Raw genomic sequence first — 55,995 nt, 5'->3', positions numbered from 1 at the left:
GAAATCGCCGCCGATGTGCTGAAATTCGCGAAAAAACGCGGCGCGACGGCATGCGAAACCGATGTTTCCGAAGGCTTCGGCCAGTCGGCGACGGTGCGCAAAGGCGAAGTCGACACGATCGAATACAACCGCGACAAGGGCATCGGCGTCACGATCTATGTCGGCCAGCAGCGTGGCCATGCGAGCACTTCGGATTTCTCGAAGGCGGCGCTGAAGGCGACGGTCGAAGCGGCCGTCTCGATCGCCCGCTTCACCGCGCCCGATCCGTGCGCCGGCCTCGCCGACCCGGAGCTGATGGCAAAGGACTGCCCGGACCTCGACCTCCACCACCCTTGGCAGCTCAGCGTCGAGGACGCGATCGCCGCGGCGCGCGAGTGCGAGGAGGCGGCGTTCGCCGTGAGCCCGACGATCACGAATTCCGAAGGGGCGAGCGTCTCGACGCAGCAATCGCACTTCGTCTCGGCGAACAGCGCCGGCTTCATCGGCGGCTACGCCAGCTCGCGCCACAGCATCTCGTGCTCGGTCATCGCCGGCGAAGGCGACGGCATGCAGCGCGAATACTGGTACGACTCGCGCCGCGACGCGGCCGACCTGATGGCGAGCGATCTGGTCGGACGGCGTGCAGCCGAACGGGCCCTCGCCCGCCTCGGTGCGCGCAAAATCAAGACCTGCGAGGCGCCGGTGCTGTTCGAAGCGCCGCTGGCGGTCGCGCTGATCGGGAACTTCGTCCACGCGGTCAGCGGCGGCTCGCTGTACCGCAAGTCGTCGTTCCTGCTCGACAGCCTCGGCCAGCCGGTGTTCGCGCCGATCGTGAACATCTCCGAGCGCCCCCATGTTTCGAAAGGCTTCGGCTCGAGCCCGTTCGACAGCGACGGCGTCGCGACGCGCGACCGCGAAGTCGTCAGCGACGGCGTGCTGCAAGGCTATTTCCTGTCGACCTATTCGGCACGCAAGCTCGGGCTTCAGACGACTGGCAACGCCGGCGGCTCGCACAACCTCATCGTCGGCGCCGGCGACATGGACTTCCCGGCACTCGTCAAGCACATGGACCGCGGCCTCGTCGTCACCGAACTCCTCGGCCACGGCGTCAATTACGTCACCGGCGACTACTCGCGCGGCGCCGCCGGCTACTGGGTCGAAAAAGGCAAGATCAAGCACGCGGTCGAGGAAATCACGATCGCCGGCAACCTGCGCGACATGTTCCGCAGCATCGTCGCGATCGGCAATGACGCGCTGCCGCGCGGTTCGAAGCATTGCGGCTCGGTGCTTATCGAGCGCATGAAGATCGCCGGCCGCTGAAGGCGCGCCGCACGCCTATCGCCGTGGCGTAGTGCCACGGATGGCCGTGTGGCCTATGAAGCGGCGCAGGGTTCCTCTGCGACGCCGCGCCCGCACCACCCCTCGGGGAATCTCGCCGGCATTGCCGGAAATTCATAAAGCACAACAAGGAGAGATCGTGGAACGTCGAAAATTTCTCAGAAGCGCGGGCCTCGCCGGCGTGCTCGCCGGCGCCAGCGCACCGGCGATCGTCCATGCGCAGGAAAACATCCGCTGGCGTCTCGCGTCGAGCTTCCCGAAATCGCTGGACACGCTGATCGGCGCCGCCGAGACTTTCGCGAAGAACGTCGCCGAATCGACCGGCGGCAAATTCACCGTCACCGTGCATGCCGCCGGCGAACTCGTGCCGGCCTTCGGCGTCGTCGACGCGATCCAGCAGGGCACCATCGAGTGCGCGAACACTGCGCCGTACTACTTCTTCGGCAAGGACGAAACCTTCGCGTTCGACTGCGCGATTCCGTTCGGCATGAACGCCCGCCAGCTCACCGCGTGGATGTACGAAGGCAACGGCCAGAAACTGCTGCGCGAGTTCTACGCCCCGTACAACATCATCAGCCTGCCGATGGGCAACACCGGCGCGCAGATGGGCGGCTGGTACCGCAAGGAAATCAAGTCCGTCGCCGATTTCAATGGCATGAAGATCCGCATCGGCGGCTTTGGCGGCCGCGTGCTCGCCAAGCTTGGCGTCGTGTCGCAGAACATCCCCGCGGGAGAGATCTATTCGGCGCTGGAAAAGGGCACGATCGACGCGACCGAGTTCGTCGGCCCGTACGACGACCTCAAGCTCGGCCTGCATCGCGTCGCCCCCAACTACTACTATCCGGCATGGTGGGAAGGCAGCGCGCAGACGACCCTCTACGTCAGCGCCAAGGCCTTCAATGCGCTGTCGAACGAGTACAAGTCCATCGTGCGCCAGGCGGCTTCGGATTCACACGTCGTCACCCAGGCCCGCTACGACGCCCGCAACCCGGCCGCATTGAAGCAGCTGATTTCCGAAGGCGCCAAGCTGAGGCGGCTGCCCAAGGAGGTCATGGATGCGGCCTTCAAGGCATCACGCGAAGTCTATGCCGAGCTGAACGACAAGAACCCGGCCTGGAAGAAGATTTACGCCGACTACTCACGCTTCATGCAGGCGCAGTACCAATGGACGCCGCTCGCCGAAGGCAGCTACGACCAGTACATGGCGGGGCAGAAACTGTAAGCCACGGCCCGGCCCCCCCGCGGCCGTCGCGCGTTGCGTTGCGCGCGACGGCCGCCGATCTTCCCTGAGCATCGGAATATTAGGGTTTCCCGCGAATTTCGCCGCCGTGCAAACCCTTGTACTCTCGGTGCCATTCCAACAGCGGAAGGTCAAGGGAGACATCGTGGAACGTCGTTCATTTCTGAAAAATGCAGGTATCGCGGGAGTTCTTGCTGCCGGAGCCGCTCCGGCCATCGTCAACGCCCAGCAGAACCTCCGCTGGCGCCTGGCATCGAGCTTCCCGAAGTCGCTGGAAACCCTCTTCGGCGGCGCCGAAGGTTTTGCCAAGAACGTCACCGAGGCGACCGGCGGCAAGTTCACCGTCAGCGTGCATGCCGCCGGCGAGCTCGTTCCGGCTTTCGGCGTCGTCGATGCCCTGCAGCAGGACACCATCGAGTGCGCCCACACCGCGCCCTACTATTTCTTCGGCAAGGACGAAACTTTCGCACTCGACTGCGCGATTCCCTTCGGCATGAACGCGCGCCAGATGAGCGCCTGGATGTACGAGGGCAACGGTCTCAAGCTGCTGCGCGAATTCTACGCCCAGTTCAATATCGTCAACTTCGTAATGGGCAATTCCGGCGCCCAGATGGGCGGCTGGTACCGCAAGGAAATCAAGTCGGTCGCCGACATCAACGGGCTGAAGATCCGCATCGGGGGCTTTGCCGGGCGCGTGATCTCCAAGCTTGGCGCCGTGCCGCAGAACATCCCGGCCGGCGAGATCTACCAGGCGCTCGAAAAAGGCACCGTCGACGCCGCCGAATGGATCGGCCCCTATGACGATCTGCGGCTCGGGCTGCACAAGGTCGCCAAGAACTACTACTACCCGGCGTGGTGGGAAGGCAGCACCCAGTTCTCGCTGCTGGTCAATAACAAGGCCTACAATGCGCTGTCGAACGAGTACAAAGCCATCGTTCGGCAAGCAGCATCCGACGCCCACGTCGAAGTCCTGGCGCGCTACGACGCCCGCAACCCGACCGCGCTCAAGCAACTCATCGCCGAAGGCGCCAAGCTCCAGCGTCTGCCGAAGGACGTCATGGACGCCGCGTTCAAGGCCTCGCGCGAAGTCTACGCCGAGCTGAACGGCAAGAACCCGAACTGGAAGAAGATCTACGCCGACTACTCGCGCTTCCAGGCCGACGCGTATCAGTGGGAAGGAATCGCCGAAGGCAGCTACGACCAGTACATGTCGGCACAGAAACTCTGATGTGTGTAGAAACGGTCCGCCCCGGCGGGCCGTTCCCGCTTCCGCCGTCCGGAATACGGCTGCAGCCTCCATTCGCCGGCCGACGCTTGTGAATCCTCCTCCCCACGTTTCAGGCAAACACCCGATGGGAATTCTGCTCAAACTGTCAAAAGGGATCGATGCGATCGGCCGACTGATCGGCAAGATCATCATCTGGTTCATCCTCGCGACCACGCTGATCAGCGCCGGCAACGCCGTCGCACGCAAGGCGTTCAGCATCGGCTCGAACGCGTTTCTCGAAATCCAGTGGTACCTGTTCGCTGCCGTGTTCATGCTCGGCGCCGGTTACGCCTTCCTGCAGAACGCCCACGTGCGCATCGACGTCGTGGCCGGCAAGCTCAGCAACCGCACGCGCAACTATGTCGACATCATCGGCATCATCGTCTTCCTGCTGCCGCTGTGCTACTTCATGATCAGCTTCTCGTGGCCGGTGGTGCACGGCGCCTACGTGTCCGGCGAAATGTCGTCCAACGCCGGCGGCCTGATCCGCTGGCCCGTCTACGCGCTGGTTCCCGTCGGCTTCGCGCTGCTCGGGCTGCAGGCCATCTCCGAGCTGATCAAGCGCATCGCCTTTCTGACGGGTCGCGGCCCGGATGCCTTGGCGACCGCCGGGCATGACGAAACCCAGGACCACGTACACGCCGCCGTCGGCGATACCTCCGAGTCCAACACTGCCGGCGAGCCCCAGAAATGATCGAATTCGTCTCCGCCAACATCGCCCCGATCATGTTCGGGGTCATCATCTTCTTCCTGCTGTCAGGCTTTCCCGTCGCCTTTTCGCTGTCGGCCTGCGGGCTGTTCTTCGGCTTCATCGGCCTCGAACTGGGCCTGATCCCCGCGGCCCTGTTCCAGGCGCTGCCGCTGCGGGTGTTCGGCATCATGCAGAACGATACGCTGCTGGCGATCCCGTTCTTCACACTGATGGGGCTGATCCTCGAACGCAGCGGCATGGCCGAGGACCTGCTCGAGACGGTCGGCCAAGTGTTCGGCCCGATCCGCGGCGGCCTCGCGCTGGCGGTGATCTTCGTCGGTGCGCTGCTCGCGGCGACGACGGGAGTCGTCGCCGCCTCGGTGATCTCGATGGGCCTGATCTCGCTGCCGATCATGCTGCGCTACGGCTACAGCCGGCCGATCGCCGCGGGCGTCATCACCGCGTCGGGCACGCTCGCGCAGGCGATCCCGCCGTCGCTGGTGCTGATCGTCATGGCCGACCAGCTCGGCCGCAGCGTCGGCGACATGTACAAGGGCGCGATGATCCCGGCGCTCGCGCTGGTCGGGTTGTATGCGCTGTTCATTATCGGCCTGGCGATCTTCCGGCCGAAGATGGTGCCTGCGCTGCCGCCCGAGGCGCTCGCCTATCGCGAACCCGACGGCAGCTCGGGGCTGCGCTCGCTTGGCGTGCTGGCGCTGCTCGTGACCGTCGTCTCGGTCGCGCTCGGCCAGAACTACGGCGCGCTCCTCGCCTGGCTCGAAGGCCAGGAAGTGCCAACGCCGGCGCTCGACGAGACCATCGTCGTGGCGCTGACCTTCGGCACGATGCTGGCCCTCGTGCTCGCGCTCCTCAACCGCGCGCTCAGGCTCGGGCTGCTGTCGCGCATCGCCGAACGCGTCACCTTCGTGCTGATCCCGCCGCTGATCCTGATCTTCCTCGTGCTCGGCACAATCTTCCTCGGCGTCGCGACGCCCACCGAAGGCGGCGCGCTGGGCGCGGTCGGCGCGCTGGTAATGGCGCTGTCGCGCCGCCGCCTGGATATGAAGACGCTGATCCAGGCGCTCGAATCGACGACGCGGCTGTCGATCTTCGTGCTCTTCATCCTCGTCGGCTCGACGATCTTCAGCTTTGTGTTCACCGCGGTGGACGGCCAGATCTGGGTGGAGCACCTGTTCGACCGGCTGCCCGGTGGCCAACTCGGCTTCCTGCTGTTCGTCAACACGGTGATCTTCTTCCTCGGCTGCTTCATCGACTTTTTCGAGATCGCGTTCATCCTGATGCCGCTGCTCGGCCCGGTCGCGGACAAGATGGGAATCGATCTGATCTGGTTCGGCGTGATCATCGCGCTGAACCTGCAGACCTCGTTCCTGACGCCGCCGTTCGGTTTCGCGCTGTTCTACCTGCGCAGCGTCGCACCGGCTTCCTCGTACCTCGACCGCATCACGAACAAGCGCATCGAGGGCATGAAGACCGGCGACATCTATCGCGGCTCGGTCGCGTTCGTGATCATCCAGCTCGTCATGGTCGCCCTCGTCATCGCCTTCCCCGAGCTCGTCACGGGCGGGCTGGGCGAGAAGACCAAGGTCGATCTCGACACCATCCAGATCCAGCAACCGCCGGGCGATGCCGGCAGCTGGGGCGACAACGGGGGCGGCGACGCATGGAAATGATGCGCGCGACGCGGCTGTGCCTGATTCGACATGGCGAAACCGCATGGAATGCGGAAAAGCGCCTGCAGGGACACCTGGACGTGCCGCTCAACGAAATCGGCCACGTCCAGGCCGAAGCGACCGCCGCGAGCCTCGCCGGACATCGCTTCGCCGCGTTCTACTGCAGCGACCTGCGCCGCGCGCAGCAGACCGCGGCGGCGGCGGGCCGCACGCTCGGGTTCGAAGCGACTCTCGAACCCGAACTGCGCGAACGGCACTACGGGGTATTCCAGGGCCTCACCTACGACGAAGCCCGCGAGCGATTCCCGCAGGACTTCGCCCGCTTCCACGCCCGCGACCCCGACTTCGCCTTTTGCGGCGAAGGTGAGAGCCTCGGCGCCTTTGCGGCGCGCATCCACCGCGCCCTTGAACGTATCGCCACCCGGCATGCAGGCCGGCAGGCGCTGGTCGTCACGCACGGCGGCGTGCTCGACATTGCCCATCGCCTCGCGACCGGCAAGGCACTGGATACGCCGCGCGACTTCACGATTCCCAACGCCGCGCTCAACTGGATCGAGTTCGACGGCCGCCGCTGGCACCTCCTGGCGTGGGCCGAGCAGGCTCACCTTGCTGCCGCCCGCGACGAACTGCCGAACACCTGACGGTCCGGCGCAGCCGCCTGCGATCGGCAGGACGGCTGTACCGGGCCACGCGTGCGCCACAGGGATCTCCGCGCGGCTGCGGGCGAATGCTTGCCCCACCCATGACCGCTTGCGGTGCGTGCTAATATCCGCTTTTAAAACCAATCGCTTCGAGTCCGTCTCATGTTCTCTGCGCAAGACACCCTCGCCAAGGTCGACCCCGAGCTGTGGGCAGCCATCCAAGCCGAAAACCGCCGCCAGGAAGACCACATCGAACTCATCGCTTCGGAAAACTACGTTTCCCACGCCGTGATGGAGGCGCAGGGTTCCCAGCTGACGAACAAGTACGCCGAAGGCTACCCGGGCAAGCGCTACTACGGCGGTTGCGAGCACGTCGATGTCGCCGAGCAGATCGCGATCGACCGCATCAAGAAGCTGTTCGGCGCGCAGGCCGCCAACGTCCAGCCGAACTCCGGCTCGCAGGCGAACCAGGCGGTGCTGATGGCCTTCGCCAAACCCGGCGACACGATCATGGGCATGAGCCTCGCCGAAGGCGGCCACCTCACGCACGGCATGCCGCTGAACATGTCGGGCAAGTGGTTCAACGTCGTCGCCTATGGCCTCGATGAAAAGGAAGAGATCGACTACGACGCGATGGAACGGCTCGCGCGTGAGCACAAGCCGCGCATCATCATCGCCGGCGCCTCCGCCTATTCGCTGCGCATCGACTTCGAGCGCTTCGCGAAGATCGCGAAGGAAATCGGTGCGATCTTCTGGGTCGACATGGCGCACTACGCCGGCCTGATCGCCGCCGGTTACTATCCGAACCCGGTGCCGCACGCCGACGTCGTGACCTCGACGACGCACAAGACGCTGCGCGGCCCGCGCGGCGGCATCATCCTGATGAAAGCCGAACACGAGAAAGCCATCAACTCGGCGATCTTCCCGGGGTTGCAGGGCGGCCCGCTGATGCATGTCATCGCCGCCAAGGCGGTCGCCTTCAAGGAAGCGCTGACCCCGCAGTTCCGCGACTACCAGGAACAGGTCATCGCCAATGCGCGCGTGATGGCACGCGTGCTCGGCGAGGAGCGCGGCCTGCGCATCATCTCGGGCCGCACCGAAAGCCACGTCTTCCTCGTCGACCTGCGCTCGAAAAACATCACCGGCAAGGCCGCCGAAGCGGTGCTCGGCTCGGCGCACATCACGGTGAACAAGAACTCGATCCCGAAGGATCCCGAAAAGCCTTTCGTCACTTCCGGCATTCGCATCGGCTCGCCGGCAATGACGACGCGCGGCTTCACCGAGATCGAAGCCGAGCAGGTCGCGCACCTGATCGCCGACGTTCTCGATGCGCCGCAGGACGAGGCAGTCCTCGCGGATGTCCGGGCCAAGGTCGCCGAACTGTGCGCCCGTCACCCGGTGTATGGAAAGTAGGCGACTGCGCCTGAGCCGCGAGCACGCGCCGGCGCGCGGCAGCGGTTTTTCGCCAACCGCTCGGGCCGGCGCCGCAGCGTCCCGGCGCCGCTCATGAAATGCCCTTTCTGCGGCGACCCGAACACCCAAGTCGCCGACACGCGTGAGAACGAAGGCGGCGAAGTGGTTCGCCGCCGGCGGCGGTGCCCGAAGTGCGACAAACGCTTCACGACATATGAGCGCATCGACCTGAAGATGCCGCACATCGTCAAGCGCAATGGCAACCGCAGCGAGTTCGAGCACGACAAGCTTGCCGGCAGCATGAAACTCGCGTTGCGCAAGCGCCCGGTCACGCTCGAAGCGCTCGACGCGGCGGTCGACCGCATCGAGGCGAAGCTGCTGGCTCTGGGCGAACAGGAAGTGCCGAGCGAGAAAGTCGGCGAACTCGTGATGCGCGAACTGAAGAAGCTCGACAAGGTCGCCTACATCCGTTTTGCCTCGGTTTATCGCAACTTCGCCGACGTCGACGAATTCGCCGAGGTGATCCGCGAAGTCAAGGCGCGCCCCAAGCGCAATCGTCCCGCAGACCCCCCGGAACCGACCTCCGAGAATGACCTATTCCGAAGCTGACCATGTCGCGATGGCCCGCGCGCTGCAACTGGCCGGGCGCGGGCTGGAGACGACGACGCCGAACCCGCGGGTCGGCTGCGTCCTGATGAAGGAAGGCCGCATTGTCGGCGAAGGCTGGCACCGGCGCGCCGGCGAGCCGCACGCCGAAGTCCTCGCGCTGCGCGCTGCCGGCGACGCGGCGCGCGGCGCGACCGCCTATGTGACGCTCGAACCCTGCACCCATCACGGACGCACACCCCCGTGCGCCGACGCGCTGATCGCCGCCGGCGTCATGCGCGTCGTCGCGGCGATGGAAGATCCGAATCCGCTCGTCGCCGGCACCGGGGTCGCCCGCCTGCGCGCCGCGGGCATTGCCGTCACGACGGGCCTGCTCGCGGCCGACGCGCACGAACTCAACATCGGCTTCGTGTCGCGCATGACGCGCGGGCGCCCGTGGGTGCGGCTGAAGACCGCGGGCACGCTCGACGGCAAGACCGCGCTGAACAATGGCGTCAGCCAGTGGATCACCGCAGACGCAGCGCGGCGCGACGGACACCGCTGGCGCGCCCGCGCGTGCGCGGTGCTCACCGGCATCGGCACCGTGCGGGAGGACGATCCGCAGCTCACGGTGCGGGCCGTGCCGTGCGAGCGCCAGCCGCTGCGGGTGCTCGTCGACGCGCGGCTCGACGTGGCCCTGTCGGCGAAACTGCTGCAGGGAGGCGGCTGCCTGATCGCCACCGCCATCGAGGATCGCGAAAAGAGCGCGGCGCTGAAGGCACTCGGCGCCGACGTCGTCGTGCTGCCGAACGGCCAGGGGAAAGTCGATCTGCCGAGCCTGATGCGCGAACTCGGCGACCGCGGCATCAACGAAGTCCATGTCGAAGCGGGGCTCAAGCTCAACGGTTCGTTGCTGCGCGAGAACTGCGTCGACGAACTGCTGTTCTACGTCGCGCCAATGCTGGTCGGCGACGCCGCCCAAGGGTTGTTCAACCTGCCGGAACTCGCGCAACTCGACCGCGCGATACGGCTGCAATGGCGCGATGTCCGCTTCATCGGCGACGATCTTCGCCTGCTCGCCCGTCCGCTGAAAGCCTGAATCTGAAGGGGGTCGCCCGGAAATTCAGTCGTCCCGCCCGGCGCACACTTCGCAGGCCGGATCGCGACCGAGCAGGACGCTGCGCCATTCCATTGCGAGACCGTCAAGCAGCAGCAGGCGGCCGTCGAGCGACGTACCGCAGCCGATCAGGAGTTTCAGCGCCTCGGCCGCTTGCGTCGCACCGATGATGCCGGTGAGCGGCGCGAACACACCCATCACGGCACAACGCACTTCGTCGACATCCTGCCCTTCCGGGAACAGGCAGTGGTAGCAGGGGCTGTCGGATCGGCGCAGGTCGAAGACCGAAACCTGCCCGTCGAAGCGGATCGCCGCGCCGGAGACGAGCGGCTTGCGAAAGCGGACGCAGGCACGATTGATCGCGTGACGCGTGGCGAAATTGTCGGAACAGTCGAGTACCAGGTCCGCCGCAGCGACCTGCTCGTCGAGCTCAGCTCCCTCGAGGCGCATCGCGAGCGGCTCGATCCGCGCCTGCGGGTTGAGCCGGAGCAGCGTGTCGCGCCCCGACTCGACTTTCAGGCGCCCGACCCCTTCGGCGCTGTGCAGGATCTGGCGCTGCAGGTTCGTCAGATCGACGGTGTCCCCGTCGCACAGCACGACTGTCCCGACGCCGGCCGCGGCGAGATACATTGCCGCCGGCGACCCGAGCCCTCCGGCTCCGATCACCAGCACTCGCGACGCGAGAATCGCCTCCTGCCCCTCGACGCCGATTTCGGGCAGCAGGATATGCCGGCTGTAGCGCAAAAGCTGGTCGTCATTCATCGGGGAAAAATCCGGGTGAGGGGGAAGCGCCGGCATGGAAAAGAAAGGGCCCGGGGAAAGGAACCCGGGGAACCTCCGGCCTACTTGTATTCGCGGAATTCGACCGGCGTATCGTCGTGATCGCCGTGGAGGTGATGGTCATACGCCGTCACATAGACTTCGTTCGATTTCTTGATCAGCCGCTCGGGCGACCCGAGATTGTGCCGCTGCGTTTCCTCGCAAAAATAAACGAAAGTCCGCACCAGCCGCCAGTAAAGCGCGTTGTCGAGGTGGAAACCCGCCTCGGACAACGCGCTCTCGACCATTTCGAGCGAAAATTCGAGCACCGAATAGGAGACGATCAGCGATAGCGGATGTTCCCCCGTCGCAACACGCAATCCCCTGAACATCTGCAGCGAGCGCATCGCCTGCCCGACCTGGCCGGGCGGCAGGGATGCAAAACGGATTTCCCGCTGCTTCTCGAGCCCGGCTCCAGCAACCGGGTGGTCATGATGCCTGCCGGCCAGCTTGTAGGCAGTCTCCCGACGCATCACGTCTCCTTATCGCGTTTTTATTCTTTCTTATTCTGGACGATCTGCAGGCCCTTGAGAAGGTTCAGCGCCTGGTTCAGCTGGTAGTCGTCCTTGCTCGCGAGTTCCGGACGGGGCAGCGCATCGGCTTCGTCGTCGGCAGGCGACTTGTCGCCCGCCTTCGGCTCGTCGGCCTTCTTCGGCTCCGCCTCGGGGTCGCGATCATTGCCGAGGTGGCGGTCCAGGTCGGCCTCGCGCAGGCGCCGCGACGAACCGTTTGCCGTTTCCTCGACGATGATGTCGGGCTCGATGCCCTTCGCCTGGATCGAGCGGCCGCTCGGCGTGTAGTAACGGGCCGTCGTCAGCTTGATCGCGGTGTTGCTGTTGAGCGGCAGGATCGTCTGGACCGAGCCTTTGCCGAACGTCTGCGTCCCCATCACGACCGCGCGGCGGTGGTCCTGCAAGGCGCCGGCGACGATTTCGGAAGCCGAGGCCGAACCGGCATTGACGAGCACGACCATCGGGAGCGTGCGCGCGGCCGCCGGCAACTCCTTGAGGAAATCCTCACGGCTGCCGCGCAGGTAGTCGTCTGCCCGCGCGCGATATTCACGCTTGGCGTCGTCGGTCCGCCCGTCGGTCGACACCACCAGCGCATTCGCCGGCAGGAACGCCGAAGCGACGCCGACAGCGCCGTGCAGCAAGCCGCCCGGATCGTTGCGCAGGTCGAGCACCAGGCCTTTCATGGTGCCTTCCTTGGCGAGCTTGGCAAGGTGCTCGGCGACGGCTTGCGAGGTGTTTTCCTGGAACTGCGCGACGCGCAGGTAACCATAACCGGGTTCGACCATCTTCGACTTGACGCTCTGCACCTTGATCACTTCGCGCGTCAGCGTCAGCACCACCGGGCGATCCTCGCCCTTGCGCACGATGGTCAGCGTGATGTCGGTCTTCGGCTTGCCGCGCATGCGCTTGACTGCGTCGCTGAGCGTCATGCCCTTCACCGGCGTTTCGTCGAGCTTGACGATCAGGTCGCCGGCCTTGACGCCCGAGCGGAACGCGGGAGTATCCTCGATCGGCGAAATGACCTTGACGAACCCGTCTTCCATGCCCACTTCGATGCCGAGCCCGCCGAACTCGCCGTGCGTGCCGACCTGCAGTTCCTTGTACGCTTCCACATCGAGGTAGGCAGAGTGGGGATCGAGCCCGCTCAGCATGCCGCTGATCGCGTGGTTGATGAGTTTCTTGTCCTCGACGGGTTCGACGTAGCCCTGCTTGATCGCGTTGAACACGTCGGCAAATGCGCGCAGCTCCTCGACCGGCAGCGGGGCAGGTGAAACTTTGTCGGCACTGGCGGGGAAATTGAGACTGATCAGCACCCCGGCGAACACGCCGGTCATGATCAAACCCGCTTTCTGAAGCTTGTTACGCATGACTACTCCATCGAGGAAAAAACACCGGGAACCCCGGAAAAGCTAATTGAGCCGCACCCACTGCAGGGGATCGACCGGCTGCCCGCGGTAACGGATCTCAAAGTATAAACCCGATTCGGAGGCGCCTCCGCTCGCTCCAACGCTGGCAATCGGGTCCCCCCCGGCAATCACGTCGCCGAGCTCCTTCAGCAAGGCGTCGTTGTTACCGTATATCGACAGGTAGTCACTGCCGTGGTCGACAATGATGAGGTTGCCGTAGCCGCGCAGCCAGTCCGAGAACACGATCTCGCCCGCCGCCACTGCCCGCACCTCCGCACCGCCGGAGGCGCGTATGAAAACGCCCCGCCACGTCGTGCCACCTTCCGCCCTTGGAGCACCGAAACGTCCAACCAGTTCGCCGCGGACCGGAAATCGCATCTTGCCGCGCAACTGCGCAAAGCTCACGCCCGTCGGAGTCGCTTCCGCGGCCTGCCGGACCTCGCCGACGACCGCTTCCGAACGGGAGCGCGGCGTCGACGGCGCGCCTCCCACCGCGTCCGCCCGCTTCTCCGCCGCCGCCCTTGCCGCCGCGCGGGCGGCAGCTTCGCGCGCGGCGGCAAGGGCCGCGACACGCGCGGCTTCGCGTTCGGCCGCCCGCCTGGCGAGGACTTCCACCAGGCGACCGAGCCGCTGCTGATCCTGGCGCAGCGTCTCCTCTTCCTTGCGCTGGCTGAGCAGTTGCCGGGATATCCCTTCGAGGGCCTGCTTGCGCCTGGCCTGCATCGATTCGAGCGTGGCATGCTGGGCGCGCTGTTGCGCCTCGAGCGCCACCAGGCGGTCGCGCCGGCCGGCAATCGACTCGCCGAGCTCGGCTTTCTGCCGCAGATCCCCGCGCAGCGACTCGATCAGCGCCAGGCGGGCCCTGCCGAGGTGTTCCAGATAGTGAGCGTCGCGGGCGAATTGATTCGCGTCGCGGCTCGACAGGAACGGCGCGACCCCGCCGCCCGCGCCATGGACATAGTGCCGGCGCAGCCACTCGCCCAGTTCGGTCTGCCGCGCCGCGATCCGGGCCTCCACCGCCTCCTGCTCGGCCTCGAGGATCGCCAGCGACTTTTCGGTCGTCGCCCGCTCCGCGGCCAGGGCGTGCAGCTGGCGCTGCGCCTGCGAAACCGCCCGTTCCGCGGCGGCGAGTTCGGCGGCAGCGCCCGAACGGGTTTCCTCGGTATCGGCAATCTCCTTGCGCAGATCCGCGATGCGGCGTTTCACCTCTTCGAGGTCGGAACGCTTCTGCGCGACCTCGGCCGGCTCGCTTGCCTGCGCCGCGGGGGGAGCGAGCAGCAACGCCAGCGCCAGCGCAGGGATAAGAAACTGCAGTCCGAACCGGACGATCATTCTCGGGAGGGCTTTCAGCCCTTGGCCCTGCCCTGCCCGGCCACCGCGGCCTCGGCCGCCCGAATGGTGTCGGCATCGGCGAGGTAGTAGTTCCTGATCGGGCGCAGGTTCGCGTCCAGTTCGTAGACGAGCGGCTGCGCGGTCGGGATGTTGAGGCTGACGATCTCGCTGTCCGAGATGTTGTCGAGATACTTGATCAGCGCGCGCAGGCTGTTGCCGTGGGCCGCGATCAGGATGCGGCGGCCGGCCAGGATGTTCGGCACGATCATCGTCTCCCAGTACGGCACGAAGCGCGCAACCGTGTCCTTGAGGCATTCGGTGCGCGGGAATTGGGCGCGCGGCAGCGATGCATAGCGCGGGTCGCCGCTGGTGAGCCGTTCATCGCCCTCCGGCAGCGGCGGCGGCGGGATGTCATATGAACGGCGCCAGATGAGCACCTGGTCGTCGCCGAATTTCGCCGCCGTCTCGGCCTTGTTGAGCCCCTGCAGATCGCCGTAATGCCGTTCGTTCAGGCGCCACGAATGTTCCACCGGCAGCCACAGCGAGTCGAGTTCCTCGAGGACGATGTTCAGCGTCTTGTTGGCACGCTTGAGCACCGACGTGTAGGCCAGGTCGAAGGTGTAACCCTCGCGTTTCAGCAAGCGACCGGCAACCCGGGCCTCCTCGACCCCCTTCTCGGTGAGATCGACGTCGGTCCAGCCGGTAAAGCGGTTGTCCTTGTTCCAGGTAGACTCGCCATGGCGAAGCAGAACGATTTTGTACATGAACGCTCGGGAAAAAGTGGTTGAAATTGTGAAGCTGACATCAAACGACAGGACGAGGCCGGGACCGGAGCGCCCGGCAAAACACAAAGACACCGGACTCGCCCTTAATCGGGCCGCGATATTTTATACTAGTCGCCTGATCTGCACTTCACGCCCACAGTGGACAACAACGCCATCATCGACCTGATCGACAAGCACGAGCACATCGAGACCGCCGCTCGCGCCCTCAAGGCGATTGCACACCCCCTGCGGCTCAAGATCCTGTGCGTGCTCGGCGAGAGCGAGATCTGCGTCCAGGAAATCGTGGAGGCGGTCGGCACCTCGCAGAGCAACATCTCCCAGCATCTCGCGATCCTTCGGGACAAGGGGGTGCTGCAAACCCGCAAGGATGCCAACCGCGTCTATTACCGCGTCTGCGACCAGCGGACGCTGCAGCTGATCGTGCTGATGCGCGAAGTGTTCTGCGGCGTCGCCCGCGACAGGATGTGAGCCGGCGCTGCCGGCTGCAATCCCGGTTGCCATCTGAATTGTCACCTCAGTTGTCACCTCAGTTGTCACCATTCGCATCGAACCCATAGAACGGAGCAAGATTTCGTGGAATTCCTCCAGCAAAACTGGTACTGGGCTGCGCTCGCTGTAGCGAGCGGCAGCTGGCTGCTGTTCGACTTCGCGCGCGCGCAAGGCGATAAAAGCCAGGTATCCCCGATCGAGGCGACGCTGCTGATCAACCGCGAAGAGGCGATCGTCATCGACATTCGCGACCAGGCCGAATACGCGCGCGGCCATATCCCGAACGCACGCCATATTCCGCAGGGCGATCTCGAACGGCGCAGCGCGGAACTCGCGAAGTTCAAGGACCGTCCGCTGATCGTTTATTGTTTCACCGGTGCTCGCTCGTCTGCGGCGATTGCAACGCTGAGGAAAGCGGGATTCGAGAAACTCTTCAACCTGCGGGGCGGTCTCGTCGAATGGGAAAAAGCCGGGCAGCCGGTCAGCCGCAAGAGGAAATGAACATGGCAAAAATCAGAATGTATGCCACGAACGTGTGCCCCTACTGCGTGCGTGCCGAACAACTCCTCAAGCGCAAGGGCGTGACCGACATCGAGAAGATCCGCGTCGATCAGGATCCGTCGCTGCGCGACGAGATGATCAGGCTCACCGGGCGCCGGACGGTACCGCAGATCTTCATCGGCGACCAGCACGTCGGCGGTTGCGACGACCTGTTCGAACTCGACCACGCCGGCAAGCTCGACTCCTTGCTGGCCGTGCCCTGAGCGTCCCGGCCCCGGCCCGGCGCCATTTACACCCGCGCCGCCGCCAGCCGTGTCAGCTTCGCATCATCCGCACCAACCCGATCCACTTCCCGATCCACTTCCCGATTCACTTTCTTTTCCAGGCCTTTCCATGACCGAAAACGCACAAGCCGCGCAACCCGTCTTCTCGATCGAAAAACTCTACGTCAAGGATCTCTCGCTCGAAGTGCCGAACGCGCCGAAGATTTTTCTCGACCGCGAGAACCCGCAGATCAACGTGCAACTGCGCACCGAGGCCAGCAACGTCGACGAAGGCATTTTCGAAGTCACGCTGACGGTGACCGTATCGTCGAAACTGGCGGAAGACCGGACGGTGTTTCTCGTCGAGGTTGCGCAGGCGGGTATTTTCCAGATCCGCAACATTCCGGAAGGCGATCTCGAGGCGGTGATGATGATCGGCTGCCCGAACATCCTTTTCCCGTATGCGCGCGAATCGGTGTCGGACGCGATCACCCGCGCCGGCTTCCAGCCGGTGGTGCTTGCCCCGGTGAACTTCGAATCGCTGTACCAGGCCCAGCAGCAACAGCAGGCCGCGGCGGCCGCGCAGGCCGGCGAACTCCCGATCCAGTAAGACGAATGCGCGCGAACATCCGCTTCTCGCTGTCCCTTGCCGCCGCGCTGGCCCTGTCGGCCGGCGCTGTCGAGGCGATCGAATTCCGTTCGGTCGGCGAACCCGCCGTGCTGTTCGACGCACCTTCCGAGAAGGGCAAGCGCCTGTACATCGTCGCTCCGGGCACCCCCGTCGAAGTCGTCGTGACGCTCGACAAGTGGGTCAAGGTGCGCGATGCGGGCGGCGCGCTGACCTGGATCGAACGGCGCGCGCTGTCCGAAAAACGCACGGTGATGGTTGCCGTGCCGCGTGCCGTGGTGCGCCAGCGCCCCGCGGACGATGCGCCGGCGGCATTCGAGACCGTCAAGGATGCGGTCCTCGAATTCGTCGCGCAACCGGGCGACGGCTGGATCCAGGTCCGCCACAAGGACGGCACGCAGGGCTATGTGAAGATCAGCGAGGTGTGGGGGCTTTGACGCGAATGCGCATCGCGGTGTTCGGCGCCGGTGCCTGGGGCACCGCGCTGGCGCTCGCATTCAGCCCGCGCCACGACGTCGTGCTGTGGGGCCGCGACGCAATCCATATCGATACCCTGGCCACGACGCGACACAACGAGCGTTACCTGCCCGGCGTGCCCCTTCCGGAAGAACTGGCCCTGACGGCCGACTTCGCCGCTGCTGCCCGCACTGCCGACCTGCACCTCGTCGTCACGCCGCTCGCCGGCCTTCGCGCCGCGGTCGGCGAACTGAGCAGGCTGCAACCCGGCACGCCGTTGATCTGGGCATGCAAAGGTCTCGAAGCGGGGACCGGCAAGTTGCCGCATGAAATCGTCGCCGAAGAGCTCGGGCCCGCAGCCCTGTGCGGCGTATTGACCGGCCCCAGCTTCGCTGCCGAAGTCGCCCGCGGAATGCCGACCGCGGTGACGCTGGCGGCGGTCGACCCGGCTTTCGCCAATCGCTGGGTTCCTGCGCTCCACCAGCCGCGGTTGCGCATTTACGCGAACTCCGACCTCGTCGGCGCCGAAATCGGCGGCGCGGTCAAGAACGTGCTCGCGATCGCCGCGGGCGTGTCCGACGGCATGGGGTTCGGCCTCAATGCGCGCGCGGCACTGATCACCCGCGGGCTCGCCGAAATCGCGCGGCTCGCCGAAGCCCTCGGCGGACGCCCCGAAACCCTGATGGGCCTGGCCGGCATGGGGGACCTGATCCTGACCTGCACCGGCGACCTGTCGCGCAACCGGCGCGTCGGGCTCGCACTCGCGCAGGGCAAGACCCTCGCCGAGATTCTCGGCGAACTCGGCCACGTCGCCGAAGGCGTGTCGACCGCCCGCGAGGTCGTCAAGCTCGCCACCCGCCACGGCGTCCAGATGCCGCTGTGCGAAGCCGTCGACACCCTGCTCCACGACGTCCGCCTCGGCCCGCGCGAAGTCGTCGAGCAACTGCTGTCGCGCGAGCCACGGCACGAGTGAGCCGGGCCGGGGCGTTCGCGCCTATTGCGGCGCACCGACAGCCCGCCTCCGGTCCGCCCCCGCCGCTTCCCGCCGGGCGGATGCACCGGAGCGCTCAAGTCGCGCCGGCAAATCCCAGTTGGCGCCACGCTTCGAAAACGACGACCGCCACGGCGTTCGACAGGTTCACGCTGCGGTTGGCCGGGCACATCGGGATGCGCAACGTCTGCATGTCCGGCACCGAATCGAGAACCTCGGCCGGCAGCCCGCTGGTTTCGCGGCCGAACAACAGCACGTCGTCCGCACGGTAGTCGACGAGATCGTAGCGCGTCCGGCCTTTGGTGCTCAGCGCCAGCAAGCGCCGGCCGGCCAGCGCCGACCGGCACGCGTTCCAGTCCTCATGAATGGTGACCGTCGTCAGATCGTGGTAATCGAGGCCGGCGCGCGCGAGTTGCCGGTCGGAGAGGTCGAAGCCGAGCGGACGCACGAGATGCAGGCGCGCGCCGGTGTTGGCCGCGAGCCGGATCGTGTTGCCGGTGTTCGGCGGGATTTCGGGCTGGAAGAGAACGATATCGAGCATGTCAGTGGGGGGAAGGGGTGCGTGCGACGACGAGGTTTTCGACGCGCGCGGCGCCGTGCGTCTTGAGCGTGCGGGCGAGCTCATCGAGCGTCGCGCCGGTCGTCATGACGTCATCGACGACGATCACCGTGCGGCCGGCAAACGAGGCCTCGCAACGGAAGGCGCCCCGCATATTGACGCTTCGCTCCTTCCACGGCAAGGACACTTGCGGCGCGGTGTTCAGCGTGCGCCCGACAGCCGCGAGTTCGAGCGGCAAGCCCCACGCGCGTCCGAGCGGGCGGGCGATCTCGACGGCCTGGTTGAAGCCGCGCTCGCGCAGCCGGCGGACATGCAGCGGCATCGGCAGCAGGAGCGAAGCCGGCCGGGGCGGGCCGAGCGGCAACAGCGCCTCGGCGAAGAAATTCGCCAACGCCAGCCGGTGCCGATACTTGAGCCCCTGGACGATCCGGTCCACGGGAAAAGTGTACGCAAACGCGGCGCGGCTCGCATCGAACGCCGGCGGATTGCGCAGGCAGCGCCCGCAAGTAGCGCCATCGGCAGTCGGGACGGCACATACCGGGCACGACACCGGCTGGCGCGGCAGATCGTTCCGGCAGGCGCTGCACAGCGCAGCCGCGCCCGACATCGACCCGCACACGAAGCAGTCCTGCGGCATCAGCAGGTCTGCGATCCGGCGCGCGCGATGGCGCAACGCATCGAGCACGTTTGACAAGATTTCCGCCAATGAAGGAACATGCGAAGCTTCGCATTACATCCCGGAACCGCTTTCATGACAATGACTTCAGCGCCCGCTGCCGAACGCCAAGCCGACACGGCCGTACCCCGCACCCAGTGGACCGTGGCCGAAGCCGTCGAGCTGTTCGAACAGCCTTTCATGGACCTGCTCTTCCGCGCGCAGCAGGTGCACCGCGCACATTTCGACGCGAACGCGGTGCAGCGCTCGACGCTGCTGTCGATCAAGACCGGCGGCTGCTCGGAAGACTGCGGCTACTGCTCGCAATCGACGCGCCACAACACCGGCCTGGACCGTGAGCAGCTGCTGAAAGTGGCCGAAGTCGTCGAGCACGCGAAAGCGGCGAAAGCGAAGGGAGCGTCGCGCTTCTGCATGGGCGCGGCGTGGCGCGGGCCCAAGGACAAGGACATGGAGACGGTGCTGGCGATGGTGCGCGAGGTGAAGGCGCTCGGCCTCGAGACCTGCGTGACCCTCGGCATGCTCAAAGGCGACCAGGCGCTGCAGCTCAAGGAAGCCGGCCTCGACTACTACAACCACAACCTCGACACCGCGCCGGAGTTCTACGGCCAGATCATCACGACGCACACCCTGGCCGACCGCCTCGACACGCTCGAACAGGTGCGCGGCGCGGGCATCAACGTCTGTTCCGGCGGCATCGTCGGCATGGGTGAAGGACGACGCAGCCGCGCCGGCCTGCTGGTGCAGCTCGCGAACATGGCGTCGCCGCCGGAATCAGTGCCGATCAACAACCTCGTGCCGGTGCCCGGCACGCCGCTCGAAAACGTCGACAAGATCGACCCGTTCGAATTCGTCCGCACCATCGCCGCGGCGCGCATCATGATGCCGACGAGTTTCGTCCGCCTGTCCGCCGGACGCCAGCAGATGAGTGACGAGCTGCAGGCGCTGTGCTTCATGGCCGGCGCGAACTCGATCTTCTACGGCGACCGCCTGCTGACGACCGACAATCCCGACACCGACCGCGACGAGACGCTGTTCGCGCGCCTCGGCCTGCGTCCCGTCTGAGCCGAATGAGCGTCCCCGCTCGGCCGCCCGAAGGGGGCGCTCGTCCTCCCGTGGGGAGGATGTCGCGCAGCGACAGGAGGGTAGTCCAGTGAGCGCTCCGGCCGACTTCACCCTCGCCCACGAACTCCTCGTCCGGCGCTTCGGCCGTGCCGCGGCGACCTACGACGAGGTCGCGGTGCTCGCGCGCGAAGTCGCACGCCGGATGGACGAGCGGCTCGACTACATCCGCATCGAACCGAAGCGCATCCTCGATCTGGGCTGCGGCACCGGGGCGGACTTCGAGGCGCTCGGCAAGCGGTACCCGAAAGCGACGCGAATCGGCGCCGATTTCGCGCTGCCGATGCTGGACCGCGCGCGCGGCGAGCGCAGCCTCTTCGGGCGGCTGCGCTCGCTCGGCCGCAACGCGCCGCCGTCGCTCGTCTGCGCCGATGCGTCCGCCCTCCCGTTCGCCCGTGCCAGCCTGTCGCTGGTGTGGTCGAACCTGCTGCTCAACTGGCTCGCCGATCCGCTGCCTGCGTTGCGCGAAATGCACCGCGTGCTCGAGACGGACGGCCTGCTGATGTTCTCGTCACTGGGGCCTGACACGCTGAAAGAGCTGCGCGCGGCCTTGCCCAGCACGCACGGCGAGCGGGTGCACCGCTTCATTGACATGCACGACCTGGGCGATGCGCTGGTGCAGGCCGGCTTCTCCGATCCGGTCATGGACATGGAGGTCCTGACGCTGACCTACACCGACCTGGACGAACTGCTGCGCGACCTGCAGCTTTCCGGCAGCGCGAATGCGAGTCTCGCGCGACCGCGCGGACTCGCCGGCAAGTCGGGCTGGGCCGCGGCGCGCAACGCGCTCGAAGCGTTGCGCCGCGACGGGCGCCTGCCGGCGACTTTCGAGGTCGTCCAGGGCCACGCATGGAAAGCGCAGCCGAAAACGACCGACGACGGCCGCGCGGTCATGCAGTTCCAGCCGCGCAAGCTGCGCGGATGAACGCTCCGCTCCCGCCCCGACTGGTGTGGCTGTTCGACCTCGACAACACGTTGCACAACGCCAGCGCCCACATCTTCCCGCACATCAACCGCAGCATGACGGCGTACCTCGAGCAGCACCTGTCGCTGAGCCGGGAGGAAGCGAACGCGCTGCGGGTCCACTACTGGCATCGCTACGGAGCGACGCTGCTCGGCCTCGTGCGCCACCACGGCACCAACCCGCACCACTTTCTCGAGGCGACGCATCGCTTCGAGAAACTGCACAAGCTGATGGTGTTCGACCGCGCGCTGCGCTCGATGCTGCGCCGCCTGCCGGGGCGCAAGATCGTGTTCTCGAACGGCCCGCAGCGCTACGCCGAAGCGGTCGTCGAGGCGATGGGCATCCGCCGGCATTTCCATGACGTGTTCGGCATCGAGCAGATGCGCTTCCATCCGAAGCCCGGCGTGCAGGCGTTCCGTCACCTGCTCCACGATCACCGCCTGGACCCGCGGCACTGCGTGCTGGTCGAGGATTCGGCCGAGAACCTGCGCACCGCGAAGCGGCTCGGCATGAAGACGGTGCTCGTCGGGCGCGGCCTGAAGCAGCCGGCCTACATCGACATGAAGATCAGCTCGATCCTGCGCCTGCGCCGCGCCGCCCGGCCTTGGCTGGCGTGACGTCGGACGGAAGGGTCAGGCGGCCTTCAGCCAGCGCGCCGCGTCGAGCGCGAAGTACGTCAGGATGCCGTCGGCGCCGGCGCGCTTGAACGACAGCAGCGCCTCCATCACGCACGCCTCCTCCGCCAGCCAGCCGTTGGCGATCGCCGCCTTCAGCATCGCGTACTCGCCGCTGACCTGATACACGTAGGTCGGCACCTGCAGTTCGGTCTTCACGCGCCGGACGATGTCGAGGTACGGCATGCCGGGCTTGACCATGAACATGTCGGCCCCTTCGGCGAGGTCGAGCGCGACTTCGCGGATCGCTTCGTCGGAATTCGCCGGGTCCATCTGGTAGGTGTATTTGTTGCCTTTGCCGAGGTTGCCGGCCGAGCCGACCGCATCGCGGAACGGGCCGTAGAAGCTCGACGCGTACTTTGCAGCGTACGCGAGGATGCGGGTGTGGATGCGACCGTCGCCATCGAGCTCGGCGCGGATGCGCGCGACCCGCCCGTCCATCATGTCGGACGGCGCGACGACGTCGGCGCCGGCCTGCGCATGGCACAGCGCCTGTTTCGCCAGCGCTTCGAGCGTCTCGTCGTTGAGCACATAGCCGCGCGAATCGTCGGGATCGATCAGCCCGTCCTGGCCATGGCTGGTGTAGGGATCGAGCGCGACGTCGGTGATCACGCCGAGTTCCGGGAAGCGCGTCTTCAGCGCCTGCACGACCCGCGGCACGAGTCCATCAGGATTCCACGCCTCTTCGGCGCCGGGCGTCTTGCCCCCGGCCTCGATGACCGGGAACAGCGCCAGCGCCGGCACGCCGAGCGAAACCGCCTCTTCGGCGACGCGCAGCAGATTGTCGAGCGACACGCGGTTCACCCCCGGCATCGACGGCACCGCTTCGGTGAGGCCCGTCCCTTCGAGCACGAACACCGGATAGATCAGGTCATCGGTGGAAAGCCGGGACTCGCGCATCAGGCGGCGGGAAAAGTCGTCGCGGCGCATCCGCCGCATGCGGGTCGCGGGAAAGATTCCGGTAGGGCGCATGGTCAGTCCAGTCAGGTGGGAGCGAAACACCCGGTAACGAAACCGCGGGGGAACTTCGCCGAAAGAGGCTTATCTTATCGTACAGATGGTGACGAGCCATCTCCCGCTTCACCTCCCTGAGCGGGTGCCTTAATCCAGTTAAGGCGTTTGACCCCGGGCTTTATCCCCTTTAGCCCGGGGTTTTTTATTGCCCCGGTCGTTTATTCGCCGACTGCAGACCGGTTACTTCCCTGCCGCGCGCAGCTGGGCCGGGGTCGGAATTGCCGGCAAATCCTCGCTCGGCAGACCGAGCCAGCCAGCCACCTTGTGCTCGACCTCTTCCATGCCGATTTTCTTCAGGCTGGAGAACAGTTGCACGCTGATCTGCGGCCCGATTGTCGCGACTTCGCGCCGAACGCTGGCGAGCGTGGCCGCAGCCTCGTTGCGCGACAGCTTGTCGCATTTCGTCAGCAGCGCATGAATCGGTCGCCCGCCGGGCACGAACCAGTCGATCATCTGCCGATCGAGCGGGGTCAGCGGATGACGCGAATCCATGATCAGCACCAGTCCGATCAGGTTTTCACGCTTGCGCAGGTAGTGCTCGAGCAGCCCCTGCCATTGGCGGCGGATGTTTTCCGGCACTTTCGCGTAGCCATAGCCCGGCAGGTCGACGAGCACCGCCCCGCAATCGAGGCGAAAGAAATTGATCAGCTGGGTGCGTCCGGGCGTCTTCGACACGAATGCCAGACGGGTATGATCGGCAAGCGTATTGATGGCGCTCGACTTCCCGGCGTTGGAGCGTCCGGCGAACGCGATTTCCGCGCCCTCCGGAGGGGGTAAATCTCCTGATTTTGCAATGGAAATTTCGAATCGTGCGTTACGGAAGATCGGCATCTGGGAATCGGCAAGAACAAGGACGGGGTGGGAGCGCGCCCACCTTGCATCGCGCAAAACGGGGTACTTGATATAGAATAACGCGTTTGTGACGACCGCTCACGGCTTTCTGAGGACACCATGATCAAGCGTTCCCTGCTGCTCCCGCTGCTGCTGGTTGCCGGCGGCCTTCAGGCCCAAGACCAGGCTCCCGATCTTGCAAAGGCGAAAATGACGGCCGAAACCGTCTGCGCCGGTTGTCACGGAGCGGACGGCAACAGCCCGATTTCGGCCAATCCGAAGATCGCGGGGCAGCACGAGGAATATCTCTACAAGCAGCTGAGGGCGTTCAAGTCGTGGGACGGCAAGACGCCAGAGCGCGAAAACCCCATCATGGGCGCCATGGTGGCCGGGCTCGAAGACGCGGACATGAAGGCGCTTGCGACCTATTTCGCGTCGCAGAAACTGCAGCCCGAGAGCGCGAAGAATGCGGCGACGGCACAACAGGGCCAGGACATCTGGCGTGCCGGCATCGCGGCGAAAGGCCTGCCGGCCTGCGCCGGGTGTCACGGCCCGACGGGTGCCGGCATGCCGGTCCAGTACCCGCGCGTTGCAGGCCAGTTCGTCGAGTACACCGAAGCGCAACTGAAGGCCTTTCGCGACGGCGTACGCAAGAACGATCCGAACCAGATGATGCAGACGATCGCACTGAAGATGACGGACGCGGAAATCAGGGCCGTCTCGGATTACGCGGCGGGACTGCGTTAAGAACCTGCTGGCGGAATCGCGGTTCGTGAATGGGGTGGCTCGACCACCCTTTTTTCTTGCCGGACAGGCGCCGGCCAGGTGATGGCAGGGCGCCAGCGGCGGCATCAGCGATGCGACGAATCGCCTCACGACCAGACGACCGTGCGATGATAATGAACAGTCTGGCGCTACGCCGCCGCGTCAAGGGATGAGAGTCATGAAACAGAACTCCGCCGGGAAATCCGCGCCGCGGTCCCCGCATCTGACCACTGCTGAAGCGCGACGAACGATCCTCGAACGCCTGTCGCCGATCGGCGGGTGGGAACGCGTCGCGGTCCGCAACGCGCTCGGACGGGTTTTGCTCGAGGACGTGATGGCGCCGTGCAACGTGCCGGCACACGACAACTCCGCGATGGACGGCTATGCCGTGCGGTTCCGCGATCTCGATCTCCGGCACGATACCGCGCTTGCGGTGGTAGGCACCGCGTTCGCCGGCAAGCCGTTTTCGGGCATCGTCGGTGCGGGACAGGCGGTACGGATCATGACCGGTGCGCCGATTCCGCAAGGCGCCGACACCATCGTCGTACAGGAAATGGCCCGCGCCGGCGACGGCCAGGTGTTCATCCCGCCGGGACAGCAGGCAGGGCAAAACCTGCGCCGGGCGGGCGAGGATCTCGCCCTCGGCAGCGTCGCACTGCCGGCTGGCAAACGCTGCGGCCCGGCCGAACTCGGCCTGATCGCTTCGCTCGGCATCGCCGAAGTCACGGTGCGCCGACGCCTGCGCGTTGCGTTCTTCTCGACCGGCGACGAACTCGCGTCGATCGGCAAGCCGCTCGCACCCGGCGAAGTCTACGACAGCAACCGCTACACGCTTTTCGGCGCGCTTTCCCGTCTGGGCTGCGACATGCTCGACATGGGCGTCGTGCCCGACAACCCGGCGGCCCTCGAAGCCGCTTTTCGCGGTGCCTCGGCCGATGCGGACGTGATCCTCACCAGCGGCGGCGTTTCCGTCGGCGAGGCCGACTTCATCCGCGAGCTGGTGAATCGCCTCGGCGAAGTCGCGTTCTGGAAGATCGACATCAAGCCGGGCCGGCCGATGGCTTTCGGCCGCGTCGGCGATGCCTGGCTGTTCGGCCTGCCGGGCAATCCGGTCGCGGTGCTGGTCACTTTTTACCAGTTCGTGCAGGATGCCCTGCTCGTCCTCTCCGGCGTCTCGCCGCTGCCGGAACCCGCGCTGTTCGAAGTCCCGTGCGGCGAAGCGATCCGCAAGCAGGCCGGCCGCCGGGAGTTCCTGCGCGGCCAGCTGGGAACGGTCGACGGCCGGCAGACGGTGCGCCTCGCCGGAGCGCAGGGCTCGGGGGTGCTGCGGTCGATGTCCGAGGCGAACTGTTTCATCGTCCTGCCCGAGGAGCGCGGCGACGTGGCGGCCGGAGAACCGGTGATGGTGCAGGTTTTCGACGGACTGATCTGAAGCGGCGTTTCACCGGATGGACATTTCACCATGACCCAGGACGAACTCAAGAAGGCGGCCGCGATCGCGGCACTCGACTACGTCGAAGACGGCATGATCGTCGGCGTCGGCACGGGCTCGACCGTCAATCATTTCATCGACGGTCTCGCCAACATCAAGGACCGCATCGTCGGAGCGGTGTCCAGTTCGGAAGCCAGTTCGCGCCGCCTGCAGGGCCACGGCATCCCGGTTCTGGATCTGAACGACATCACCGACCTGCCGGTGTACGTGGATGGGGCCGACGAGATCGATGCCGGATTTTGCATGATCAAGGGCGGAGGCGGCGCGCTGACCCGCGAAAAGATCGTCGCGGCGGTTGCGCGCCGGTTCATCTGCATCTGCGACGCGAGCAAGAAGGTCACCTGTCTCGGCCGCTTTCCGCTGCCAGTCGAGATCATTCCGATGGCGCGCGCCTACGTCGAGCGCGAACTCGCGCGGATCGGCGGCCGGCCCGAACTGCGCGAGGGGTTCGTCACCGACAACGGCAACCTGATCGTCGACGTGCACGGCTTGATGATCACCTCACCGCGCGCGCTCGAAACCGAGCTGAACCAGATTGTCGGGGTGGTCACTAACGGCCTGTTCGCGCGCCGCGGAGCGGATGTGCTGCTGCTGGCAACGCCCGCCGGGGTCGAACGACAGGTTGCAGACTGAGCAGCGCACGCTCCCGACGCTCACCTGAAACATTCCGGTCACTTTTTACTGCTAGCCTCCTCGCACACAGAGGATTCCGACATGCCGAGCAAACACACTCTTACTCATTTCGACACCGAACTGGAAGCCATCCGCAAGCGTCTGCTGGAAATGGGCGGTCTCGTCGCGCAGCAGCTGAGCCGCGCGATCGACGCGCTGGGCAGCGGGGACATGGCAACGATCGAAGCGGTCATCGAAGACGACCGCCGCGTCAATGAAGAGGAAGTCGCACTCGACGACGCCTGCATCCAGCTCATTGCACGACACGGGCCCACAGCGGGCGACCTGCGCATGGTCATGACGATGATCCAGATGATCACCGATCTCGAACGGGTCGGCGACGAAGCCAAGAAGATCGCGAAGGCGGGCAAGCAGATCATCGGCTCCGAGGTGATCTTCGTGCCGAAAGTCGAACTGCGGCACGTCGCGGCGATGGTCGTCGACATGCTGCAGCGCGCGCTCGACGCCTTCGCCCGCATGGATCCCTCCTCGTCGGCCGACATCGCCCGCCAGGACAAGGAAGTCGACGCGATCTTCAAAGGCATCATGCGCCAGCTGATCACCTACATGATGGAAGATCCGCGGCTCATCACGCGCGCGCTCGACGTGCTGTTCATTGCCAAGTCGATCGAGCGAGTCGGGGACCACGCCAAGAACGTGTCGGAATACGTGGTGTATATGGTCAGGGGCCGCGACGTGCGCCACGAAGGGATCGAAGCGCTGGAGCGCGAGTCGGGCAGGCGCTGAGAGGGCTGCTGCGGCCGGAAAAACGAAGGGATGACCCGCAGGTCATCCCTTCTTCGTTTGCAGCCGCGGCATGCGCCGGGATTTACTGTGCGGGCGGAACGTAGCCGCCAACCTGGTCCGCGCCACCGCCGAAGAAATGCTTTTCCATCTGTTCGGCGAGGTACTTCCGCGCCCGCGCGTCCATCAGGTTGAGGCGATTTTCATTGATCAGCATGGTCTGGTACTTCACCCACTGCTGCCAGGCTTCCTTGGACACATTGTCGAAAATGCGCTTGCCCAGCGCGCCTGGCACTGGCGGCAGGTCCAGCCCTTCCGCTTCGCGCCCCAGCTTGATGCAATTGACCATACGGGCCATCGTTCAATCCCCTCTGCAAATGGGTTCATCGGATTCTGAAGGCGCCATTCTATCGGATTCGTGCGCCTCGCTCCCGGCCAGCGTCCATCTGTCGCGTCCCCGATTCTTCGAGCAGTACATCGCCTGATCGGCAACCGCGATGAGCTGCTCCGGGGTGTCCGCGTGCTGCGGGAACAACGCGATCCCGAGGCTCGCGGTGAGGCCGGTGGAGCGGCCCTCGAATTCGAAGCGCTGCGTCCTGATGACTTCGAGGATGCGGCGCGCCAGTTCGCATAGATCCCCCTCTTCGGCATCCGGCACCAGCACGCCGAATTCGTCGCCGCCGAGGCGGAAGAACATCTCGTTGCGCCGGATCACGCCGCCGACGGCCTGGGCGAGGCCGACGAGCACTGTATCGCCCGCCTGGTGACCGAACTCGTCGTTGATCGGCTTGAAGCCGTCGAGGTCGATCGCGATCAGTCCGACGCGGACTTCGTGGCGGGTCGCTTCGGCCAGCAGGCGATTCAGCTCCTCGTGGAAACGCCGCCGGTTGAAAAGGTTCGTCAGCGGATCGCGCTCGGCCAGTTCCACCATCTTCCGGGCGATCTTTCGCTCTTCGGTGACATCCTCGTAGATCCACACCCGCCCGATCCAGCGCCGGCCCTGGGCCGACTCCACGACCGTGGACACGTCGGTGACGATGCGTCCGTCGCGCAGGCTGATCTCGTGCGCTTCGCTGACACCATGCATCTGCAGCACGCCCGCGATGTGCTCGAAATACGCTTCGGGTTGCTCGAGCAAGGGAGCCACGCGGCTTTGCAGCACCACGTCGCGCATCCCGATCAGGTTCTCGTCGGGCGCGAACCCCCAGATGCTGAGCATCGCGCGATTGTAGTAGAGGACCCGGTGATCACGGTCCATGAACAGGATGCCGAGGCGGATCACGTTGAGCAGCGCCGAAAGGCGTTGGCGCTCATCGTTGCTGCGGGCCAGATAGCGTTCGCGAAGCGCCTGTGCGCGACGCAGCTCGGTCACGGTCTCGAGCAGCTTGTACTCGGTTTCCTTGCGCGCCTGGATGTCCTCCGCGGACATGCGCAAACCTGCCGGATGAGTCGAATCGTCGCCGAGCCGCCGCCAGTGGCATGCGACCCAGCAGATGCGCCCGTCGGCACGCATCAGGCGCATCTCGAAATTCGCCGGCGGGCCACCCTCGGCGACTTTCCGCGCCATGCGCAAACAATAATTGCGGTCCGACTCATGCACGAGGAAGACGATCGCGTCCGGCGCTCCGAGGCATTCCTCAGGCGTGCGGCCGGTGATGCGGTGGATCGACGGGCTGATCCAGACGAGGCGCCCGGCAACATCGAAAAGCGCCTCGAGGCCATACACCCCTTCGGCTATCTCCCGCAGCCGCCGTACCTCATCCGACGCCGCGTCGAGACGCGCGAGGGCGTCCTGCGGCCGAACCTCCCGTGACGGCGCGAGCGGAATTGCCGCGTCGGCGTCGAGCCGGTCGAGCCGCGCCGCAATCTCGAGATTGCCCTGCTCCCTTTCGCGCGCCCGGCGCAGCCTGTCGCAGCGCACGGCCGCCCCGGCCAGCAGACCGATCGCGGCGATCGTGATCACCGCCGCCAGACGCGCGCCATCGTCACCGATATACTTTCCGATTCCGACGGCGAACGCCGCAAGCATCGCGGCGACCACGCCGGCGAGCACCGGAAGCAGCTTCGCGTCGCTCCCTTCGCCGCTCAAGTCGTCGCCTCCTCGCACAGTGCGAGGGACCTCTGTGCGGCAGGCAATGCATCGCGAATGCTCATAACGGCTTCGTGAACACCTTGGAGCGGCGCTGGTAGTTGTAGAGTTCGCGCTTCTGCCGCGGCAGGGCGTCCGGCCCGATCTCGCTGAAGCCGCGCTCGCGGAACCAGTGGGCGGTGCGCGTCGTCAGCACGAACAGCCGCTCGAGGCGCTGCGCCCGCGCGCGCTGTTCGATCCTTCGCAGCAGTTGGTCGCCCAGTCCCGCCCGCCGGTACTCGGGAGTCACTGCAAGGCAGGCGAGTTCGGCGGCGCGTTCGTCGCTGAACGGGTACAGTGCAGCGCACCCAACCAGCACTCCGTCGTGTTCGACGACAGTGAAGCGGTCGACTTCCTGTTCGAGCAGCTCGCGGCCCCGCCGCACCAGCGTGCCGTCCGCTTCCATCGGCGAGATCAGCGCGACCAGCGCGGCGACGTCCTCGACCGTGGCTTCGCGCAAGCCGAATAGCGGATCGCGCGACACGACGGTGCCGACTCCGGCGTGCGTGAAAAACTCCAGCAGCAGGCCGCCGTCCTTGTCGTGGTCGATCAGATGCACGCGTGCGACGCCACGGCGCACGGCGCGGATCGCACAGGGCAGGTAAAGATCGAGATCCTCGGTCAGCCCTTCGCCGGCGTTGAACATGCGCTCGGCCTCGTCGGCGGTGACGGAATCGATCAGATGCTGGTCGGCATCCAGCAGCCCCGGCGCGTCGCACAGGTAGATGAGCTTTTCGGCGTGGACCGCTATCGCGACCGCTTCCGCGACCTCTTCCATCGACAGATTGAAAATCTCTCCGGCCGGCGACACCCCCAGCGGAGTGATCAGCACGACGTTCTGCTGATCGAGATCGGCGTTGATTTCCTCGGCGATGATCTTGCGCACCGCTCCCGTGTACAGGTAGTCAACGCCCTCGACGACGCCGACCGGGCGCGCGGTGATGAAGTTGCCGCCGGTGATCCGCATGTAGCTGCCCGCCATCGGCGTATTCGGCAGCCCTTGGGACAGCAGCGCTTCGACCTCGATGCGCGTCACCGCCATCGCCGCCTTGACGCATTCGAGCGCGTCGGCGTCGGTCACGCGCAGGCCGTTGTGGTAGCGCGGCTCGAGACCGCGCCTTGCCAGTTCGGCATCGATCTGGGGACGCGCGCCATGCACAAGAACGAGCCGGATTCCCAGCGCCGCCAGCAGGTTGCAGTCGTACGCGAGGCTTTGCGCGCGGGCGCCGGCCGCGACTTCGCCGCCGAAGCCGATCACGAACGTCCGGCCGCGAAACGCGTGGATGTAGGGCGCCGCCCCGCGCACCCAGGCGACGAACTGGTCGGTGCTCGCAGTAACTTCGGTTGCGGCACGGGAGGGAGTGGTTTGCCCGTTCAAGCGATCACCGTCAGGAGTTTTTGAGCTGTGCGCGCGGTCGAAGCGACTGCGCGGAGCCCGCAAGGTCTCCATTCTAACGAAACAGGGGCGCTGCGCATGCGCTTACCGCCTCCCGGAACGCGAAACGTCGTTTTTCAGCTCGTTTTCAAGTCGTGCGCAGAGGGTTTGCAACACTTTGATACGTGCAAACAACTTGTTTTCCGCTTCGACCAGCGTCCAGTGCGACGTTTCGGTGCTGGTTCGGTCGACCATGTCGCACACCGCCCGGACGTAATCGTCCCAGCGCTCGCGGTTGCGCCAGTCGTCGTCGGTGATCTTGAAGCGCTTGTGCGCTTCGGCCTCGCGCGCCCTGAACCGCAGCAGCTGCTCGTCCTTGCCGATTTGCAGCCAGAACTTGACGACGATCCCGCCGGCGGCGGCGAGCTGATCCTCGAAATCGTTGATTTCCGAGTATGCGCGCATCCAGTCCGCCTCGGAACACAAGCCTTCGACCCGCTCGACGAGCACACGTCCGTACCACGAGCGGTCGAAGATCGCGACCTTCCCCTGGCGCGGCAGATGGCGCCAGAAACGCCACAGGTAAGGCTGCGCGCGCTCTTCTTCAGTCGGCGCGGCGACCGGAATGACGTGATAGAGGCGCGCGTCGAGCGCGGCCGTCACACGACGGATCGCGCCGCCTTTTCCCGCCGCATCGACGCCCTCGAACACCAGCACCAGTGACCGTTCGCGAAAAGCTGCATGGCGCGTGAGCAGCGCGAGCCGGCCCTGGTAGCGCTCGAGGAGCTCATCGTAGGTGTCCCGCTCGAGCGGCTGGTCGAGAGTCAGGCTGTTGAGGATGTTGCGCTCGTCGAGCACCGGCGGCAGCGGCGCCTGGGTCTGTCGCGGCGTCCAGCCCTTGGCGGCGACGTCGAGGCGTTTGCGCATCGCGTCGAGCAAGGTGCGCCCGACAAGCAGCGCCCGGAAGCGCGGGTCGGAACCGTCGACGATCAGCCACGGCGCCTCGCCGCTGCTCGAATGGCGCAGCACATGCTCGGCGACCCTGCGGTAGCGAGCGTATTGCGCGTAGTACCTCCAATCCTGCCGGGTGACGCGCCAGCGCGTGCGCGGATCCTTTTCCAGCGCCTTCAGCCGCTTCCTCTGCCCGTCCTTCGACAGGTGGAACCACAGCTTGACCAGCAGCACCCCTTCGCGCACCAGCATCGTCTCGAAGCGCTTGATTTCGTCGAGATGCTGGTCGAGCTCGGGCTTCTTGCTGAGCCGCTCGACCCGTTCCCGGATCGGATCGGTGTACCAGTTGCCGAACAGCACGCCGATCTTGCCGCGTGGCGGCAGCGCGCGCCAGAACCGCCACATGAACGGGCGTTCCGCTTCGTCAGTGGTCGGCGAATCGAACGCCCAGCTCTGGATGTGGCGCGGGTCCATCCACTCGTTGAGCAGGTTGACCGTTTCCCCCTTGCCCGCGCCATCGATACCGTTGATCAGCACGACGACGGCGAAAGCCTTCTGCTCGAGCAGGTCGAACTGCGCGTCGAGCAGCTGCGCGCGCAACTGCGGCTCCACCGCGTCGTATTCGGCCTTGTCGATCTTGTGGCCGAGCTCAGCCGACTCGAACACGTCGCCTCCCGTCCGGCTTCAGAAATCGCCCCACAGCGCCTGCAGCGCGGCAATCGCAGCGAGCCCGGCGGTCTCGGTGCGCAGCACCCGTGGCCCGACCCCGACGGGAACACACCCCGCGGCCCGGCACATCGCGAGCTCCTCGTCCGACCAGCCGCCTTCGGGGCCGACGAGCAGGTGCAGCGCGGCATCGGGGCGGGCGAGCGACGCCAGCCGCCGGCCATCGACGGGCGTCAATACGAGCCTCGACGCCGCTGCGGCGCTGGCAAGATACTCGCGCAGCCCGCTGATCGGCTCGATCTCCGGCACGCGATTGCGCCCGCTCTGTTCGCACGCGGAGATCGCCACCTGGCGCCAGTGCGCGACACGCTTGTGCGCACGCTCGCCCGACAGCTTCAGCACGGAACGCTCGGCCTGCAGCGGGACGAGCGCCGACACGCCGAGCTCGACGGCCTTCTGCACGATCCAGTCCATCTTCTCGCCGCTCGCGAGCGCCTGCACCAGCACCAGGGACAGCGGCGACTCGCGTTCCAGCGCGTGGTGTTCGCCGCGTACCGCGAACGCGTCCCGGCCGCGCACTTGCAGCCGTGCGGCCAGCTCTCCACCGCGTCCGTCGAACAGCACCAGCGGGTCGCCGTCGCGCAGGCGCAACACGCGCAAGGCGTGGTGCGCGAGCGCATCCGGCAGTTCGATGTCGCCCGAACCGGGCAAGGGGCAAGGAAAAAAGAAGCGAGAAATCATCATGCTATTATAAGGAAACCCTTGTCTTCCGGAGCTTCTCGATGGTCGCCACGACAACTCCGCTGTGCAATTTCGGCTGGCCGGCGCCGGACTTCGACCTGTCGGGCGTCGACGGCAAGCGTCATACGCCTGCCTCGGCACGCGGGCCCAACGGCCTGCTGGTGATGTTCATCTGCAATCATTGCCCGTACGTGAAGGCCGTCACCGACAAGCTCATCCGCGACACGCGCGAGCTGGCGGAGCACGGCATCGGCAGCATCGCGATCATGGCGAACGACCCGGCCGACTATCCCGAAGACTCGTGGGACAACATGGTGCGCATCGCCCGCGACCTCGACTTTCCGTTTCCGTACGTGCTCGACGCAACGCAGGTGGTCGCGAAAGCGTACGGCGCGGTGTGCACGCCGGATTTCTTCGGCTTCAACAGCCGGCTCGAGCTGCAGTACCGCGGCCGCCTCGACGCATCGGGGCGCGGCCCGACCCCTGCCGGGGCGCGCCGCGAGCTCTTCGACGCGATGCTGCAGGTCGCGCGCACCGGCGAAGGGCCACGCGAACAGACCCCGAGCATCGGCTGCTCGATCAAATGGCGGGATGCGTGACATGCCGACTGTCGGGCAACGACTCGCCTGTGCCCGTGCGCTCGAATCGGTCGTGCGCGACATCGCCCGCGAAGTGATCCTGCCGCGCTATCTGAAGACCGCGCGCAATCGCAAGCCGGACGGGTCGCTGTTCACCGAGGCCGATCTCGAATCGCAGGACCGCTTCATCGAAGCCCTGCCCCGCCTGTTGCCCGGCCCCGTGCTCGGCGAAGAAATGAGCGGCGAAGAGCAGGCGCACCTGTGGAGCAGCGGGCGGTCCGGCATGTGGTGCATCGATCCGATCGACGGCACCACCAACTTCGCCAACGGCATTCCGTTCTTCGCCGTGTCGATCGCGTATCTGGTCGAACAGGAAACCCGCTTCGGTGTCGTCTATAACCCGGTCACCGACGAATCGTTCTACGCGGCGAAAGGCGCCGGGGCGTTCCTCAACGGTGTCGAGCTCCCTCTCCGTCCTGCTGCGCCGCGCCTGCACGACGCGGTCGCCGGCATCGACTTCAAGCGCATCAGCCATCACCTCGGCGACGAACTCGCGGTGCGGCCGCCCTATTTCTCGCAGCGCAACTTCGGCTCGAGCGCGCTCGAATGGTGTTTCGTCGCCGCCGGCCGGCTCGATGTCTACCTGCACGGCGGGCAGATGCTGTGGGACTACGCGGCGGGCCGGCTGATCCTGGCCGAAGCCGGCGGGGAGGCGGCGGCGCTCGATGGCGGCTCGCTGATGGCCGGCCCGGCGATCAAGCGCGGCATCATCGCCGCGGCCAATCCGACGCTGTTCCTCGAGTGGCGCAACTGGGTGGCCGCGCACTCCTGACCGGCCCGATCCGGCTTCCGGCCGGCAGCTTCGCCCCGCGCCACGAACCTCACCACTTTCAAGATCACCGCTTTCAAGATCACATTTCCCACGAACCTGCCCGCGGAACTTCGCCATGTCCATGAAACATCCGATCATCGCCGTGACCGGTTCCTCCGGCGCCGGCACGACCACGGTGAAACATACGTTCGCCGCGATCTTCCACCGCGAGCGCGTCAACGCCGCGATCGTCGAGGGCGACAGTTTCCATCGCTACACGCGCAACGAGATGAAGCGCCTGATCGAGGATGCTGAACGGGTCGGGCAGCGCGGCATCAGCCATTTCGGGCCGGAAGCGAACCTCTTCGAAGAGCTCGAGAACCTGTTCCGCGCCTACGGCGAATCGGCGACCGGCCGCAGCCGCTCGTACATCCACAACGAGGAGGAATCGGCGCGCCTCGGGCTGCCGATCGGCACCTTCACCGAATGGGAAGACCTTCCCGTCGGCACCGACTGCCTGTTCTACGAGGGGCTGCACGGCGGCGTCGTCGCCGACAAGGTGGATGTTGCGCGGCACGTCGATCTGCTGATCGGCGTCGCACCGGCGATCAATCTCGAATGGATCCAGAAACTGCACCGCGACACCAGGATTCGCGGCTACTCGATGGAAGCCGTGCAGGACACGATCCTGCGCCGCATGCACGACTACGTGCATTACATCGTGCCGCAGTTCTCGCTCACGCACATCAACTTCCAGCGCATCCCGATCGTCGACACCTCGAATCCGTTCATCGCACGCGATGTGCCCACGCTCGACGAATCGATGGTCGTGATCCGCTTCAAGGACCCGCGCGGCGTCGATTTTCCCTATCTGCTGCGTATGATTCACGAATCGACGATGTCGCGCGCCAATTCGATCGTGATTCCCGGCGGCAAACTCGATCTCGCGATGCAGCTGATCCTGACGCCGCTGATCTGGAAGCTGATGGAACGCCGGCGGCAGTGGGTATAGACACGCTCCGATATCTTGGGGCGGCGGCAATAGCTTTGCCGCGCCAGACACTTATCCGTTTTGCGGCGCAGCACGCGCTACCCCATCGCTGCCGTTTTCGGCGATAATTCCGCTTTTTTCAAGCCGTCACAGGCCAGAGAAAGCCATGCCGCCAGCCGCACACACGAACCCGCGCAACGTCACCCCCCCGGTCTTCAACCCGGTCACCGGCGCGATTCGCGCGCTCGCGATGGACGCCGTCCAGCAAGCCAACTCGGGCCACCCGGGCGCCCCGATGGGCATGGCCGAGATCGCCGAAGTCCTGTGGCGCCGTCACCTGCGCCACAACCCGGCGAACCCGCAATGGGCCGACCGCGACCGCTTCGTGCTGTCGAACGGCCACAGCTCGATGCTGATCTACGCGCTGCTGCACCTGACCGGCTACGACCTGCCGATCGAAGAACTCAAGCGCTTCCGCCAGTTGCACAGCAAGACTCCCGGCCACCCCGAGTATGGCTACACGCCGGGTGTCGAGACGACCACCGGGCCGCTCGGCCAGGGCCTCAGCAACGCCGTCGGCATGGCGATCGCCGAGAAGGTGCTCGCCGCTGAATTCAACCGGCCCGGCCACGCCATCGTCGATCACCACACCTACGTGTTTGTCGGCGATGGCTGCCTGATGGAAGGCATCTCGCATGAAGTCTGCTCGCTCGCCGGCACGCTCGGCCTCGGCAAGCTGATCGCCTTCTATGACGACAACAGCATTTCGATCGACGGCGACGTCGCGGGCTGGTTCACCGACGACACGCCGAAGCGCTTCGAAGCCTACGGCTGGCACGTCGTGCGCGACGTGCAGGGCCATGTGCCGGCCGAGATCGACGCCGCGATCCGCGCCGCGAAGGCCGAGACCGGCCGGCCGACGCTGATCTGCTGTAAGACGGTCATCGGCGCGGGCTCCCCGGCCAAGCAGGGCGGCCACGACTGCCACGGCGCGCCCCTCGGCGCCGCGGAGATCACGGCCACGCGCGCGCATATCGGCTGGACCCACGCGCCGTTTGAAATCCCCGCCGATGTCTACGCCGAGTGGGACGCGCGCGAAGCCGGCATGGCCCGCGAAGCCGACTGGAACGTGAAGCTCGCCGCGTACGCCGAGTCCTTCCCCGAAGCCGCCGCCGAGTTCGAACGCCGCATGAAGGGCGAGCTGCCGGCGAGTTGGGCGCAGCATGTTGACAGCGTGCTCGCGAAGTTCGGCGAGAAGGCCGAGACGATCGCGACGCGCAAGGCGAGCCAGAACTCGATCGAGGCGTTCGCGCCTGCGCTGCCCGAGCTGATCGGCGGCTCGGCCGACCTCGCCAGTTCGAACCTGACGCTGTGGTCCGGCTCGAAGGGCGTGTCGAAGGATTCCGGCGGCAACTACATCTACTACGGCGTGCGCGAGTTCGGCATGGCCGCGATCGCCAACGGCATCGGCCTGCACGGCGGGCTGATCCCCTACACCGCCACCTTCCTGATGTTCAGCGAATACGCGCGCAACGCGCTGCGGATGGCGGCGCTGATGAAGCTGCGCCAGGTGTTCGTGTTCACGCACGACTCGATCGGCCTCGGCGAGGACGGCCCGACGCACCAGCCGGTCGAGCAGACTGCGACGCTGCGCCTGATCCCCAACATGGACGTGTGGCGGCCGTGCGACACCGTCGAAACCGCGGTCGCCTGGGCGAACGCGATTGAACGCCGCGACGGCCCGTCGTCGCTGCTGTTCTCGCGCCAGAACCTGCCGTTCCAGGCGCGCAACCCGGAGCAGGTCGCGGCGATTCGCCGGGGCGCCTACGTGCTGTCGGAAGCGGCGAACGGCAAGCCGCAGGCAGTCGTCATCGCCACCGGTTCGGAAGTCGGCCTGGCGATGGCAGCGCAGCAGGCGCTCGCCGGCGACGACATCCATGTGCGCGTCGTGTCGATGCCCTCGACCAACGTGTTCGACCGCCAGGAAGCCGCGTACAAGGCGTCCGTGCTGCCGTTCGGCGTCCCGCGCGTCGCGGTCGAAGCCGGCGTTACCGGCCTGTGGCACAAGTACGTCGGCCTCGAAGGCGCTGTCGTCGGCATCGACACCTTCGGCGAATCCGCTCCGGCGGGGGACCTGTTCAGACATTTCGACATCACCGCCGACGCGGTCGCGCGCGCCGTGCGCTCGGTCCTTCTTTAACCGCCCCGTTCCATATTCCTATATTCCTCGAGGGAGATTCTTCGATGACCATCAAAGTCGCCATCAACGGTTACGGCCGGATCGGCCGCTGCACGCTGCGCGCGCTGTACGAGCTGGGCCTGCGCGACCAGTTCGAGATCGTGGCGATCAACGCCTCCGGCGATCTCGCCACCAATGCGCACCTGACCCGCTACGACACCACGCACGGCCGTTTCGCGACCCCGGTCGCGACCGAGGGCGACCACCTCATGATCGTCGGCGACGACCGCATCCCGTTCTTCTCGACGAAGGACCCGCTGGCGGTCAACTGGGGCGATCTGGGCGTCGACGTGCTGCTTGAATGCACCGGCGCCTACACATCGAAAGCGAAGGCCGAGGTGCTCCTGAAGCAGGGCGCGAAGAAGGTGCTGATCTCCGCCCCCGGCGGCGACGACGTCGATGCGACGATCGTCTATGGCGTGAACCACGACGTGCTGACCCGCGACATGACGGTCGTGTCGAACGCGTCGTGCACGACCAACTGCCTCGCGCCGGTCGCGAAGGTGCTGCAGGACAACATCGGCATCGAGCAGGGCCTGATGACCACCGTCCACGCGTACACCAACGATCAGGTGCTGGTCGACGTGCGCCACAAGGATTTGCGCCGCGCGCGCGCTGCCGCGCACAACATCATCCCGACGAAGACCGGCGCAGCGAAAGCCGTCGGCCTCGTGCTGCCGGCGCTGAAAGGCAAGTTCGACGGCTTCGCGCTGCGTGTGCCGACGATGAACGTGTCGCTCGTCGACCTCACCTTCACTGCCAGCCGCGCGACTTCGAAGGAAGAGATCACCGCGCTGATGAAGGAAGCTGCGAACGGGGCAATGAAAGGCGTGCTGGCGGTCAACGAGGAGCCGCTGGTGTCGATGGACTTCAACCATGACGCACACTCGTCGGTGTTCGATGCGACCCAGACGCGCGTCATGGACGGCACGCTCGTCAAGGTGCTGGCGTGGTACGACAACGAGTGGGGCTATTCCTGCCGCATGCTCGACGCCGCCCGCGTTTTCCACCAGGCCAAATAACCGTCCACCGACTCCCGACGCCCTGCTCTTCGCAGGGCGTTTTTCCATCCGGAAGAAATCCCCATGAACGTCAAGAAACTCGCCGACCTCGACGTCGCCGGCAAGCGCGTCTTCATCCGTGCCGACCTCAACGTGCCGCAGGACGAAGCAGGCAACATCGTCGAGGACACCCGCATCCGCGCGTCGCTGCCGTCGATCCGCTACTGCCTCGAACGCGGTGCCGCCGTCATGGTCACGTCGCACCTCGGCCGGCCGGCCGAAGGCGAATGCCGCGCCGAAGACACGCTCGCGCCGATCGCCGTGCGCCTCGGCGAGCTCCTCGGCAAGCCGGTACGCCTGATCCGCGACTGGGTCGAAGGCGGCTTCGAAGTCCGGGCCGGCGAAATCGTGCTGCTCGAGAACTGCCGCTGCAACAAGGGCGAGAAGAAGGACAACGAGGAACTCGCGAAGAAGATGGCCGCGCTGTGCGACATCTACGTGAACGACGCGTTCGGCACGGCGCACCGCGCCGAAGCCACGACCCACGGCATCGCGCGCTTCGCGCCGGTCGCGTGCGCCGGCATGCTGATGGGCGCCGAGATCGACGCACTGACGAAAGCGACCGAGAATCCGGCCCGTCCGCTCGTCGCGATCGTCGGCGGCGCGAAAGTGTCGACAAAGCTGACGATCCTGAAGACGCTCGCGCAGAAAGTCGACCAGCTGATCGTCGGCGGCGGCATCGCGAACACCTTCCTGCTCGCGTCGGGCAAGCGCATCGGCGAATCGCTCGCCGAACCGGAGCTCGTCAAGGAAGCGCAGGCGATCATGGACATGATGAAAGCGCGCGGCGCCGAAGTGCCGCTGCCGGTCGACGTTGTCGTCGCCGACGAAGTGTCGGCGCTCGCGCGCGCGAACCGCATTCCCGTCGACGAAGTCGGCCCGCACGACCGCATCCTCGACGTCGGGCCGAAAAGCTCGGCAAAGCTCGCCGAGATCATCGCGCACGCCGGCACGATCGTCTGGAACGGCCCCGTCGGCGTGTTCGAGCACAACCAGTTCGCCGGCGGCACGAAGATGATGGCCTCGGCGATCGCGCATTCCGAAGCGTTCTGCATCGCCGGCGGCGGCGACACGCTGGCGGCGATCGCGAAGTTCCACATCGCGCAGGACATCGGCTACATTTCGACCGGCGGCGGTGCCTTCCTCGAGTTCCTCGAAGGCAAGAAGCTCCCCGCGATCGCCGCGCTCGAAGCGCGCTTCGCCGACTGACCCCCTCCTCCGACCGACCCGCAGCGGACAATCCATGCCACGCCACACCAAGATCGTCGCCACTCTCGGCCCCGCTTCGTCCGACCCCCAAGTGCTTGAACGCATGGTTCACGCCGGCGTCGACGTCGTGCGGATGAATTTCTCGCACGGCAAGGCGGAGGATCACGTCGCGCGGGCCGAGGCGATCCGCGAAGCGGCGTCGCTGGCGGGCCGGCCGGTCGGCATTCTCGCCGATCTGCAGGGACCCAAGATCCGTGTCGGCAAGTTCGCCGAAGGGCAGGTCGAACTGCGGCGGGATGCCGAATTCATCCTCGATGCGCGCTGCGAGACGGGCGACGCGGAGCGGGTCGGACTGGACTACAAGGACCTGCCGAAGGACGTCAAGGCCGGCGACGTGCTGCTGCTCGACGACGGGCGGCTGAAGCTGACGGTCGCGCGCGTCATCGGCCACGAGATCCACACCGTCGTCAAGGTCGGCGGCACGCTGTCGAACAACAAGGGCATCAACCGCCAGGGCGGCGGCCTGACTGCGCCGGCGCTGACCGCGAAGGACATGGACGACATCAAGACGGCGGCGAAGATCGGCGTCGATTTCGTCGCGGTGTCGTTCCCGAAGAGCGCGGCCGACATGTACATGGCGCGCCAGCTGATGCGCGCCTCGGGCGTCGATGCGCTGCTGATCGCGAAGATCGAGCGCACCGAGGCGGTCGCGAACCTCGATGAAATCCTCGACGCTTCCGACGGCATCATGGTCGCGCGCGGCGACCTGGCCGTCGAGGTCGGCGACGCCGCGGTACCGGCGCTGCAGAAGAAGATGATCCGCGCCGCGCGCGACCGCAACAAGCTGACGATCACCGCGACGCAGATGATGGAGTCGATGATCACCAGCCCGGTGCCCACGCGCGCCGAAGTCTCCGACGTCGCCAACGCGGTGCTCGACGGCACCGACGCGGTGATGCTGTCGGCCGAAACCGCTTCCGGCAGGTTTCCCGTCGAGGTCGTCGAGGCGATGAGCCGCGTGTGCCTCGAAGCCGAGAAGTCCTCCGACGTGGCGCTCGACCGCGACGTCCTGAACCGCGTCTTCACGCGCATCGACCAGTCGATCGCGATGGCGGCGATCTGGACGGCGTGGCACCTCAAGGTCAAGGCGATCGCGTCGCTGACGCAGACCGGCTCGACCGCACTGTGGATGAGCCGCCTCAACAGCGGTGTGCCGATCTACGCGCTGACGCCCGAAGCGAGCGCGCGCAACCAGATGACGCTGTACCGCGAAGTCTTCCCGCTGCTGATGTCGCAAACCCACCAGGACCGCGACGTGCTGCTGTGGGAGGCCGAGCAGATCCTGATCGACCAGGGCGTCGTCGAGCGCGGCGACCTGATCGTGCTGACGATCGGCGAACCGATCGGGGCGTCCGGCGGCACCAACACGCTGAAGATCGTGCGCGTCGGCGAACACCCGCCGCCGCACGTCGCCGAGCAGTAGACGCATCGCCGGGCCGGGACGAGGACGACGCAAGGGAATTCCCGCGCAGCGGTCGGCCAGCCGGAAAAGAAGGGGGATATCTGCCGCCGAGGCTGCGTTGAGGACAGCCGGGCGCTGACCTATACTCGAATGGCTTGAACACTGGCCGTGCGCACATGTCATGCGCGGCTCAATAAGAACTTCAGTCAGGTCTATCGCCAAGGGGACTGCGCATCATGAAGGCTCAACTCCAAACGCTCGCCCTTGCGAGCCTCACCGTCACCCTCGCGGGCTGCCTCGGATCGATGCCGGTAATATCCGGGGATAGTGGCGCGAAAACCGTCGCCACCGGCGCTGCAGGGGGCGGCACCGCCGAGAACGCCAGCGGCCAGCTCGAGCGCTGCGACCGGCCGTTTGGCACGATCGCGGTGGTCGAAGACCAGAACGCCTCGTGGTACCACATTCTGTCCGGCCAGTACCGGCTCACCTCGACGGTGCCGGTGCTGCGGCTGCTGATGCAGCAGTCGAACTGCTTCATCGTCGTCGATCGCGGCCGCGCGATGGGCAATATGCAGCAGGAACGCGCGCTGCAACAGACCGGCGAACTGCGCGCCGGCAGCAACTTCGGCAAGGGCCAGATGGTCAGCGCCGATTATTCGATGACGCCGGAAGTGCTGTTCAGCGAGCGCGGCACGGGCGGGCTCGGGGCGATCGCCGGGGCGGTCGGCGGCAGCATCGCCGGCGCGGTGGTGGGCAACATGAAAACCAACGAGGCGGCGACGCTCCTGACGCTCGTCGACAACCGTTCCGGCGTGCAGGTCGGGGTCGCCGAAGGCAGCGCGAAGAACACCGATTTCGGCCTGGGCGGGCTGATCGGCGGCGGCGGTGCGGGCGCCGGCCTTGGCGGCTACACCAACACGCCGCAGGGCAAGCTCATCGCCGGGGCGTTCATGGATTCGTACAACCAGCTCGTGCGCGCGCTGCGCAACTACCAGGGCCAGACGATGGGTGACCGCAACCTGGGCACCGGCGGCCGGCTCGGCGTCGACGGCGCTGTACAGCCCGCCGGCTATTCCGGCGGCAAAATGGGCCTGCGCGAGGCCCAGGCGAAGCTCAACCAGCTCGGCTTCGACGCCGGCGCGCCGGACGGGAAGATGGGTGGGAAGACGCAGAGTGCGCTGCGCGAATACCAGGTCGAGCGCAACATCCCGGTCACCGGCCGGCTCGACCCCGCGACACAGGCGGAGCTGCTGAAGTAGGCGCGCGTTCCGCGCGACGGCACGGCCCGGTACGTCCGGGCCGCTTCACTTTAAAACCCGGCTCGCGGACTCTCCGACCCGGCGCCCGTGAACAGGCTAAAATGCGCGCCTCGATTGATCTGTCGCACGTCCGCAGAGCCGGCGACCCAACTCCGGAGAAGTATCATGCCCCTCGTTTCCATGCGCCAGCTGCTCGATCACGCCGCCGAGAACGGCTACGGCCTGCCGGCGTTCAACGTCAATAACCTGGAACAGGTCCAGGCGATCATGGAAGCGGCCGCCGAGGCCGACAGCCCGGTCATCATGCAGGCTTCGGCCGGCGCGCGGAAATACGCCGGCGAGCCGTTCCTGCGCCACCTCATCGACGCGGCGATCGAAGCCTACCCGCAGATCCCGGTCGTCATGCACCAGGACCACGGCCAGTCGCCGGCGATCTGCATGGCCGCGATCCGCTCGGGCTTCTCGAGCGTGATGATGGACGGCTCGCTGCTCGAAGACGGCAAGACCCCGTCGTCGTATGACTACAACGTCGCGGTGAGCCGCGAGGTGGTCAAGTTTTCCCACGCGATCGGCATTACCGTCGAAGCCGAGCTCGGCTGCCTCGGCTCGCTCGAGACCGGCCAGGCCGGCGAGGAAGACGGGCTCGGCGCCGAAGGCACGCTCGACCATTCGATGCTGCTGACCGACCCCGACCAGGCTGCCGACTTCGTCAGGCAGACCGACTGCGACGCGCTCGCGATCGCGATCGGCACCAGCCACGGCGCGTACAAGTTCAGCCGCAAGCCGACCGGCGATATCCTCGCGATCGAACGCGTCAAGGCGATCCACGCACGCATCCCGAACACCCACCTCGTCATGCACGGCTCGTCGAGCGTGCCGCAGGAACTCCTCGAGATCATCCGGCAGTACGGCGGCGACATGAAGGAGACGTACGGCGTACCGGTCGAAGAGATCCAGACGGCGATCGGGTTCGGCGTGCGCAAGATCAACATCGACACCGACATCCGCCTCGCGATGACCGGCGCGGTGCGCAAGTTCATGGCCGAGAATCCGTCGAAGTTCGACCCGCGCGAGTTCCTCAAGCCGGCGCGCGAAGCGGCCAAGCTGGTGTGCAAGGCGCGCTTCGAAGCGTTCGGCTGCGCCGGCCAGGCGAGCCGCATCAAGCCGATGCCGCTGGAAAAAATCGCTGCCCGTTACAAGAGCGGTGAATTGACCCAGGTCGTGCGCTGAGCGCGCATCGCGTCATCGCTCGGCGACGAAGCGCAGGTCGCCGAACAGCGTCGTCACCTGCTCGCCGGTGTTGTCGGTATCGGCGCTGACGGCGATGCCGACGATGCGCGGCGCGGCTTCGCCGAAGGCCGCGCGGAAATCGGCGGCGACGTTGCGACGCACGCTTACCCACTGCCCGGCGTGCGCTGCGCCGCTGGCGACGACGACCATCCTGACGCGGTCGGTATAAGGGTTCGGTCCGATCGCGCCCGGCGGCTGCGCCGTGCCCCATACGTACGCGATCGCGGCCGCGGGCAGGTCGGCTCCGTACAGGGCGCGCCCGAGCGTGATCCTGGCCCGGTCGGCGAGCGACAGCCGTTCGACCGGATAGTCGAACAGCACATACACCCTGCCGGCGTAGTCGTCGCCGCCTTTGTGGCCGAAGTCCGAGCCGGCCACCGGGCGGGAAACTTTCCAGCGCCATTCCAGCACCGGCGTTTGCGCCGGATCGACGTCGAGCGGCTGGGCAAGCGTCGACGCGGCGGCGTCCGAGCGGACCCGCAAGACCGTCCGGCCGTCGTCCTCGACGAGGTCGAAACGGTTCTGCCGTTCGACTCGCGGCAGCGGCTGGTGTCGCCACGGAGCGGGCGGCGCCGTGCCGGGTTCGGCCGCCGAGAACGGCGCCGGCGTCTGCGCCAGGATCGGCGACGGGAAGATTTCCGCGGCAAACGCCAGCAAACCCGCTGCGACGATCATCCCCGCGCGGTACGCGACGCGGCGGCGAAATCGCAACACTCTTTTCATGCGCGTCTCCCGCAGGATAAGGTTGTCCAGGCCGCCTCGCGCGGGGAGCGTTCCATTGCGGCGGACGGCGACGACGACGTGACTGTCGCCAGTGTAGACTGCGGGCCGATGCCGTCGGCAGGTTCGAAGCAGACGCGCCTCGCGCAGGCGCCCGCCCCACGGAGAACACACATGCCTGCCCCGCTGCCCCGGCTGCGCTAGACGATGAAGCTGTCGGTCGTCATCCCGGTCCTGAACGAGGCCGGCAACCTGCCCGGACTGCTCGCACGGCTCGCTCCGCTGCGCGCCCGCGGCACCGAGATCATCGTCGTCGACGGCGGCAGCAGCGACGGCTCGGCCGGGATCGCCGAACACGCCGGCGTCGTCACCCTCCGCAGCCCCGCCGGCCGGGCGTGCCAGATGAACGCCGGCGCCGACCGCGCGACGGGCGACGCACTGTTGTTCCTCCATGCCGACACGACGCTGCCGCCGTCCGCCGACCGCATCGTCGCTGCGGCGCTGCAGGGCAGCCACGCCTGGGGCCGTTTCGATGTGCGCATCGACGGCCGCAGCCCGATGCTGCGCGTTGTCGCGGCGATGATGAACCTGCGTTCGCGGCTCACCGGCATCGCCACCGGCGACCAGGCGATCTTCGTCACGCGCCAGGCTTTCGACGCCGTCGGCCGCTTTGCGCCGTTGCCGCTGATGGAAGACATCGAACTCTCCCGACGCCTGAAGGCGATCTCCCCGCCGGCATGCGTGCGGCAGCGCGTGCGCACCTCCGGACGGCGCTGGGAGACGCGCGGCGTGTGGCGGACGATCCTGCTGATGTGGCGGCTGCGCTGGGCGTGGTGGCGCGGGGTGCCGGCCGAGCGGCTCGCCGAGCGGTACCGCTAGGATGACTGTCGACGTCGCGGCGAAGCCCGTGCGCATCCTCGTCTTCGCCAAAGCGCCCCGGCCCGGCTTCGCCAAGACGCGGCTGATCCCCGCGCTCGGCGCCGTCGGTGCCGCGGCGCTTGCGCACCGCATGCTGGACGATACGCTCGCAGCCGCCGTCGCCGCCGCGGTCGGGCCGGTCGAACTCGTTGCGACCCCGCACGTCGGCACACTCGCCTGGAGCGATATCGCGTTGCCCGCCGGAATCGCCGTCACCGACCAGGGCGAGGGAGACCTCGGCCGGCGCATGGCCCGCGCGATGCGACGTACCGCCGAACGGGGCGAAGCGGCGCTGCTGATCGGCACCGATTGCGTCCACCTCGGCCCCGCAGTGCTGCGCGCCGCGGCGGCGGCCCTGCGCACGCACGACGCCGTGATCCACCCGAGCACCGACGGCGGCTACGTGCTGCTCGGCCTGACGCGTTTCCACCCGCGGCTCTTCAGCGACATCGCGTGGAGCACCGAAACGGTCGCAGCGGTGACGATCGCCCGCCTTCGCGAGATCGGCTGGTCGCTGCACGTCGGCAAGGCGATGCATGACGTTGACGTGGCCGACGACCTGCGGCATGTGCCTGTGGGCCGGGCTGACGGAGACGGAGACGGAGACGGAGACGGAGACGGGCGGGCAAGGGAATAATCGCCCGTTATCCGCAGCGGCCTTTCCCGGAACATGCCGCTGGAGTATAGTCCGCGAGCTGCCCGGCCGTTACCATTTGTTACCACTCACCTCCGGTGTCGAATGGGGCGAACCGCTCGGGTTTTCATCATTCGCCCGCCGGTGCCAAGCCCTCTACTCCGATGATTTCGATCAAGACCATCCGCGGACTCCTGCTGATCGCAGCAGTAGTGTTTTCCACCGCACTCGTCGCAGTGACGCATTACGCGGTTTCCGGCGTCGTCGAACGCGCAGTGCGCGAAGAGGCGATGCGCGACGCCAGCACGTTCGCCGAGATGACTTCCCAGTCGATGTTCGAAGTGATGGTTGCCTGCGCGCCGGTGGTCCCCGTCGCGATCATCGCGGCATTGCTGATGGTGATGTACATCCGCCGGCGGATCGAGCGTGCGATCCGCGGCTTTGCGCACGACATCCGCTCGGTGAACAAACTTTCCGACCTGCGCCAGCTCGCGCAGACCAGCCTCGATTTCGGCTTCACCGAGTTCAGCCCGATCGCCGACGAGGTCAGGCAGCTGACCGAGCGCGTGCGCTTGATCGCCGTCGACAAGGAGATGCTCGAATTCGAGATCCGGCTGCTCGAAAAATTCATCCTGACCTCCGACGTCGTCAAGGACTGGCGCGAATACGTCAACCGCCTGCTGATCGACATCGACGACGTGATGCCGGCCTACGCGCTGTTCTCGATCTTCAAGATCGGCGACGACATCTTCGACCTCGAGGTGTTCTGGCGCTACGCGCCGTCGAGCGAGAGCAGGCGGCTGTTCGAGGAAATGGTCAAGGAATCGCTGAGCCGCAATCCGTATTTCACCGGCGGCTATGCGGTCAACATCGAACACAACGTCGCCGACAGCTCGCGCCAGATTCCCGACCTGGTGCACGGCGACCTCGAGGTGCAAACGAAATCGCTGCTGCTCGATGCGCCGAAAATCGGCGGCATCGTCGGCATCGGCATGCAGGCGCAGGCAAGCCCCGAGGCGACGCGCTGGCTGGTCGTCGAGAGCATTCTGTCCACGCTCCTGAACGTCGTCGGCTCGGTCAAGGCGATCGACAAATACACCAAGGATCTGGAGTATTACGCAACGCGCGACCCGCTGACGAACCTCTACAACCAGCGCGTGTTCTGGGAGCTGCTCGACAGCGAGGCGGTCCGTTCCGGGCGGCACGGGCACAAGTTCGGCCTCGCTGTCCTCGACGCCGACAACTTCAAGTCCGTCAACGACACCTACGGGCACAGCTTCGGCGACGTGCTGCTGCAGGAAGTCGCAACGACGATTCGCGGGGCGATGCGCGAGGACGATCTGCTCGCGCGTTACGGCGGCGACGAGTTCGTCGCGATCCTGCCCGAAACCGGGCTCGTCGGCACCATCGAGGTCACGCGACGGATGATGGAGGCGGTCGCCGGCCTGTCGATCGAAACCCCGGACGGTGCCCGCGTCGGCAGTTCGCTGTCGATCGGCATGGCGGTGTATCCGGACCACGCGGTCGAGACCAGGGATCTGTTCCTGTTCGCCGACAGCATGATGTACCGCGCGAAGGCCGAAGGTAAGGGCCGCGTCGCGATCCCGACCGAGCACGACGTCGTCGAAGTGTTCCGCTCGCTGTCCGAGAAAAGCATCCTGATCCTCGCCGCCGTCGAGGCGCGCGGCGTGATCCCGTACTACCAGCCGATCATCGATCCACGCACCGGCAAGGTCGAGGCGCTCGAAGTGCTTGCGCGCATCCGCCTCGAGGACGGCACGATGCTCGTCGCCGACGCTTTCGTCGGGATCGCGGAAAAAATGGGGCTGATGCACAAGCTCGACTACATCATGATGGAACGCGCACTCGAGGCGGCCGTCGCCGCGAACTACCAAGGCCTGCTGTTCCTGAACATGTCGCCGCGCGCGCTGGTGCTCAACGACTTCGTCCAGGAAACGCGCCGTATCGCTCGCGCATCGGGGTTCGAGCCGTCGCGCATCGTGTTCGAGATCACCGAGCGCGAAACGATCAAGAACATGGTGCTGCTCGAACGCTTCATCAATACGCTGCGCGCCGAAGGCTTCCGGCTGGCGATCGACGACTTCGGCTCGGGCTTCTCGTCGTTCCACTATGTCAAACGCTTCCCGATCGATTTCCTGAAGATCGAGGGCGACTTCATCCTCGGCATGAGACACAACGACAAGGACCGTGCGCTGGTGCGCAGCATCGTCGCGCTGAGCCGCGAACTGGGCATCCGCACCGTCGCCGAATACGTCGAGGACGGCGAGGTGCTGGCCGGCGTCATCGAGCAGTCGATCGATCTCGCACAGGGCTACCACATCCGCCGCCCCACGGCGTCGATCGCCGAAGCGCTCGACGTGCGACCGCATTGACATACTTTTCGATACGCCTTTGTCCTCGCGGGCGCCCTCCGCCGCACCTACAATGAAACGGCCCGGACCGTTCCAGTGCGCGAACGGTGGCGGCGCGACGATTCCCGGCGGGACAAGAAGAGGAGACGGATCATGAAACAGCTACAACGACTGTTCGCGATGCTGCTGGTCATCTGCTTTGCCAATGCGACAATGATCCAGGCCGCGCAGGCGGCACTCGTGACGACCGAACAGGTCGCCGGCATGGCAGCAGCTTCTCCTCAGGATTCGCCGCATGCGCGCCTCGGCGCGCTGATGACCCGCGCCGATGTGCAGGCCCAGCTCGAGCGCTTCGGCCTGAGTCCCGACGTCGCCAAGGAGCGCATCGCGGCCCTTACTGACGACGAAGCATCGCGGCTCGCGCAGCAGATCGAAAACGCCCCGGCCGGCGCCTCCGATGTGCTCGGCGTGCTGCTGTTCGTGTTCATCGTGCTGCTGGTCACCGACATTCTCGGTTTCACGAAAATCTTCCCGTTCACCCGCTCGATCCGCTAGCGCATCGAACGACGCCGTGCGGCCCGGCCCTCGTCGACACCCTGCGCTCCCTATCGCCGTGCTGCGCGCGGCAATGCTCCTGATGCTCGCGCTGACGGGCTGCGCAGTCCAGGTGCCGCGCCTGCTCGGCCACCCGCCACCCGATCTGCCACGGCAGGTCGAGCTGGTGCGGACGCCGTTCTTCCCGCAGCTGGAACTCCAGTGCGGACCGGCGGCGCTCGCGACGGCGCTGTCGGCGAACGGTCGCGCGATCCAGCCGCAAGCGCTCGTCGACAAGGTCTTCCTGCCCGGTCGCGAAGGGTCGCTGCAGCTCGAAATGCTCGCCGGGGCGCGCCGCCACGGCATGGTCGCGACGCTGCTGCCGGGTTCGCTCGAAGCGGTGATGCGCGAGACCGCGGCGGGCCACCCGGTGATCGTGCTGCAGAACCTCGGGCTATCCTGGGCGCCGACCTGGCACTACGCGGTCGTGATCGGCTACGACCTCGACGCGGCAACCTTCGTGCTGCGCTCCGGCACGACCGAGCGCCTCGAACTGGCGTTCCGCACCTTCGAACACACCTGGGACCGGTCGCAGCGCTGGGCCTTCGTCGCGCTGCCTCCCGGCAGGCTGCCGGTCACCGCGACCGAGGACGAAGCGACGCGCGCGCTGGTGGCATTCGAACGCAATGCGCCGCCCGAGGCCGCAGCGCGGGCCTATGCCGCCGCCCTCGCCCGCTGGCCCGACAGCCTGGTGCTGGCGATGGGTCTCGGCAACGCGCGCCATGCAGCGGGCGACAAGGCGGGCGCCGAACAGGCGTTCCGTGACGCCGCCGCGCGCCACGAATCGAGCGCGGCATGGAACAACCACGCCTCGGTGCTGCTCGAACTCGGGCGGCGCGACGAAGCGAGACGCGCCGCGCAGCACGCGGTCGAGCTCGGCGGCCCGCTGCGGGAAACCGCGCTCGCGACGCTGCGCGCCATCGACCGATAGCCTTGGGTCAGAATCAGTACACAAACCCAACAATACGTAGAGGTCATAATGATGAAAACAACCCTTCTTGCCACCGTCGCGACGCTGCTGATCGCCGGTTGCGCACAGAATCCCTACTATGGCGACACCGCAAAAACTGCCCGCGGAGCGACGATCGGCGCCGGCGCCGGCGCGGTGCTGGGCAGCGTCGTCTCGGGATCAGGCGATCGCACCAAAGGTGGCCTGATCGGCGCGGCCGTCGGCGCGACGGTCGGCGGCCTGATCGGCCGCCAGATGGACAAGCAGGAAGCGGAACTGCGCGAGCAGATGGCGGGCACCGGCGTCGAAGTCCAGCGCCAGGGCGACACGATCCGCCTGCAGGCTCCCGAGAACATCACGTTCGACACGAACCGCGCGGACATCAAGCCGCAGTTCCAGCCGGTGCTGGGCCAGCTCGCGCAGAGCATCCAGCAATATCCGGGCACCGTCGTCCAGGTCGAAGGGCACACCGACTCCGTCGGTTCCGCGAGTTACAACCAGACGCTGTCCGAGAACCGCGCCAGCGCGGTGCGCAGCTACCTGATCCAGCGCGGCGTCGAGGCGAACCGGCTGGCGGCGGTCGGCTACGGCCTGACGCGGCCGGTTGCCGACAACAGCACCGCCGCCGGACGCGCGCAGAACCGGCGCGTCGAAGTGCTGATCGTCCCGGCACAGCAGCCGGCGCAGCAACAGCCGGCGCAGCAGCCCGCCCAGCAAGCCCCGCGCTATTGACGTTGCCGTGCGCCCGGCAGCGCACGCGACACGCGCGACACGCGCGAACACGACGCCAGCAGAGCGCTCCTCGGGCAACTTCGGCTCGCGCCACTCGATTTTCGACGGGGACAACAGCACATGAAACAGATCTCTGCCGGCACAGGCAACACTTCGCCGACCCTCCCTGCGCGTCCCGAGCGGGCGCTCGACCCGGCGCGGCGACGCTCGCCGGTGGGGCCGCTGCGCGCGGCCGTGGCGCAGTCTGCGCCCGAGATCGAAAGTGGTTTCGGGACGATCATCGGCGAGGCACCGGTAATGCGGTCGCTGTTCGAAGCCGTCGCGCAAGTGGCCGACTGCGACGCCACGGTGCTGCTGATCGGAGAGACGGGGACCGGCAAGGAAATGATCGCGCGGGAGATTCACGAACGCAGCGCGCGCCGCAACCGCCGGCTGGTCAAGCTCAACTGCGCGGCCCTGCCCAGCGAACTGGTCGAAAGCGAGCTGTTCGGTTACGAAAAGGGCGCGTTCACCGGCGCGATCAGTCAGAGTTTGTGAATCTTTCGTTCGCAGGACCGATTAGACGCGCGAGCGGGGTTAACGCCGTTTTGCTGGGCGCGATAGGGTTTTTGCATCGTTTGTGCTGCTATCGACGGTTCATTTGACGTTTTTCCCCATTTTTCGCCCCTTAAACCCCGATTCCGGGAACTGCGGACGCACCTGTCCCTACCCCGAGCAATTCCGGTGCGAGGCTGACCATGCGCATCAGGTTGTGCGCCAAAGCAAAGATCAGCATCACACACTTGACCTTCGCCAGACCCCGCACCCGGAACTGCTGCAGGCCGCGGTTGCGGCTGTGCGCATTGACGCATTCGGCCGTTGCCGCTCGCCGCTTGTAAATGACCTTGGCCTCGTCCGTGCCCATCCGCTGCCGCCAGGCCGCCACCGCTTCGCTGTCGCCGGCCTTCGCCTGGTGCGGATCGACCGCCTTGTCCTTGGGTTGCGGCACCGGCCCATAAACGACGGTGCTCCGGCTCGCCTGCTCGATCTGCTCGTGCCCGACGTAGCCGCCATCGACCAGCCAAGCCTCCGGGGCCTGACCACAGCGCGCGGTGACCTGCTCGATCATCGGCACCATCTGCCCTTGGTCGCTGCCGACGGTGGCCACCTCGACCCCCACGATCACCAGCGAGTCGGCGTCGCTCGCCAGCTGCGGGTTGTACGCCGGCCGAAAGCCGCCGTCGCCCATCTTCATCACCGTCGCTTCGGCATCGGTCATCGACGCGCGCGCCTGGTCGGGGTTTTTGCCTTGCCGCTGCTTGATCGCTTCGATCTCGGGCAGCCGCGCCAGCGCTTTCTCAAGACGCGCTTCACGCTCTTTCGCCGCCCGTAGCCGGGCCGCTTCCCGCGCCCGTTCGGCCTGCGCCGGGTCCGCCTCCACCTCGGCTTTGAGCCGCGCCACGGCCGCGCGCGCCGCCTCCAGGTAGCCTTCGAGCTTCTCCTTGCGGCGAAACGAGCCCGCCCCGGCGCTGGCGCGCACCCGCATCCCGTCCTGCGCCACCTGTTTGAGCTTGACCACCCCGGCCGCCATCAGGCTGGCGATGCTCACACTCAACAACTCGTCCAGCCCTTCGCCCTGATCCTTGCGAAAGTCCGAAAGGGTGTGGTGATTGACCTGAACCCCGCCGCACAACCAGCGGTAGGCGTCATGCGATTCGAGCAGCCGTGACACCGCCCGCGCGCTGCCCACCCCGTCGAGCGTGGCGTACAACCACAGCGCCAGCAAAATCTCCGGCGCGATTGCCGAGCGGCCCACCCCGCCATCGACCGCACGAATCCCGGCGTAGAACCGTGACAGGTCCTGCCGCTCGACGTACGCCCACACCAGGCGCGCCCGATGCCCCTCCGGCAGCAGTGACTCCAGGTCACTTGCCCGAAACTCCATCTGCCCCCGGTTGGGCAGCAGCACCCGTGCTCGCATCTTCGTCATCGGCGCAAATCCAGACCTCGTAGCAAGACCTAATTATAACAACGGCATATAACTGGCCGGGGATTTTTCACAGCCTCTCAGCACAAGGGACGCTTCGAGACGGCCGACGGCGGAACCCTGTTCCTCGACGAGGTCGGGGATCTGGCAACCCCTGCCCAGGCCAAGCTGTTGCGCGTTCTCGAGGAACAGGAGTTCGAGCGGGTGGGCGGCATGCGCAGCGTCCAAGTCGACGTGCGGGTCATCGCCGCCACCAACCGCGACTTGGCGGATATGGTCCGTGATGGGGCGTTCCGCGTGGACCTGTACTATCGCCTGAACGTGTTCCCGATCCCGCTGCCGCCGCTGCGGGAACGCCGCTCCGACATTCCCCTCCTCGTGCGCTTTTTTGCCGACCGGTTCGCGCGAAAAATGGGGAAGACCATCCCCGGGATCGACCCGCGATCGCTGCAGCGACTGACCGAATACGCGTGGCCCGGAAATGTCCGGGAACTGCAGAACGTCGTCGAACGCGCGGTGATTCTCGCCCGCGGCGGCCTCCTCGACGTCGAGGTCGCCCTCCAGCGGCGGTTCGACGAGCCGCTCCAGGAAGCCCATGACCCCTTGCGCCAGAACGCTTCCGGCACTCTGGAAGCCATGGAGCGGACCTACATCCGCCAGATTCTGGAAGACCGGGACTGGATCATCGAAGGCCCGCGCGGCGCCGCGGCACTGCTGGGTCTCAAACCCAGCACCCTGCGCTCACGCATGCGCAAACTGCACATCGGTCGGCAGAGCTCGCTACCGGGCGGGGCTCCCCGCGACGGACTTGCGCAGCGCCAGCAGGGTTTCTAGCGCCGCGGCTTGATCCCAGTGGTACTCGCCGACCACCCGATAGCGTAACCGCCCTTGCGGATCGATCACGTAGGTGGTTGGCAGGCCCTGCACCGACCACTCCTTCAGCATCGCCTGGTCGCCTCCCAGGAGCACCGGAAAGCTCACCGGGATGGCCGAGAAAAACTGTGCCACCTGTTCGGCCTTGTCCTGGAAGTTCACCGCCAGGATCAACACCTGCTGATCGCGCAGCTGTTCCCACGCACGTTGCATCGCCGGCATTTCCCGACGGCACGGCGCGCACCACACCGACCAGAAGTTGATGACCACCACCCGACCGCGGTACGCCGACAACCGATGAGGATCCCCTTTGGTGTCGGTCAGCGTGAAGTCGGGGGCCGCGGGCATTTCGGGCACTGCGGCGAGGGTTCCGACCGCTCCCCCGACTGCCCCCGCCGTGGCGGCATCGGCACGGCTCGCTCCCGCCCACACAGCAATAACAATATATAAGCTCAACCCTGCTGCGACCGCCCCCGCCACCCTGCGGCGGGCGCGCCAAGATTGGCCGACCGCGCCCCTGTCCCGCTCAGCGCAGCGGAGACGCTGCGGAAAAAACCCCTGGTCCATCGAATTTGCTCAAAGGCGCGGGATCACTTCTACGGAGTAGTGTAGATCTGCTTTCTCATCGCCTCTTCGAGTTCATCCTGCATCTTCTTCGACCAAACCGTTTTCCCGTCGACCTGCAGCGTATCCACGTCGACCGCCTTGTAGAGCTTGTTCACCTTTCCAGTCACCGACACATCCTTGAGCGCATACCGCGCCTTCACGCTGCGATCGACGTTCGTCAGCATGTAATAGCTTCCGTCAGCTTGCTGGAGGACGAAGTCCCTCTCGAGCGCCACCATCGCATCGACCTGGTCGACCGGACAGACGAATCCCGACATTGCGCATTGCAAGCCATTGATCTTGCCGGTGAGCGTTTCGGCGAAGGCCGATAGCGGCATCAGCAGCAAGGCCATGAGCATGCCGGTCAGGTACCGTGACGAGAGTTTGTGGATCGAGAGCATTATCTTTTCTCCTCGGAGCTGGTTGAGTGGTCGCGTAGAGTTCCCGGAACTACTGACATCCATGGACCGCGACACGTCATGCTCTTCGCAGCCGTGCCGTTCCATGACAACGCATGACCCCCGGTGAGCCCACTACCGGCGCCTGCCAGGGATCGCGCGAATAGGCGACTGTCGTCGCTATCGATTACGGAGCAAAATTGGTGCCATGTTCTTGCACATGCTGCAGCGGTTTTCCCCAATGATATTTATTTCCGCTACTTATCATCTTTGCGGCTGATCCCGCGGCAGGCTCGGGGGTGGCGCGCGCAGTGCGCGATGCCATCGAAGCCACGACATTTCGTGGCGCCACGAAAAACTCCCGAGAACGCGGGGGGCCCGCGGCGCGCAACGACATTCTGGCCGCCTCCGCCGCAACGCGAAGGGGCATCGCTTGAAGAGGCTTTCTTCTCCGGCGGGTGACCGGTACCCTTGCGCGGTCCCCCGCTCTGCCCACCGATCATGCCCCTGTTCGAAGAACACCCCCAGCGCCGCGCGCTGAATGACGAAGTCCACTCGCGCCCGCCGGTGCCGCTCAATACGCCGGAGCTTGTCAGCTACCTCGCCTTCCTGCACGTCGACGGCAGCGCCGATCTGGAGGCCGCGCACCTTCATCAGCTCGCCGCGCAACTGGGCCTGCCGGAGCCCTCCACCGACACCGGCCACGTGTCGCTGGACGCCGGCGAATTTCGCCTCAGGTGGGAACGGCACAGTGAATTTTCGAGCTATACGTTCTTCCGCCACGGCGCCGATCATGCGCTGCTGGCGGTTCCCGCGGG

The 55,995-nt window shown here is 66.2% G+C and carries 58 protein-coding genes (2 of these 58 only partly in view); 40 read left to right on the top strand and 18 right to left on the bottom strand.

Features of this window, described 5'->3' with window-relative positions; genetic code table 11:
• The 9 genes from pmbA to ribD form a co-directional block, all read left to right on the top strand.
• Positions 1–1,299, top strand: partial view of a metalloprotease PmbA gene (pmbA, locus tag GO606_RS08730; RefSeq protein WP_169117574.1) — the 3' portion only. It extends 42 nt beyond the left edge of the window; the window shows 1,299 of its 1,341 coding nt (coding positions 43–1,341); its start codon lies off the left edge, out of view; it ends in the stop codon at positions 1,297–1,299.
• Between the two features lie 157 nt (positions 1,300–1,456).
• A complete protein-coding gene (locus tag GO606_RS08725) occupies positions 1,457–2,539 on the top strand; it encodes a TRAP transporter substrate-binding protein (protein WP_169117573.1) in 1,083 nt (360 codons plus the stop codon).
• A gap of 163 nt (positions 2,540–2,702) precedes the next feature.
• Entirely contained in the window at positions 2,703–3,785 is a 1,083-nt protein-coding gene (locus tag GO606_RS08720) for a TRAP transporter substrate-binding protein (RefSeq protein WP_169117572.1), read from the top strand.
• A 124-nt stretch (positions 3,786–3,909) separates the two neighbouring features.
• On the top strand, positions 3,910–4,518 hold the full coding sequence (locus GO606_RS08715) for a TRAP transporter small permease subunit (RefSeq protein WP_169117571.1): 609 nt from the start codon (positions 3,910–3,912) through the stop codon (positions 4,516–4,518).
• Positions 4,515–6,206, top strand: a complete 1,692-nt coding sequence (locus GO606_RS08710) for a TRAP transporter large permease (RefSeq protein ID WP_169117570.1) — start codon at positions 4,515–4,517, stop codon at positions 6,204–6,206. The genes GO606_RS08715 and GO606_RS08710 overlap by 4 nt, the downstream gene beginning before the upstream one ends.
• Positions 6,197–6,847, top strand: coding sequence for a histidine phosphatase family protein (locus GO606_RS08705; protein WP_169117569.1), 651 nt, complete (start codon positions 6,197–6,199; stop codon positions 6,845–6,847). The genes GO606_RS08710 and GO606_RS08705 overlap by 10 nt, the downstream gene beginning before the upstream one ends.
• Positions 6,848–7,009: 162 nt before the next feature.
• Positions 7,010–8,260 (top strand): serine hydroxymethyltransferase, encoded by a 1,251-nt coding sequence (gene glyA / locus GO606_RS08700; protein WP_169117568.1) that lies wholly within the window; start codon positions 7,010–7,012, stop codon positions 8,258–8,260.
• A gap of 93 nt (positions 8,261–8,353) precedes the next feature.
• Positions 8,354–8,869 (top strand): transcriptional regulator NrdR, encoded by a 516-nt coding sequence (nrdR, locus tag GO606_RS08695; RefSeq protein ID WP_169117567.1) that lies wholly within the window; start codon positions 8,354–8,356, stop codon positions 8,867–8,869.
• Entirely contained in the window at positions 8,850–9,944 is a 1,095-nt protein-coding gene (ribD, locus tag GO606_RS08690) for a bifunctional diaminohydroxyphosphoribosylaminopyrimidine deaminase/5-amino-6-(5-phosphoribosylamino)uracil reductase RibD (RefSeq protein WP_169117566.1), read from the top strand. Before nrdR ends, ribD begins: the two co-directional genes overlap by 20 nt.
• Before the next feature lie 24 nt (positions 9,945–9,968).
• On the opposite strand, the gene GO606_RS08685 is transcribed toward ribD, so the two are convergent.
• The 5 genes from GO606_RS08685 to gpmA all read right to left on the bottom strand — a co-directional run bounded on the left by GO606_RS08685 (position 9,969) and on the right by gpmA (position 14,795).
• The gene (locus tag GO606_RS08685) at positions 9,969–10,724 is read right to left on the bottom strand and encodes a HesA/MoeB/ThiF family protein (RefSeq protein WP_169117565.1); all 756 of its coding nucleotides are present in this window, start codon (positions 10,722–10,724) and stop codon (positions 9,969–9,971) included.
• An 80-nt stretch (positions 10,725–10,804) separates the two neighbouring features.
• Complete coding sequence (locus GO606_RS08680; RefSeq protein ID WP_169117564.1) at positions 10,805–11,254, bottom strand: hypothetical protein; 450 nt, start codon at positions 11,252–11,254, stop codon at positions 10,805–10,807.
• A gap of 20 nt (positions 11,255–11,274) precedes the next feature.
• A complete protein-coding gene (locus GO606_RS08675) occupies positions 11,275–12,660 on the bottom strand; it encodes a S41 family peptidase (protein WP_169117563.1) in 1,386 nt (461 codons plus the stop codon).
• 42 nt (positions 12,661–12,702) lie between these two features.
• Positions 12,703–14,031 (bottom strand): murein hydrolase activator EnvC family protein, encoded by a 1,329-nt coding sequence (locus tag GO606_RS08670; RefSeq protein WP_169117562.1) that lies wholly within the window; start codon positions 14,029–14,031, stop codon positions 12,703–12,705.
• 14 nt (positions 14,032–14,045) lie between these two features.
• The gene (gene gpmA / locus GO606_RS08665; protein ID WP_169117561.1) at positions 14,046–14,795 is read right to left on the bottom strand and encodes a 2,3-diphosphoglycerate-dependent phosphoglycerate mutase; all 750 of its coding nucleotides are present in this window, start codon (positions 14,793–14,795) and stop codon (positions 14,046–14,048) included.
• Positions 14,796–14,954: 159 nt separating this feature from the next.
• Here gpmA and GO606_RS08660 point away from each other — a divergent pair, with 159 nt between their 5' ends.
• The 6 genes from GO606_RS08660 (at position 14,955) to GO606_RS08635 (ending at position 18,126) form a co-directional block, all read left to right on the top strand.
• Positions 14,955–15,284 carry an ArsR/SmtB family transcription factor gene (locus tag GO606_RS08660; RefSeq protein ID WP_053419886.1) on the top strand — a complete coding sequence of 110 codons (330 nt, stop codon included), beginning with the start codon at positions 14,955–14,957 and terminating at the stop codon, positions 15,282–15,284.
• Between the two features lie 105 nt (positions 15,285–15,389).
• Positions 15,390–15,806, top strand: coding sequence for a rhodanese-like domain-containing protein (locus GO606_RS08655; RefSeq protein ID WP_169117560.1), 417 nt, complete (start codon positions 15,390–15,392; stop codon positions 15,804–15,806).
• Positions 15,807–15,808: 2 nt separating this feature from the next.
• On the top strand, positions 15,809–16,069 hold the full coding sequence (grxC, locus tag GO606_RS08650; protein ID WP_425532198.1) for a glutaredoxin 3: 261 nt from the start codon (positions 15,809–15,811) through the stop codon (positions 16,067–16,069).
• A gap of 130 nt (positions 16,070–16,199) precedes the next feature.
• Positions 16,200–16,679: a protein-export chaperone SecB gene (gene secB, locus GO606_RS08645; protein ID WP_169117559.1), complete on the top strand. Its 480-nt coding sequence runs from the start codon at positions 16,200–16,202 to the stop codon at positions 16,677–16,679.
• A 5-nt stretch (positions 16,680–16,684) separates the two neighbouring features.
• Positions 16,685–17,134 carry an SH3 domain-containing protein gene (locus GO606_RS08640; RefSeq protein WP_169117558.1) on the top strand — a complete coding sequence of 150 codons (450 nt, stop codon included), beginning with the start codon at positions 16,685–16,687 and terminating at the stop codon, positions 17,132–17,134.
• A 5-nt stretch (positions 17,135–17,139) separates the two neighbouring features.
• Complete coding sequence (locus GO606_RS08635) at positions 17,140–18,126, top strand: NAD(P)H-dependent glycerol-3-phosphate dehydrogenase (protein ID WP_211166531.1); 987 nt, start codon at positions 17,140–17,142, stop codon at positions 18,124–18,126.
• A 94-nt stretch (positions 18,127–18,220) separates the two neighbouring features.
• Here the strand turns inward: GO606_RS08635 and GO606_RS08630 are convergent, their stop codons facing one another.
• Together GO606_RS08630 and GO606_RS08625 are read right to left on the bottom strand one after the other, a co-directional pair.
• Positions 18,221–18,685: a tRNA (cytidine(34)-2'-O)-methyltransferase gene (locus GO606_RS08630; protein ID WP_169117556.1), complete on the bottom strand. Its 465-nt coding sequence runs from the start codon at positions 18,683–18,685 to the stop codon at positions 18,221–18,223.
• Position 18,686: 1 nt separating this feature from the next.
• Positions 18,687–19,388: a ComF family protein gene (locus GO606_RS08625; RefSeq protein ID WP_343316186.1), complete on the bottom strand. Its 702-nt coding sequence runs from the start codon at positions 19,386–19,388 to the stop codon at positions 18,687–18,689.
• A gap of 66 nt (positions 19,389–19,454) precedes the next feature.
• Here GO606_RS08625 and bioB point away from each other — a divergent pair, with 66 nt between their 5' ends.
• From bioB to GO606_RS08610, 3 genes are all read left to right on the top strand, one after another.
• The gene (gene bioB / locus GO606_RS08620) at positions 19,455–20,441 is read left to right on the top strand and encodes a biotin synthase BioB (protein ID WP_169117555.1); all 987 of its coding nucleotides are present in this window, start codon (positions 19,455–19,457) and stop codon (positions 20,439–20,441) included.
• Between the two features lie 88 nt (positions 20,442–20,529).
• Positions 20,530–21,423, top strand: a complete 894-nt coding sequence (locus GO606_RS08615; RefSeq protein WP_169117554.1) for a malonyl-ACP O-methyltransferase — start codon at positions 20,530–20,532, stop codon at positions 21,421–21,423.
• Positions 21,420–22,079, top strand: a complete 660-nt coding sequence (locus GO606_RS08610) for a pyrimidine 5'-nucleotidase (RefSeq protein WP_169117553.1) — start codon at positions 21,420–21,422, stop codon at positions 22,077–22,079. The genes GO606_RS08615 and GO606_RS08610 overlap by 4 nt, the downstream gene beginning before the upstream one ends.
• 15 nt (positions 22,080–22,094) lie before the next feature.
• Here the strand turns inward: GO606_RS08610 and hemB are convergent, their stop codons facing one another.
• Both hemB and yihA read right to left on the bottom strand, forming a co-directional pair.
• On the bottom strand, positions 22,095–23,108 hold the full coding sequence (gene hemB / locus GO606_RS08605) for a porphobilinogen synthase (RefSeq protein ID WP_169117552.1): 1,014 nt from the start codon (positions 23,106–23,108) through the stop codon (positions 22,095–22,097).
• 222 nt (positions 23,109–23,330) lie between these two features.
• Positions 23,331–23,981, bottom strand: a complete 651-nt coding sequence (gene yihA / locus GO606_RS08600) for a ribosome biogenesis GTP-binding protein YihA/YsxC (protein ID WP_169117551.1) — start codon at positions 23,979–23,981, stop codon at positions 23,331–23,333.
• A gap of 120 nt (positions 23,982–24,101) precedes the next feature.
• Between yihA and GO606_RS08595 the strand changes: the two genes are divergently transcribed.
• The 4 genes from GO606_RS08595 to phoU all read left to right on the top strand — a co-directional run bounded on the left by GO606_RS08595 (position 24,102) and on the right by phoU (position 27,657).
• Positions 24,102–24,728 carry a c-type cytochrome gene (locus GO606_RS08595; RefSeq protein WP_169117550.1) on the top strand — a complete coding sequence of 209 codons (627 nt, stop codon included), beginning with the start codon at positions 24,102–24,104 and terminating at the stop codon, positions 24,726–24,728.
• Between the two features lie 196 nt (positions 24,729–24,924).
• Positions 24,925–26,178 carry a molybdopterin molybdotransferase MoeA gene (gene moeA / locus GO606_RS08590; RefSeq protein WP_169117549.1) on the top strand — a complete coding sequence of 418 codons (1,254 nt, stop codon included), beginning with the start codon at positions 24,925–24,927 and terminating at the stop codon, positions 26,176–26,178.
• A 30-nt stretch (positions 26,179–26,208) separates the two neighbouring features.
• Positions 26,209–26,871 carry a ribose-5-phosphate isomerase RpiA gene (rpiA, locus tag GO606_RS08585; protein ID WP_169117548.1) on the top strand — a complete coding sequence of 221 codons (663 nt, stop codon included), beginning with the start codon at positions 26,209–26,211 and terminating at the stop codon, positions 26,869–26,871.
• A gap of 81 nt (positions 26,872–26,952) precedes the next feature.
• Positions 26,953–27,657 (top strand): phosphate signaling complex protein PhoU, encoded by a 705-nt coding sequence (gene phoU / locus GO606_RS08580; RefSeq protein ID WP_169117547.1) that lies wholly within the window; start codon positions 26,953–26,955, stop codon positions 27,655–27,657.
• A gap of 82 nt (positions 27,658–27,739) precedes the next feature.
• Here the strand turns inward: phoU and GO606_RS08575 are convergent, their stop codons facing one another.
• From GO606_RS08575 to GO606_RS08555, 5 genes are all read right to left on the bottom strand, one after another.
• Positions 27,740–28,012 carry an oxidative damage protection protein gene (locus tag GO606_RS08575; RefSeq protein WP_169117546.1) on the bottom strand — a complete coding sequence of 91 codons (273 nt, stop codon included), beginning with the start codon at positions 28,010–28,012 and terminating at the stop codon, positions 27,740–27,742.
• Positions 28,013–28,015: 3 nt separating this feature from the next.
• The gene (locus GO606_RS08570) at positions 28,016–29,683 is read right to left on the bottom strand and encodes a sensor domain-containing diguanylate cyclase (protein WP_425532204.1); all 1,668 of its coding nucleotides are present in this window, start codon (positions 29,681–29,683) and stop codon (positions 28,016–28,018) included.
• A 121-nt stretch (positions 29,684–29,804) separates the two neighbouring features.
• The gene (gene argA, locus GO606_RS08565; RefSeq protein WP_169117545.1) at positions 29,805–31,160 is read right to left on the bottom strand and encodes an amino-acid N-acetyltransferase; all 1,356 of its coding nucleotides are present in this window, start codon (positions 31,158–31,160) and stop codon (positions 29,805–29,807) included.
• Between the two features lie 102 nt (positions 31,161–31,262).
• On the bottom strand, positions 31,263–32,774 hold the full coding sequence (gene pap / locus GO606_RS08560; RefSeq protein WP_169117544.1) for a polyphosphate:AMP phosphotransferase: 1,512 nt from the start codon (positions 32,772–32,774) through the stop codon (positions 31,263–31,265).
• Positions 32,775–32,792: 18 nt separating this feature from the next.
• Entirely contained in the window at positions 32,793–33,515 is a 723-nt protein-coding gene (locus GO606_RS08555; RefSeq protein WP_169117605.1) for a 16S rRNA (uracil(1498)-N(3))-methyltransferase, read from the bottom strand.
• A 41-nt stretch (positions 33,516–33,556) separates the two neighbouring features.
• Here GO606_RS08555 and GO606_RS08550 point away from each other — a divergent pair, with 41 nt between their 5' ends.
• From GO606_RS08550 to fba, 9 genes are all read left to right on the top strand, one after another.
• Entirely contained in the window at positions 33,557–34,114 is a 558-nt protein-coding gene (locus tag GO606_RS08550) for a thioredoxin family protein (RefSeq protein WP_169117543.1), read from the top strand.
• A gap of 1 nt (position 34,115) precedes the next feature.
• Positions 34,116–34,925: an inositol monophosphatase family protein gene (locus GO606_RS08545; RefSeq protein ID WP_169117542.1), complete on the top strand. Its 810-nt coding sequence runs from the start codon at positions 34,116–34,118 to the stop codon at positions 34,923–34,925.
• Positions 34,926–35,040: 115 nt separating this feature from the next.
• Positions 35,041–35,916: a phosphoribulokinase gene (locus GO606_RS08540; protein WP_169117541.1), complete on the top strand. Its 876-nt coding sequence runs from the start codon at positions 35,041–35,043 to the stop codon at positions 35,914–35,916.
• Between the two features lie 145 nt (positions 35,917–36,061).
• Complete coding sequence (gene tkt, locus GO606_RS08535; RefSeq protein ID WP_169117540.1) at positions 36,062–38,095, top strand: transketolase; 2,034 nt, start codon at positions 36,062–36,064, stop codon at positions 38,093–38,095.
• 44 nt (positions 38,096–38,139) lie between these two features.
• Entirely contained in the window at positions 38,140–39,156 is a 1,017-nt protein-coding gene (gap, locus tag GO606_RS08530; RefSeq protein WP_169117539.1) for a type I glyceraldehyde-3-phosphate dehydrogenase, read from the top strand.
• A 63-nt stretch (positions 39,157–39,219) separates the two neighbouring features.
• Positions 39,220–40,404, top strand: a complete 1,185-nt coding sequence (locus GO606_RS08525; RefSeq protein ID WP_169117538.1) for a phosphoglycerate kinase — start codon at positions 39,220–39,222, stop codon at positions 40,402–40,404.
• A 34-nt stretch (positions 40,405–40,438) separates the two neighbouring features.
• Positions 40,439–41,887, top strand: a complete 1,449-nt coding sequence (gene pyk, locus GO606_RS08520) for a pyruvate kinase (protein WP_169117537.1) — start codon at positions 40,439–40,441, stop codon at positions 41,885–41,887.
• A gap of 215 nt (positions 41,888–42,102) precedes the next feature.
• A complete protein-coding gene (locus tag GO606_RS08515; protein WP_169117536.1) occupies positions 42,103–43,125 on the top strand; it encodes a peptidoglycan-binding protein in 1,023 nt (340 codons plus the stop codon).
• A gap of 165 nt (positions 43,126–43,290) precedes the next feature.
• On the top strand, positions 43,291–44,355 hold the full coding sequence (fba, locus tag GO606_RS08510) for a class II fructose-bisphosphate aldolase (protein ID WP_169117535.1): 1,065 nt from the start codon (positions 43,291–43,293) through the stop codon (positions 44,353–44,355).
• 12 nt (positions 44,356–44,367) lie between these two features.
• On the opposite strand, the gene GO606_RS08505 is transcribed toward fba, so the two are convergent.
• Positions 44,368–45,138 (bottom strand): DUF3047 domain-containing protein, encoded by a 771-nt coding sequence (locus tag GO606_RS08505; RefSeq protein ID WP_169117534.1) that lies wholly within the window; start codon positions 45,136–45,138, stop codon positions 44,368–44,370.
• A gap of 204 nt (positions 45,139–45,342) precedes the next feature.
• Between GO606_RS08505 and GO606_RS08500 the strand changes: the two genes are divergently transcribed.
• The 7 genes from GO606_RS08500 to GO606_RS08470 all read left to right on the top strand — a co-directional run bounded on the left by GO606_RS08500 (position 45,343) and on the right by GO606_RS08470 (position 51,871).
• On the top strand, positions 45,343–46,014 hold the full coding sequence (locus tag GO606_RS08500; RefSeq protein ID WP_169117533.1) for a TIGR04283 family arsenosugar biosynthesis glycosyltransferase: 672 nt from the start codon (positions 45,343–45,345) through the stop codon (positions 46,012–46,014).
• A 1-nt stretch (position 46,015) separates the two neighbouring features.
• Positions 46,016–46,690: a TIGR04282 family arsenosugar biosynthesis glycosyltransferase gene (locus GO606_RS08495; protein ID WP_169117532.1), complete on the top strand. Its 675-nt coding sequence runs from the start codon at positions 46,016–46,018 to the stop codon at positions 46,688–46,690.
• A gap of 161 nt (positions 46,691–46,851) precedes the next feature.
• Positions 46,852–49,080 (top strand): putative bifunctional diguanylate cyclase/phosphodiesterase, encoded by a 2,229-nt coding sequence (locus GO606_RS08490; protein WP_169117531.1) that lies wholly within the window; start codon positions 46,852–46,854, stop codon positions 49,078–49,080.
• 132 nt (positions 49,081–49,212) lie between these two features.
• Complete coding sequence (locus GO606_RS08485; protein ID WP_169117530.1) at positions 49,213–49,614, top strand: PA2779 family protein; 402 nt, start codon at positions 49,213–49,215, stop codon at positions 49,612–49,614.
• Between the two features lie 73 nt (positions 49,615–49,687).
• On the top strand, positions 49,688–50,584 hold the full coding sequence (locus GO606_RS08480) for a PA2778 family cysteine peptidase (protein WP_169117529.1): 897 nt from the start codon (positions 49,688–49,690) through the stop codon (positions 50,582–50,584).
• A gap of 48 nt (positions 50,585–50,632) precedes the next feature.
• Positions 50,633–51,334, top strand: coding sequence for a YiaD family glycine zipper/OmpA-like lipoprotein (locus tag GO606_RS08475; RefSeq protein WP_169117528.1), 702 nt, complete (start codon positions 50,633–50,635; stop codon positions 51,332–51,334).
• Positions 51,335–51,547: 213 nt separating this feature from the next.
• Complete coding sequence (locus tag GO606_RS08470; RefSeq protein WP_425532197.1) at positions 51,548–51,871, top strand: sigma 54-interacting transcriptional regulator; 324 nt, start codon at positions 51,548–51,550, stop codon at positions 51,869–51,871.
• 130 nt (positions 51,872–52,001) lie between these two features.
• Here GO606_RS08470 and GO606_RS08465 read toward each other — a convergent pair whose 3' ends face one another.
• Positions 52,002–53,303, bottom strand: a complete 1,302-nt coding sequence (locus GO606_RS08465; protein ID WP_246979332.1) for an IS1182 family transposase — start codon at positions 53,301–53,303, stop codon at positions 52,002–52,004.
• Between the two features lie 48 nt (positions 53,304–53,351).
• Here GO606_RS08465 and GO606_RS08460 point away from each other — a divergent pair, with 48 nt between their 5' ends.
• Positions 53,352–54,134, top strand: a complete 783-nt coding sequence (locus GO606_RS08460; protein WP_169119905.1) for a sigma 54-interacting transcriptional regulator — start codon at positions 53,352–53,354, stop codon at positions 54,132–54,134.
• On the opposite strand, the gene GO606_RS08455 is transcribed toward GO606_RS08460, so the two are convergent.
• Positions 54,081–54,521, bottom strand: a complete 441-nt coding sequence (locus tag GO606_RS08455; RefSeq protein ID WP_169119891.1) for a peroxiredoxin family protein — start codon at positions 54,519–54,521, stop codon at positions 54,081–54,083. The two genes, GO606_RS08460 and GO606_RS08455, sit on opposite strands and share 54 nt — an antisense overlap.
• A 248-nt stretch (positions 54,522–54,769) precedes the next feature.
• Positions 54,770–55,180, bottom strand: coding sequence for a hypothetical protein (locus GO606_RS08450; RefSeq protein WP_169119892.1), 411 nt, complete (start codon positions 55,178–55,180; stop codon positions 54,770–54,772).
• 498 nt (positions 55,181–55,678) lie between these two features.
• Here GO606_RS08450 and GO606_RS08445 point away from each other — a divergent pair, with 498 nt between their 5' ends.
• Positions 55,679–55,995, top strand: the start of a protein-coding gene (locus tag GO606_RS08445) for a DUF3422 family protein (RefSeq protein ID WP_169119893.1). It continues 961 nt past the right edge of the window; the window shows 317 of its 1,278 coding nt (coding positions 1–317); it begins with the start codon at positions 55,679–55,681; the stop codon falls past the right edge of the window.

Source organism: Aromatoleum anaerobium, assembly GCF_012910705.2.
GTDB classification, from domain to species: domain Bacteria; phylum Pseudomonadota; class Gammaproteobacteria; order Burkholderiales; family Rhodocyclaceae; genus Aromatoleum; species Aromatoleum anaerobium.
The sequence above is the reverse complement of the archived record's forward strand: the minus strand, read 5'-3'. Positions and strand labels throughout refer to the sequence as shown.

Coding starts and splice junctions, on each gene's coding strand:
- nrdR (WP_169117567.1), top strand. CDS start 8,354: ATGAAATGCCCTTTCTGCGGCGACCCGAACACCCAAGTCGCCGACACG.
- fba (WP_169117535.1), top strand. CDS start 43,291: ATGCCCCTCGTTTCCATGCGCCAGCTGCTCGATCACGCCGCCGAGAAC.
- GO606_RS08480 (WP_169117529.1), top strand. CDS start 49,688: ATGCTCCTGATGCTCGCGCTGACGGGCTGCGCAGTCCAGGTGCCGCGC.
- GO606_RS08490 (WP_169117531.1), top strand. CDS start 46,852: ATGATTTCGATCAAGACCATCCGCGGACTCCTGCTGATCGCAGCAGTA.
- GO606_RS08680 (WP_169117564.1), bottom strand. CDS start 11,254: ATGCGTCGGGAGACTGCCTACAAGCTGGCCGGCAGGCATCATGACCAC.
- GO606_RS08485 (WP_169117530.1), top strand. CDS start 49,213: ATGAAACAGCTACAACGACTGTTCGCGATGCTGCTGGTCATCTGCTTT.
- GO606_RS08710 (WP_169117570.1), top strand. CDS start 4,515: ATGATCGAATTCGTCTCCGCCAACATCGCCCCGATCATGTTCGGGGTC.
- bioB (WP_169117555.1), top strand. CDS start 19,455: ATGACAATGACTTCAGCGCCCGCTGCCGAACGCCAAGCCGACACGGCC.
- GO606_RS08495 (WP_169117532.1), top strand. CDS start 46,016: ATGACTGTCGACGTCGCGGCGAAGCCCGTGCGCATCCTCGTCTTCGCC.
- ribD (WP_169117566.1), top strand. CDS start 8,850: ATGACCTATTCCGAAGCTGACCATGTCGCGATGGCCCGCGCGCTGCAA.
- GO606_RS08685 (WP_169117565.1), bottom strand. CDS start 10,724: ATGAATGACGACCAGCTTTTGCGCTACAGCCGGCATATCCTGCTGCCC.
- GO606_RS08450 (WP_169119892.1), bottom strand. CDS start 55,180: ATGCTCTCGATCCACAAACTCTCGTCACGGTACCTGACCGGCATGCTC.
- GO606_RS08555 (WP_169117605.1), bottom strand. CDS start 33,515: ATGATTTCTCGCTTCTTTTTTCCTTGCCCCTTGCCCGGTTCGGGCGAC.
- GO606_RS08610 (WP_169117553.1), top strand. CDS start 21,420: ATGAACGCTCCGCTCCCGCCCCGACTGGTGTGGCTGTTCGACCTCGAC.
- GO606_RS08550 (WP_169117543.1), top strand. CDS start 33,557: ATGGTCGCCACGACAACTCCGCTGTGCAATTTCGGCTGGCCGGCGCCG.
- glyA (WP_169117568.1), top strand. CDS start 7,010: ATGTTCTCTGCGCAAGACACCCTCGCCAAGGTCGACCCCGAGCTGTGG.
- GO606_RS08675 (WP_169117563.1), bottom strand. CDS start 12,660: ATGCGTAACAAGCTTCAGAAAGCGGGTTTGATCATGACCGGCGTGTTC.
- gpmA (WP_169117561.1), bottom strand. CDS start 14,795: ATGTACAAAATCGTTCTGCTTCGCCATGGCGAGTCTACCTGGAACAAG.
- GO606_RS08465 (WP_246979332.1), bottom strand. CDS start 53,303: ATGACGAAGATGCGAGCACGGGTGCTGCTGCCCAACCGGGGGCAGATG.
- GO606_RS08455 (WP_169119891.1), bottom strand. CDS start 54,521: ATGCCCGCGGCCCCCGACTTCACGCTGACCGACACCAAAGGGGATCCT.
- GO606_RS08515 (WP_169117536.1), top strand. CDS start 42,103: ATGAAGGCTCAACTCCAAACGCTCGCCCTTGCGAGCCTCACCGTCACC.
- tkt (WP_169117540.1), top strand. CDS start 36,062: ATGCCGCCAGCCGCACACACGAACCCGCGCAACGTCACCCCCCCGGTC.
- GO606_RS08475 (WP_169117528.1), top strand. CDS start 50,633: ATGATGAAAACAACCCTTCTTGCCACCGTCGCGACGCTGCTGATCGCC.
- GO606_RS08525 (WP_169117538.1), top strand. CDS start 39,220: ATGAACGTCAAGAAACTCGCCGACCTCGACGTCGCCGGCAAGCGCGTC.
- gap (WP_169117539.1), top strand. CDS start 38,140: ATGACCATCAAAGTCGCCATCAACGGTTACGGCCGGATCGGCCGCTGC.
- GO606_RS08670 (WP_169117562.1), bottom strand. CDS start 14,031: ATGATCGTCCGGTTCGGACTGCAGTTTCTTATCCCTGCGCTGGCGCTG.
- phoU (WP_169117547.1), top strand. CDS start 26,953: ATGCCGAGCAAACACACTCTTACTCATTTCGACACCGAACTGGAAGCC.
- GO606_RS08715 (WP_169117571.1), top strand. CDS start 3,910: ATGGGAATTCTGCTCAAACTGTCAAAAGGGATCGATGCGATCGGCCGA.
- GO606_RS08630 (WP_169117556.1), bottom strand. CDS start 18,685: ATGCTCGATATCGTTCTCTTCCAGCCCGAAATCCCGCCGAACACCGGC.
- GO606_RS08575 (WP_169117546.1), bottom strand. CDS start 28,012: ATGGCCCGTATGGTCAATTGCATCAAGCTGGGGCGCGAAGCGGAAGGG.
- grxC (WP_425532198.1), top strand. CDS start 15,809: ATGGCAAAAATCAGAATGTATGCCACGAACGTGTGCCCCTACTGCGTG.
- GO606_RS08540 (WP_169117541.1), top strand. CDS start 35,041: ATGTCCATGAAACATCCGATCATCGCCGTGACCGGTTCCTCCGGCGCC.
- secB (WP_169117559.1), top strand. CDS start 16,200: ATGACCGAAAACGCACAAGCCGCGCAACCCGTCTTCTCGATCGAAAAA.
- GO606_RS08595 (WP_169117550.1), top strand. CDS start 24,102: ATGATCAAGCGTTCCCTGCTGCTCCCGCTGCTGCTGGTTGCCGGCGGC.
- GO606_RS08705 (WP_169117569.1), top strand. CDS start 6,197: ATGGAAATGATGCGCGCGACGCGGCTGTGCCTGATTCGACATGGCGAA.
- moeA (WP_169117549.1), top strand. CDS start 24,925: ATGAAACAGAACTCCGCCGGGAAATCCGCGCCGCGGTCCCCGCATCTG.
- GO606_RS08505 (WP_169117534.1), bottom strand. CDS start 45,138: ATGAAAAGAGTGTTGCGATTTCGCCGCCGCGTCGCGTACCGCGCGGGG.
- rpiA (WP_169117548.1), top strand. CDS start 26,209: ATGACCCAGGACGAACTCAAGAAGGCGGCCGCGATCGCGGCACTCGAC.
- GO606_RS08635 (WP_211166531.1), top strand. CDS start 17,140: ATGCGCATCGCGGTGTTCGGCGCCGGTGCCTGGGGCACCGCGCTGGCG.
- yihA (WP_169117551.1), bottom strand. CDS start 23,981: ATGCCGATCTTCCGTAACGCACGATTCGAAATTTCCATTGCAAAATCA.
- GO606_RS08570 (WP_425532204.1), bottom strand. CDS start 29,683: ATGCTTGCGGCGTTCGCCGTCGGAATCGGAAAGTATATCGGTGACGAT.
- GO606_RS08545 (WP_169117542.1), top strand. CDS start 34,116: ATGCCGACTGTCGGGCAACGACTCGCCTGTGCCCGTGCGCTCGAATCG.
- pyk (WP_169117537.1), top strand. CDS start 40,439: ATGCCACGCCACACCAAGATCGTCGCCACTCTCGGCCCCGCTTCGTCC.
- hemB (WP_169117552.1), bottom strand. CDS start 23,108: ATGCGCCCTACCGGAATCTTTCCCGCGACCCGCATGCGGCGGATGCGC.
- GO606_RS08640 (WP_169117558.1), top strand. CDS start 16,685: ATGCGCGCGAACATCCGCTTCTCGCTGTCCCTTGCCGCCGCGCTGGCC.
- GO606_RS08500 (WP_169117533.1), top strand. CDS start 45,343: ATGAAGCTGTCGGTCGTCATCCCGGTCCTGAACGAGGCCGGCAACCTG.